Source organism: Elstera cyanobacteriorum (genome assembly GCF_002251735.1).
In the GTDB taxonomy this organism is placed as follows: Bacteria; Pseudomonadota; Alphaproteobacteria; order Elsterales; family Elsteraceae; genus Elstera; species Elstera cyanobacteriorum.
Window position 1 is genome coordinate 334,162 of sequence record NZ_NOXS01000032.1, and the last position, 55,378, is coordinate 389,539.

Here is a 55,378-nt window from a genome sequence, read left to right on the forward strand (position 1 = left end):
TCGTCAACCGCCCACCATTGGGCATCGCGTCGCGCGCGTTGACGGCCAAATTGATGATCACCTGCTCCAACTGCCCGGCATCGACGCGGACCAACCCGAGGTCACGGCCATGATGCAGTTCCAACTCGATGCCCTGGCCGATCAAACGCCGCAACAGGTGCGAGAGTTCGGCCAGCACGTCGGAAATATCGACCTGCGAAACCTCCAGTTTCTGCTGACGGGAAAACGCCAGCAGTTGCCGTACCAGCGCCGCCGCCCGATTGCCGTTCTGCTTGATCTGCATGATATCGGCAAAGGAGGCATCGCCAGCCCGATGCCGTTGCAGTAAGAGGTCGCAATAACCGATCATCGCAGTCAGCAGATTATTGAAATCATGGGCGATCCCGCCCGCAAGTTGCCCGACGGCCTGCATTTTTTGCGACTGAACGATACGGTTTTCCAACTCCTTCTGGTCGGAAATATCAACCGCCTGGATCAACCAGCCCGATGGCCCGGCATCCGCCGCCCAGCGTTCGAAGTAAAGCCGCGCGGCGCAGCGCGTTTCCCGCCCGGGTTCGGCGATCAGATCGACTTCGACCGGCGCCGGAACCGTCTGCGCCCCGGCCAAAGCCTGCGCGACGGCTTCCTGCCCATCGGCAATGAAAGAAAATAGCGGTCGATCAATCGGGTCATTCACACCAAGCAACCGACGAAAGGCCGGGTTGGCGCTGCGAATGACCCCATCGACCGCGAAAACCGTTGGCAATGGCAGTGGCGGCAGAGCGATTGCGTGCGGTTGAACAACGGTCGGACGGGGTTTCCACCAAGATCGGATCATCGCCGCCCTGCCCTAACTACTGGCCAAACGCGGGCGGGGTGGCATCATCCGCCGGCACTGTGCTGCCGACCGAGGTTGCCGCCATAATCCCGGCAGCAAGCGGCTTCGACGGGCCGCCACTGCGTTGGTTGCGCCGCATCACGAAGGAGATAACCTCGGCAACCGCCTTATAGGTATCGGGCGGAATTTCCTTATCAAGCTCGACCAAGGCATAGAGCGTCCGCGCCAGCGGCGGATTTTCGACGACCGGCACATTGCTCTCTTTCGCCAACTCGCGAATGCGCAGCGCCACGGCATCAACCCCCTTCGCCACGACCTTCGGGGCGGGCATCATATCTTCATACTTCAAGGCTACGGCATAATGGGTGGGGTTCGTCACAACCACCGTTGCCTGAGGGACGGCCGCCATCATGCGCTGTTTCGCCTTCTCCATCCGAATCTGGCGCAGTTTGGCTTTAACGTGGGGATCCCCTTCCTGGTTTTTAAACTCTTCCTTCAGGTCATGCTTCGACATGCGCATCTGCTTCATGAAGGCAAAGCGCTGATAGAGATAATCCGCCCCGGCGACCACGGCGACAATGGCAACGACCAGAAACACGACACTCAGGGCTAAGCGGTTGATTTCACCAAGCGTATCGGCAACATCGGTGAAGACGAACCGGTCGATGCTGCTCATTTCCGGCCAAAGCAGAAAGATCGCGGCGGCCCCAACAACGATGATCTTGGCGACCCCTTTTAGGAATTCGACTATATTGCGCATCGAGAAAAGTCGCCCGAAACCCTTAATCGGATCGATTTTATCGAGTTTGGGTTCAATCGACTTTGGCGCAAAGAGCAGGCCGAACTGTAGGTAGAAGGCCGCAAAAGCGGCAATTGCCAAAATCCCCATCGGCACAAGCAGGCTAACGGCAATTCCCAGCAGGAGTTCGCCAATAATGACGGTAAAATTCGTATCATCGACGCGAATATCCCAGGCACGCTCGATAAATGCCCGGGCGATGAGGGTGATCTTATGGCTCATCATTGCGCCGAAGGCCGTTAGAACCAGCGCCGAAGCCCCCAGCATGGCAAAATTAACGACGTCGCGAGACTGGATGACATTCCCTTGGTCGCGCGCTTCTTGCAGTTTTTTCGGTGTCGGTTCTTCTGTTTTAGAGGACTCGTCTTCTTCGCTCATGGTCCTCCCCCCGGCGCAAGCATGCCCTGGATTGCAACACCAATCGTCTCAACGAAAACATACATCATCGCCGTTAGGGTGACGATCAGCAGAATGAAGCCGAGGATAATCTGAACCGGCTGCGCTAAGAAAAACACCTGTAACTGCGGCATCAAACGAGACAAGAGCCCAAGCGCCACGTTGATCATCATCATGGCGATAAAAAACGGCCCGGTCATCTGAATACCAACCCGGAAAGCCTGACTGACGACCCGCGTGATCGACTCGGACGCATCGCCCATAATTAGCCCCTGCCCCGGCGCAAACAGGCCATAGCTGTCCAGAATACCGCGCAAGAGCATATGATGCATATCGGTCTGCATCATGATCACCAGAGCAATCAGACCAAAGAAGGTGGCCACTGCCGAGGTTTGTTCGGAAATCATTGGGTTAAAAATCGTCGCGCTCGATAAACCAATTTGCGTGACGATGGAAGTTCCGGCGACCTCAAGCGATATGAAGAGAATTCGGACCAAGAGGGCCAAAAATATGCCGATCATAATCTCCCCGACCAACAGTATGGTCAGGGCAATGGCCGACTGAGGCATGCTGGGTAAGGAGGGAATTAAGAAGGGGGTGACGGTGATGGTCACAGCCAAGGCGAACATCAAACGCGCCCGCGCCGGGATGCTTTGCTCGCCGAACAGCGGCAGAACCATCAAGGCTGCCCCGATCCGCGCAAAGACCAGAACGAGCGCAAACAGCTCGCTCAGCAGCATATTTTCGAAAAGCCGCATCCCCGCGCTCAGCCGAGCGAGATAATGCGGTCAACCAGCCGTTCCATAAACCCCTTCATCGTTGCCAACATGAAGGGGAACAGCAGCAGCAACGAAATGAAAACGACGATGATCTTCGGCACGAAGGTCAGCGTCATTTCCTGAATCTGGGTGAGTGCCTGGAACAGCGAGATAATGAGACCAACCAACAGTGAAATCACCATGATCGGTCCCGATACTTGCAGCAGCACGAGCACGGCTTCGCGCGCGACTTCGAGCGTAGTGGCCTCATTCATCGTGCTGCGACCTTAAAGCAAAACCAAACGGGAGAAAACACCCCGTTAGATGGGCATACGCATGATTTCGTTATAGGCCTGCACCACGCGGTCACGGATCGCGACGACGGTCTGCAAGGTCACTTCGGCATTCGCAACGGCCGTCACCACTTCGGTAATGTCCGGCGCCTGACCGGCTGCCGCCTTGGCGGTCTGGCCTTCGGCCTTATACATGGTATCGAGTGCCGAGCGCCCCGCCTTCTCGACCAGTTCCGAGAAGTTCGGCCCCATCGGACGGGCGGCGCTTTCGAGGCTGGGCAGCGCACGAACCGTAGTGCCGTAGGCGGCGGCGGCGGAGGCGGGATTGGTGCTCATAATAAGCCCTCTTCAAAAAAGCGAGATTAAGCGCTGCGCAGCAGACCAATGGTCCGCGAGAGCATGGCTTTAGAGGTTTCGATGACCGACAGATTGGCTTCGTAGGACCGCTGGGCCTGGCGCATATCCGATAGTTCGAGCAGCGAATTTACGTTCGGCCGCAGCACATAGCCCTCGGCGTTCGCCGCCGGATGGCTGGGATCATACTTCAGCTCAAAATCCTTGCTGTCCGGCATGATCTTATTGACTTGCACCATATCGGCACCGATCGACCGGTTCAGGACGTTCTTGAACGTTAGAATCTTACGGCGGTACGGCTCCCCCCCGGGGGTCTGCGCCGTCGAATCGGCGTTCGCAAGGTTTTCCGAAATCACCCGGAGACGCTGGCCCTGAGCCTTCATCCCGGCGGCGGAAATCTGCATTGCGTCTTTCAGATTCATTGCCTTACCCCTTTATCCTCATCCAGATCGAAAGCCCGTGGGGCGGTTATTGCCCGCCGCGCGACAGGGCCATTTTGGCCATCGAGGTGTAGCGGTTATACAGTTCGGCGTTCAGCGTATAGTCGCTTTGATTCTGCGACATTTTCATCATCTGCTCTTCCAGCACCACGCTGTTTTTATCCAACGAGGTTTCGTAAGGCTTCTTGTCCTTATCCACCGCAAACTTGGTTTGCGGGCTGACCGGCGCCAGATGGTTAGGCTGGGTCATCGCAAGCGGCTGCCGATTGTTCGCATCCTTCAGCGCCTGCGTAAAATTCTGCTGGCGCAGATCGCGCGCCCGATAGTTCGGCGTATCGGCATTGGCGACATTCTGCGAAATCACCTTATGCCGTTCGGCCAGATAGTCCATGCGCTTGGACATCAGCTGCATCAGGTTGATTTTATCGTCACTCATCGGCCACCATCCCTATCGAAGCCTAAGCGGACTCTGCCCCAGGCACCGGCCCGAAGCAAGCAAAGCCCACGCCAGCTTTCGAGATTAGCTTTATGCTTGGTCAAAGCGTTTGTCTACAGTATTTTAGAGTCGAAAGCTGACTCAACGTGTGAAGGATAGGCAGCCATGAGCGGACAGGATAAGGCCGGGCAGGAAGTTTCTGCCGAGGGCAAAAAGCGCCCGGTCGCCGTTGCGCTCAACTATCAGCGCGGCGATCTGCCGAAGGTGGTTGCCGCAGGGCGCGGCGCGATTGCAGAAAAAATTCTGGAAATCGCCTTCGCCAACGGCGTGAAAGTGCGTGAAGACCGCGACCTTGCGGAGTTGCTGTCCGCCGTCGAGCTAAATTGTCCAATCCCCGTCAATTGTTTCGAGGCAGTTGCGGAGATTCTAAGATATCTTTATCAAGCCAATGCGCGGTTGGGTGGCGCGCCCGTTGCCGAAACCGGGGTTTCCCCGGATCAACGGTAAGCCGCCAGTGCCGGGTAACTGGATTAGAGAAGCAAAGTGACCAATCCCCCGCCCCGTCCCCCCGCCCCGAAGCCCACAAAACCCCGCAACGCGGCCCCCGATCCGAAAGCGTTGATCGAGGGGTTTAACCGCGTGATCTTGGCGCTCGAAGCCTCGCTGGCCACCTTGCATTCTGAGGGAGCGGTCGATCTTGCCGGGCTTGACGATGAAATCGAACGCCTGTGCCGCGCGACGATGAAACTAACCGGCCCCAGCGCCGAACCGGTCTTGGCCCGCATGGGGGCCATGACCGATATTCTCGAAAAACTAAGCCTGGAATTGCGCGACCGCATGGCGGAGACCAGCGCGCAAGATCAGGTTGAGGCGAAAGCCAAGCATCGGGCGGCCTCCTCCGCCTATCGTAAACCCGAACAGGGCGAGGGCTGAGTATGGGGGCCGATGTTTTGAACGAAGGCTATTTGCGGTTCATCTTCGGGCTGGTTGCGGTGATTGCGATGATTATCGTCGCGGTCTGGGGGGCCAAGCGGCTCGGCCTTGGCACCGCCACCGGCTTCCGCGCCAAGGGCCGTCGCCTGTCGCTGCTGGAAGTGATGCCACTCGACCAGAAGCGTAAGCTGGTGCTGATCCGCCACGACGAGACCGATCATTTGCTGCTGCTGGGGGCCACGCATGAAATGCTGCTCGCTTCCACCGCCGCCCCGGCCACGCCCGCAACGGCCACGCCCTCCGCGCCGCCGCCCAGCGAGCCTGCGCGCAAGGCCCCGTTCTTATCTGCCGACCGGGAGGCCTGAGCCATGCGCGTCCCGCCCGCGTCCCTGCTAAAGATCGCCGCCAAATGGAGCGCGATTTACGGTCTGGTCAGCCTTGTCACCCTCATTGTCATGCTGTGGACCGACCCGGCGATGGCGCAAGCCCTAACGCTCGACCTCGGCGACGGCGGCGGCAGCACCACGGGCCGCATCATTCAGACCCTGGCGGTGATGACGGTCATCAGCCTCGCCCCGTCGATTCTGATGATGGTCACCTCCTTCACCCGCATTGTGATTGTTTTGTCGCTGCTGCGAAACGCCCTCGGCGTGCCGCAGTCGCCGCCGAATTCCGTCATGGTGGCGCTGGCCGTGTTTCTGACCGGCTTCATCATGCAACCGACGCTGGAGCAGGCGTACAATCAGGGGCTACGCCCGCTGATCGCCGAGGAAATTACCGAAACCCAGGCACTCGACCGGACCATCGAACCGCTTCATGGGTTCATGATCCGCCATGTGCGCGAAAAAGACCTGCGGTTGTTTTTCGACCTCGCCCGCGTCGAACCGCCCGCCGCCGCCGCGCAAACGCCACTGCGCGTGCTAATTCCGGCCTTTATGATCAGCGAGTTGCGCCGCGCCTTTGAAATCGGCTTCCTGCTGTTCATCCCCTTCCTGGTCATCGACATGGTCGTTGCCTCCATCCTGATGGCGATGGGGATGATGATGCTGCCGCCGGTGATCATCTCGCTGCCATTCAAGCTGATCTTCTTCGTGCTGGTCGACGGCTGGTATCTGGTCGCAGGCAGCCTCGTGCGAAGTTTCAACGAGTGAGGCTGCGGGGCGCTGCCCCTATATTGCCTCGGGGACAATTCCCCGCTGGACAGGTGGAACTTAGGGCGCTTGGGTTAAGGGCGTTATCTATCGTGTCGCCATCCGAGGCCGATCATGCCCTTCGCCCATTCCGCCCTCGCCCTATTCGTTGCTGCCGTCTGGGGGTTTAACTTCGTCGCCATCAAGGTTGGCCTGAATGGCATGCCGCCGCTGTTTTTCTGCGGCGTGCGTTTTGCCATTGCCGCCCTGCCGCTGCTGTTTCTGCGTGGCGGGCCGCCGGTGGCGTGGCGCTATGTGATCGGTATCGGCGTTGCCCTCGGCGTCGTGAAATTCGGTCTGCTGTTCACCGCCATTAAGATTGGGATGGGCGCCGGTCTCGCGTCGCTGCTGATGCAAAGCCAAGTGTTCTTTACCATCCTGGCGGCAGCCTTCCTGCTGGGCGAGAAGGTGAAGCCGGTGGCGCTGCTGGGCATGCTGATCTCGGCGGGTGGTCTTGCCGTCCTGGCGATGGATTTGCCGCTCGGCACCAGCCTGATCGGCTTCGGCATGGTCATTCTGGCCGCAATGTGCTGGGCCGTGTCGAATATCCTGACCAAACAATCGGGCAGCCAAGATGCTTTCCGACTGATTTCCTGGGTCAGCCTCGTGCCGCCGCTGCCGCTGCTCGTCTTATCCTATTTCATCGAAGGGCCGCAGGCGATCAGCGCCGCCGTGACGGAGGCAACGCCGCTGACCGTCGGCGCGTTGCTCTATGTCGCCGGGCCGTCCACGATCCTGGCCTTTGCGGTATGGAGCTGGCTGCTGCAGAAATATTCCGCCGCCAAGGTCACGCCCTTTGCCCTAGCCGTGCCGATCTTCGGCCTACTGTCGGGCGCCGCCTTCTTGGGCGAGCATCTCGACGCGATGACCCTCGCCGCCTGCGCGCTGGTCTTCGCCGGGTTGGCGCTGACGATCCTGTCGCCGAACCTCAAGCTGGGACGACAGCCCCATCCCGCAGCGTAACCACCCGGTCCATCCGCCGCGCCAGATCGAGATTGTGGGTCGCGATCAGCGCGGCAAGGCCGGTGGTACGCACGAGGCGCAAGAGTTCGGCGAAAACCCCTTCCGCCGTACCGGGGTCGAGATTGCCAGTCGGCTCGTCGGCCAGCAGCAGCTTTGGCTGATTGGCGATGGCGCGGACGATGGCGACGCGCTGCTGCTCCCCGCCCGACAGCTTGCCGGGGCGATGGTGCAGCCGCTCCTTCAGACCAACGATCGACAGAAGCTCCGTCGCCCGCGCCGCCGCCGCCTTCCGCCCGACGCCGCCAATCATCTGCGGCAGCACGACATTTTCCAGCGCCGAAAACTCTGGCAGCAGTTGGTGGAACTGATAGACGAAGCCGATGGTGCGGCGGCGCAGCTCCGTCCGCCCAGCGTCGTTCAGCTTGGCGCTCGCCTGCCCGTCGATTTCAATTTCCCCGGCGGTCGGGCTATCCAGCAGCCCCGCCATATGCAGCAGGGTCGATTTCCCGGCGCCGGAGGGGGCGATCAGCCCAACCATTTCCCCGGCATTCAGGGTGAAATCGACGCCCTTCAGGACGGTCAGCGCGCCATAGGAACGCTCGACCCCGCGTAGGACGAGAACCGGCTTACTCATAGCGCAACGCCTCCACCGGGTTCAGCCGGGCCGCGCGCAGCGCCGGATAGATCGTCGCCAGCAAACTCAGACTGAAGGCCATAACCACGACTTGCAGCACCTCCGCTGGGTCCATCTTGGCGGGCAGGCGCGAGAGGAAATAGATTTCCGCCTGGAAAAGCTGTGTGCCGGTCAGGTTTTGCAGGAACTGGCGGATGCTTTCGATATTCTCGCAGAACAGCACGCCAATCAGCAGCCCTGCCGCCGTGCCAATAATGCCGATGCTGGCGCCCGACAGTAGGAAGATGCGCAGGATCATCCCGCGCGTCGCCCCCATCGTCCGCAGCACGGCGATGTCGCGGCCCTTATCCTTCACCATCATGATCATCGAGGAAATGATGTTGAAGGCCGCCACCAGGATGATCAACGTCAGGATCAGAAACATCACATTGCGTTCGACCTGGATCGCATTGAAAAAGCTGGAATTTGCCTGCTGCCAATCCACCGCCCGCACCCCCGGCGGCACGAGGCCGGAGAGCAAATAGGTCATGGTCGCCGCCCGGTTCGGATCGGTCAGCATAATCTCGATGCCCGATACCGCCTGCGGCAGCCGGAAGAACACCTGCGCGGCGCTCAGCGGCGCATAAACATAGGTGTTATCATACTCGTACATGCCGACTTCAAACACACCCGCCACCCGGTAGGTCTTGATACGCGGCACGGAACCAAAAGCGGTGCTTTCCCCACGCGGGCTGAGAACCGTAATCGGATCGCCGAGGCGCAGCCCCAGGCGATAGGCCATGCGGCTGCCGATCAGCACCCCATCCTCGCCCATCTCATCGATACTGCCCTGGCGCACCGCATCGGCGATCAGGCGGCGGGCGCGCAGATCGTCGGTGCTCATGCCGCGCACCAGGGCCCCGCCCGCTACACCATTGGCGCTGACCATCACCTGGCCCTCGACCATCGGCGCGGCAAAGACTACCCCGTCCATTCCGCGCAACCGCGCGACCAGCTTATCGGCGTCGGGAATAGCCTGCCCCGCCGGGGCGCTGATGGTGATGTGGCCATTCAGCCCCAAAATCCGCCCCAGAAGTTCCGCCCGGAAACCGTTCATCACCGCCATAACGATAATCAGCGTCGCCACGCCCAGCGCGATGCCGAGCAGCGAGAACCACGCGATGACGGAAATAAACCCTTCCTGCCGCCGGGCCCGGAGGTAGCGAAAGGCGACAAGCCGTTCAAACGCCGAGAACATTTATTCCGCCCCGCTGTCTACAAATCGATCAAGGGATCGCCCCCTATGCCCCTTACGCATCCCGTTCGACGGCCCTGTCTTTGCAAGCAAATTCAGGCATTTCTATGAAGGTGGGAGCGCCAAGGGGGAGACCCCTTGGCTTGGGTTCAGCGGCAAGCCCCTGATAAATCGCTTATGCCCCCACCCGCGCTAAAGCGTCGGTGACGGAGAGTTCGTCGCGCTGGCCGGTGCGGCGGTTCTTCACTTCGACGACGCCTTTTTCCAGCCCGCGCGGGCCGATGATGATCTGCCAGGGCAGACCGATCAGATCGAGGTCGGCGAATTTCACGCCCGCCCGTTCGTCGCGGTCGTCGTACAGTACGTCGATCCCCTTGGCGGTCAGCGCCGCATAGATTTCCTGCGCCTTCGCGTCCGACGCGGCATCGCCCGCTTTCATAGTGATGATGCCGACGTGATAGGGGGCAACCGCTTCCGGCCAAATAATCCCGGCCTCATCATGGCTGGCTTCGATAATCGCCCCCAGCAGGCGCGAGACGCCCACCCCGTAAGACCCCATATGCATCGGGGTCGTGGAGCCATCGGCCAGGGTGATGGTGGCATTCATCGGTTTTGAATATTTTTCGCCGAAGTAGAAGATATGTCCCACTTCGATACCGCGTGCCGAATGCAGCCGGTCCGCCGGGATCGGCACGGCGTTGGGATCGTGCTTTTCTTCGGTCGCGGCATAGAAACCGGTCGCCCAATCGACGAAGGATTGCAGTTCTTCCGCGCTCTTGGGTGCCTTATCCAGCACGTCGAGGTCGAGCCAATCCTTATCGCAGAACACCTGGCTTTCGCCGGTCTCGGCCAGAATGATAAACTCGTGCGACAGGTCGCCGCCGATCGGGCCGGTATCGGCCTTCATCGGAATGGCCTTCAGCCCCAAGCGGGCATAGGTGCGCAGATAGGCCAAGAACTGTTTATTATAGCTGACGCGGGCGGAGGCTTCGTCGAGATCGAAGGAATAAGCATCCTTCATCAAAAACTCGCGGCCCCGCATCACGCCAAAGCGCGGGCGCACCTCGTCGCGGAACTTCCACTGAATATGATAGAGATTAAGCGGTAACTGCTTGTAGGACTTAACAAAGGTGCGGACGATATCCGTCAGCATTTCTTCGTTCGTGGGTCCGTACAGCAACTCGCGCTCGTGCCGGTCGGTAATGCGCAGCATTTCCTTACCGTAATCATCATACCGGCCGCTTTCGCGCCACAGGTCCGCCGATTGAATGGTCGGCATCAGCAGTTCGACCACGCCCGCGCGGTTTTGCTCCTCCCGCACAATGGCTTCCACCTTGCGCAGCACGCGCAGGCCCAGCGGCAGCCAGGTGTAAATCCCGGCGCTCTGCTGGCGGATCATCCCGGCGCGCAGCATCAACCGATGCGAGGCGATCTGCGCTTCGGCGGGGTTTTCTTTCAGGGTGGGCAGGAAAAACTGGGACAGGCGCATGAAACGTCTCAATGCTTATAGGAATGGCCGGGCGCGACTTTAGGCGGCGCAGACAGGCTTGTCCACGCCGAAGCCGCCGTGAAAAATCAGGATTAGCGGTAGCCCGCCGCGCGGCAGCGTTCGATTAACTCGTCATTGCCGCCGCTCAGCGGGCGACCGTTGAGCAGGCTGGAGCCATCGGGCGCTATCTGGACCGTGCCGAGCGTCGTCTCCCCCTGCAGCGGCCCCCGCAGACGCCCGCCATAGGCATTGGGATCGACATAGAGCCGGGTGGACGGACTCAGTCCCCCGGCCAGCCCGCCGCCAAACAGCGATCCGCCCGGCAGATCAGCCCCGGCGACGCTGCCGCCAGAGGCGGTAACCCCCGGCTGGTAATCCGGCGACTCCGACGGCGACAATGTCGCCAAAGCCTGACGGCAGATTTCCGGGTCCGGGGCAGCGAGCAGGCTTGGACTGGTGCCACCAATATTCATTTGAAACCGGGGTGCCTGGGCCGAAACACCGCCTGCCCCAGCGCCGACCGCCAAAGCCAGAAGGGTTGTCGCCAAAAACGCCGGTAAGCGCCTATTTTCTGAGCGTTTTTTCATCGTCATAGTGTAGCAGATTCCAGAAAAGAACCCCAGACGGTAAAATCTACCCGGCATAGGCTTTGTAACCGACTGGTTCATCATCTCTTTTTGCCCCGGACTCCGAATTAGGATTCCTATATTGCCAGAGCTTACACAAGCATCACATTTTGACGAAAAAATGGGTGACAGAGCGAATGTTGCGTGCGTATACTCCCTTCAACAAATAAAAAGACTGCGCGACAAAGGCCGCGCAGCCCGAGTTTAGGGAGGAATCGCCACCAGGCGGAGACAAACAGCATAAGCTGTTGTCATAAGAAAAAAATACATTCTGCAGTGCAGCAAGGCAAGAGCTTTTTATAGTTCTTGCCAATTTTTTCGTCTTTTTTCAGGGGCTTGGCTCCAAATTAGGCGATTCGATTATTTTTTGATCACCCAGCGCCCATCGGGCGGGCAACCCCGGTTTGACGCGCCCCTATGCCCCGCCGACTGCTTGCCGTTCCCCTGGGTTTCCGGCAGGCTGCGGCCATGCCAGTATCGAGACTATCCCCCGCCGATCAGGCGGCTGTCATTGCGATAACCGGCCCGTGGGACGAGCTACGGGCGAATACGGATGGCACCGCCGCCGATGTCCTGCACATCAATGGGACTTGGGTCTTGCGCCAAGCGCGCCAGGATGCCGCCGCCTTCGACCGGGAAACCGCCTTGCTGACGCGGTTAGCCGCGCGTCTGCCGCCCGCCCTCGCCGCCTTGTTACCGGTTCCCAAAGTCAGCGGCCCCGGTTGGCACCTCTGCCGTCACCTGCCGGGCGTGCCGAGCAGTCGGCAGAGCCTCGCCGCCCTCTCTCCCCAAGCGCGAGGACGGTTTTTCAATGGTTTCAGCACCCTTTTGGCTGGCGTTCATACGTCGCCAGAGGGGGATTATGCCGCCGCCACCCCCCATTCCCCCGACCAATGGGCCGCCGTTCGGGCGGAAGCGGAAGCGCGGCTCTTCCCGCTCCTATCCCCCGCGCTCGCCGCCGATCTGCGCGCGGCGCTGGCGGAGATTGGCGCCAGTCCCTTAGCGATGAATGGCCCGGCCCTGATTCATGATGATTTGCACCCGGCCCATATTCTGCACGATCCGGCCACGGGGGCGCTCACCGGGCTTCTCGACTTCGGGCGCAGCGGGCGCGGCGATGCCGCCGTTGATCTGGCAGGGCTACTCTATAACTGGGGGCAGGCAACCCTGCGTGCGCTCGACTATCCCGGTCTTGCCGACCTTTTGCCGCGCGCCCGCCGCCTCGCCCGGACCTATGAACTGCAATGGGCCCTCGAAGGGCTGCGGCACAACGATCCGCGCTGGTTTCTCTATGCCTTAGGCGCGGCGAAAGACTTCTGACGCGCAAGGCTGGTATTTGCCGCAAGGGCGCGATAAACTCCTAACAAATGGTTAGAAAAACGCCCCGCCCGCCCGAAGAAGCCCGCGCCATCGCCCGGGCCCTCCGCAAGCGTTTCATCACCCCGGAAGTCGAAGCCAAGGCGCAGGAAACCCTGAAACGCCTGAACATCGATCCGGCCCTGCTGCTCGGCGGCAAACCTAAACCGGTAGAAACCGCACCGGTCAAGGAACCGTCGAAAATGGCGATGTTCTGGGGACGCGGCAAAAAAGAAACCACGACGGCCGCAGTGCGCGAGCGCGAGGGGATTGTTCTGCCCGAAAGCGATAAGCCGTTCACCGAGGAAGAAAAGCGCAAGGCCCAGGCGGTTCTGGCGATTTTCAAGGAACGCTATGGTACGCCGGACAAGACAAATTAAATAAGTCTCATGGAATAGATAATTCAGCGCCATTTTGACTAATTCAATTAGACACTCTTGAGCGGGTCTTCTTTACCAAGGGAGACTCGTTCCAGCAAATCTCCCAAACAAAGAACTACTAAAATGACTAACAAGAATGATTTTATTCCAGATACGAGATCGGGATCAATGCTGAGTCGTGAGTTTTCAGTTGGTCGCCTCAGACGGCTTAAAAAGTCTGATCTCGAGCAATTCCAACTTTACAGAAACGATCCGGTTGTTGGTAGGTTTCAAGGCTGGGAACCTATGCCATCAGATAAAGCACTGGATTTTCTGAATGAAATGGAGTTATGCCCTCTATTTCAAAATGGCACTTGGACACAGATTGGGATTTCAAACCTTGAGACTGATTCTTTGATTGGTGATATAGGTATCTACATTTCAGATGACTCTTTGAGCGCTGAGATTGGATTTACGTTATCTTCCGAAAATCAAGGAAAAGGAATTGCTTACGCAGCCGTCCAAGAAGCGATAAAATTTTTGCTTGAGACTACGTCGATCGAGAAAATTACCGCAATTACGGATAGCAGAAACATAAAAAGCACTTCCCTCCTAAATCGCCTAGGTTTCAAATTCAAATTTTCGAAGGAAGTAGAGTTTCGAGGCGAATTTTGTCTGGAATATAATTTCGAACTTTTAAAAATTTAAATAAAGACCTACTATTTTTACGAAAACGACATGGAATTCATCAGAAAACCTTAATTCTGAACCTTCAAATGTAACCCCCCATTTCTATACTTCGATCTCAAGATAAGCCTAGCCATACAGCGCCCGCGCCCAGCCCTCGAAGGCTGCCACCATGTGTCTCAAGGCTTTGTTAAACAAAGTTTCGATGATCTGATGTTCTGGGAACTCGGCAAAAAAGAAACGACAACGCCTGCCGTGCGCGAACGCGAAGGGATCATTCTGCCCGAAAGTGATGAGCCGTTCACCGAAGAAGAAAAGGGCAAGGCCCAGGCCGTGCTAGCGATTTTCAGGGAACGCTATGGCACGCCGGAGAAGCCGAATTGAGGCATCTGCCTCAATGTGCTCAATTTTAAGTCCGTATTTTTAAAAAGCTTATGAATTTTAGATAGCATTCGCCTGATTAGGATACCTATGGCATGATCGGAAGCGCACTCATGCCGTGGGAGGAAGCTTTATGCGCCTAAAATATACCCTAGCGATTGCTGCTGTCTTTTTTTCTACGCCCCTTGTAGCGCCCAGCGTAGCCCTCGCACAAAATACAATTGCTTGCCCGTTTAGTCTTGCAAGCCCGTCGCTCCCCTCGCAGTTCGTTGTGAGCGGTGCCGTCGATGTCCAAATCACCGCTGATTGCGCCGCTTGGCAGCAGTTCGTCTACCTGAATTGGCAGGCCGCAAGCGGCCAAACCGTCCCGGACCCGGCGGTCCCGGCGAGCCAATTCGGGATTCTTCCAGCGGGGGCAGCAACGGTTTGGCAGAGCTATGTTCCGTCGAACAGCTTATTTCAACCGGTTAGCCCGGCAGAGCGGCAAACGCCGCCGCCGCTGATGCTGAAGGCGATTTCCAAGTACGGTAATATCACGATCAGCGGGATTGATCAGGCCAGCGGCCCGGTCTGGCTAACGGGCCAGAATCAGAATCTGACCTATTATGATGTTCGGTCCAACCCGAACGAAGTCGCCTATATCTCAACGGTTTCGGCAGGCCCGCTGAATACCGCTTCGGCCCAGTTGGCCTGCGTGAACGCGGTTCCTGCCGGGCAAACCACGGGCGGCTTCCGGCTGCCAATGGGGTATAAGAATGATACCGACTGCAACGGCACACCAGCGACCTATGGTGATGATACCGGCACGATCGAGTTAAAGGCCGCTTGGCTGGTTCTGACCGCAGGCGACCCGAACAATAGCCGCTATTTGACGGCCCAAGCACAAGTGACCGATCCCTTCGGCGTTACCACACAGCAAACGGTTGGCCTCGTCGGTCTGCATATCATCCGCCGCCTTCCCGGGGCCAGCCAGATGCTCTGGTCCACCTTCGAGCAGGTGGATAATTCGCCGGACTATAATCTGACGACGAAAACCGCGTCCGATCCCCGCACGGCCACCGGCGCCCCGCGCAACGCCCGCAGCAGCTATACTTATTTCAATGCCGCCTGCGATCCCAGCAAGGACACGGTCTATCAGTGCGTTGTGAATGCCCAACCGGGCGCCCCCTGCCCGACGAGCGCGGGGCGGACCAGCACCGATCCAACCTGCTATCCCTATTCAGCGCCCCAACAAGTCGGTCGGACCACGCCATTGGAGTTCCGCGCAGATGGCATCAACGCCTGGATTTGGTCGCAAATCCCGCAAAATTCGGTCTTCCAATATTATCGGCTGATCGACGTGCAATGGCCGAATAATCCGCAGCCGCCCTTGCTCTCCGGGGCGCTAACCGCAGGGGTTCAGGTCGGATCGACCACGGTTCCCTATCCCACGAATATGGTACCGAACCTCTACGTCAATGATCCCAATACCCGGGTGATTGCGAATACGACGATGGAAACCTATGTCCAGGCCGGGGCAGGCTCTGCCACGGGCACCTGCATGGATTGCCATGCCAGCGCTGGGATTTCCGCGCTTACCCCCGGCAGCAATAGCCTTCAGGCCACCCTGGTTCGGAAGAAGATCGGTAACCGCTTTTTCTCTGTCACGCCCTTTGCGTCAGTCCCGACCCCGCCGCCGGGTACCAGCCCGCAAGCTACGATCCCGCAGGGGGATTATCTATCAAGCTTCTCGTTTATATTCTCGAACGCCACAATCAAGGCGACGCCGTAACGGTTATAGGGGGGGAGGTTTCCGCCTTCTCCCCTCTTTCAGCCATACAGCGCCCGCGCCCGACCCTCGAAGGCCGCCACCATGCGTTTCACGGCTTCGTTAAACAAAGTCTCGATAATCTTTTGCAGCATTCTATTGTGGAACTCGAAGTCCACGAAAAAATCCAACTCCGTCGCGCCCGGCGTTTCGGGAACGGGGTGGAACATCCAATGATTGTTGAGATATTTAAACGGCCCTTCCGCATAGGCCACATCGATGCGGAAGGCGCCCGGGTTTAGCGCCACATTACTGGTAAAGCGTTCGCGCACCAGCTTATAGCCGATGATCAAATCGGCGCGGATATGGGCGTCGGTCTTTTCGCGGATGCGGGCAGCGAGGCACCAGGGTAGAAACTCCGGGTACTTCGCCACATCCGCAACCAAATCGTAAAGCTGCTGCTGCGTATACGGCAGCACGCGCCGTTCGGCGTGGGTGGGCATCGGGGATTACGCCGATGCCTTCGCCAATTGCACGTCCCGCGCGGCCCGCATCTGCTCGAAATCCTCACCCGCATGGTAGGAGGACCGGGTGAGCGGCGAGGATGCGACCATCAGGAAGCCCTTGCCGTAGGCGAGGGTTTTGTAGCTCGCGAACTCGTCGGGCGTCACGAACCGGTCCACCGCCGCGTGCTTCGGCGTTGGCTGGAGGTATTGGCCGATGGTGAGAAAATCAACTTCCGCCGCGCGCAGATCGTCCATCACCTGCAAAATCTCTTCTCGGCTCTCCCCAAGGCCGACCATAATGCCGGACTTGGTGAAGATCGACGGGTCGAGCCGCTTCACTTCCGACAGCAGACGCAGCGAATGGAAGTAGCGCGCGCCGGGGCGGATGCTGGGATAAAGGCGCGGCACGGTTTCGAGATTATGGTTGAACACATCGGGTCGGGCTTCGACCACGGTTTCAATCGCGCCGTCTTTGCGCATGAAATCCGGGGTTAGCACTTCGATGGTCGTCGTCGGTGATCCTAAGCGAACAGCGCGGATAACGCGGGCGAAATGATCGGCGCCGCCATCGTCGAGATCGTCGCGGTCGACCGACGTGATGACCACGTGCGATAGGCCCATACGCGACACGGCTTCGGCCACATGCTCCGGCTCGTGCGGGTCAAGCTTATCGGGGCGGCCCGTCGCAACATTGCAGAAAGCGCAGGCGCGGGTGCAGACATTGCCCAAAATCATCACGGTCGCGTGCTTCTTGGCCCAGCACTCGCCGATATTCGGGCAGGCCGCTTCCTCGCAAACCGTGTTCAGCTTCAGATCCCGCATCATCGTGCGGGTCTGGTTATATTCTTGAGAGACCGGGGCTTTCACACGGATCCAGTCCGGCTTGCGCTGGATCGGATTATCCGGCTTATGCGCCTTTTCGGGATGGCGAAGCGCGGCGGCGGCAGCCTTATCGGTCATATCATATCCCCTCGCGGTGCGATGCCCGCGTCTTAACGGCTGGATGACGGTAGGGCAAGCGCCCCACCGTCATGCCTGCCGTGTTCCTCACACGCTTTAGAAATGGATCACCCGACCGTAGGCGTCCAGTACCGACTCGTGCATCATTTCCGATAAAGTCGGATGCGGGAAGACGGTGTGCATCAGTTCCGCTTCCGTCGACTCGAGCGTCCGGGCAATCGTATAGCCCTGGATCATTTCCGTCACTTCCGCCCCGACCATATGCGCGCCCAAAAGCTCGCCGGTCTTGGCGTCGAAGACGGTCTTCACCATGCCCTCCGGCTCGCCCAAGGCAATCGCCTTGCCGTTGCCGATGAAGGGGAAGCGCCCAACCTTCACCTGATAGCCCGCCGCCTTGGCTTTGGCTTCGGTCAGACCGACCGAAGCCACCTGCGGCGTGCAATAGGTGCAGCCTGGGATATTGCTGGTATCGAGCGGATGCACATGCTTACCAGCAATCGCTTCGACGCAGATCACGCCTTCATGGCTCGCCTTATGGGCCAGCCACGGCGGCCCCGCGAGATCGCCGATGGCATAGACGCCCGGCTCCCCGGTGCGGCAATGATCGTCGATGACCACATGGGTCTTCTCGACCTTCACCGCCGTGCCTTCAAGGCCGATATTCTCGACATTGCCGACGATCCCGGCGGCGACGATGACGCGATCGACGGTGATCTGCTGGGTTTTGCCGCCCTGCTCCACCGTCACGGTGACGTTCGTCGCGCCTTTGGTCACGCCCTTGGTCACCGCGCCGGTGAGGATCTTCATCCCCTGCTTCTCGAAGCTCTTCTTAGCGAAGGCCGAAATCTCTTCGTCTTCCGCCGGAAGAATCCGGTCCACCATCTCCACCACGGTCACTTCGGCGCCCAAGGTGCGGAAGAAACTGGCGAATTCGATGCCGATGGCGCCGGACCCAACGACCAGCAAGGACTTCGGCATCACATCGGGAACCAGGGCTTCCTTATAGGTCCAGATGAACTTGCCATCCGGCTCTAACCCCGGCAGCACGCGCGCCCGTGCCCCGGTGGCGAGGATGACGTGCGGCGCGGTGATCTCGCCCGTCGCTGCCCCATCCTTGCCGACCAGCGCCACCTTGCGGTCGGCCCCGGCCTTGCCCGCCAGCTTGCCGAAGGCATCGAAGACGGTAACCTTGTTCTTCTTCAACAGGCCCTTCACGCCGCCGGAAAGCTGGCCTGCAACCTTGCGGCTGCGTTCCACAATCTTCGGCAGAACGGCGGAAACTTCGCCCTTCACTTCAAGCCCAAAGTCCTTGGCGTGCTTGATGAAGTTGAAGATTTCCGACGACCGCAGCAGCGCCTTGGTCGGAATACAGCCCCAATTGAGGCAGATGCCGCCCAGATGCTCGCGCTCGACCAGCGCAACCTTCATACCAAGCTGCGAGGCGCGGATCGCGGCGACATAGCCGCCCGGTCCGCCGCCGACGACGATCAGATCGAATTTGGTGTCAGCCATGATCGTCCCCTTACAACATCATCGACAGCGGATCTTCGACCAGACCCTTGAAGGCTTGCAGCCATTCCGCCCCCAGCGCACCATCGACCACGCGGTGATCGACCGACAGGGTACAGCTCATCTGGGTTTCCACCGCCAGCGCGCCATTGCGCACCACCGGCCGCTGTTCGCCCGCGCCAACGGCGAGGATGCAGGACTGCGGCGGGTTGATGATTGCCGCAAACTCGCGAATCCCGAACATGCCGAGGTTGGAGATGGAGAAGGTGCCGCCGGTGAACTCTTCCGGCTTCAGCTTCCCGGCTTTCGCCCGCGCGGCCAGATCCTTGATCTCCGCAGAGATTTCGGCGAGGCCTTTCTTATCGGCATCGCGGATGATCGGCGTGATCAGCCCACCCGGGATCGACACCGCAACCGCGATATCGACGCCCTTGAACTGCATCAACCCTTCGTCCGACCAGGCGGCATTCGCGCCCGGAACCTTCTTCAAGGCGAGGGCGGAGGCGCGGATGATCATGTCGTTGACCGACAGTTTCACCCCAGACTTTTCGCCGCGCACATTCAGGTCGGTACGCAGCTTCAGCAGCGCATCGAGGCCCACGTCCACCGTCAGGTAGAAATGCGGCACATTCTGCTTCGCTTCGGTCAGGCGGCGCGCGATGGTTTTGCGCATCGAGGAATGCGGCACCAGATCGAAGGCCGGCAGCCCGAAGGTCTGCACCGGGGCGGGCGCGGCTTTCGGGGCCGCTGCGGGGGCTGCCGCCGGGGCCGGGGCGGCCGCCGCGACTGGGGCCGCCGCCGCAACCGGACCGCGCGCCTTAGCGGCTTCCACATCGGCCTTGACGATCCGCCCGTTGGGGCCGGTGCCCTTAACGGTCGCCAGGTCGATCCCGGCCTGTTCGGCCAAACGCTTGGCCAGCGGGCTGGCGATCGTGCGCGCGCCGTGCGACACCGCGGCGGCGGCAGGAGCCGCCGCCGCAGGAGCCGAAGCAGGCGCTGCCGCAGCCGGGGCAGCCGCAGGGGCCGGAGCCGCTGCAACCGGCGCCGATAGGGCAGAGGCCGACTCGCCCTCTTCCAGCAGCAGGGCGATGGGTTCATTCACCTTCACGCCCTGGCTGCCTTCGGCGACCAGAATCTTGCCCAAAGTGCCTTCATCGACGGCTTCGACTTCCATCGTCGCCTTATCGGTTTCGATCTCGGCGAGCACGTCGCCCGCTTTCACCGCGTCGCCTTCCTTCTTGAGCCAGCGGGCGAGATTACCCTCGGTCATCGTCGGCGACAGGGCGGGCATCAGGATTTGAATTGGCATGGCGCGCCCCCGTTAACGGTAGCAGACCGCCCGCGCCGCCTGGACGATATCGTCCACGCTCGGCAGGGCGAGTTTTTCGAGATTGGCGGCATAGGGCAGCGGAATATCCTTGCCGGCTACGCGCGCCACCGGGGCATCCAGCAGGTCGAAGCCCTGCTCCATGATCTGCATGCCGATTTCAGAGCCGACCCCGGCGAAGGGCCAACCTTCTTCCACCGTCACGCAGCGGTTGGTCTTGGCGACCGAGGCGAGGATCGTGTCCATATCGAGCGGGCGGATGGAGCGCAGATCGATGACTTCCGCTTCGATCCCCTGGGCCGACAGGGCTTCCGCCGCCGCCAGCGCATGGCGCACGGTGATCGAGAAGGCGGTGATCGTCACATCCTTACCCGGACGCACGACCTTGGCCTTGCCGATGGGAACGATCCAATCGTCGGTATCCGGCACTTCGAAGGAGGCGCCGTACATGATTTCATTTTCAAGGAAAATGACCGGGTTCGGATCGCGGATCGCCGACTTCAGCAGGCCCTTAGCATCGGCAGCGCTATAGGGCGCGACAACTTTCAGGCCGGGGCAATGGGCGTACCAAGAGGCATAGCACTGGCTATGCTGGGCCCCGACGCGCGACGCCGCCCCGTTCGGGCCGCGGAAGACGATAGAACAGCCCATCTGCCCGCCCGACATGTAGAGGGTCTTCGCCGCCGAATTGATGATCTGGTCAATCGCCTGCATGGCGAAATTGAACGTCATGAATTCGACAATCGGCTTCAGGCCCATAAAGCCCGCGCCGACGGCAAGCCCAGCGAACCCATGCTCGGTGATCGGCGTATCGATCACCCGGCGGGCGCCAAATTCCTGCAGCAGGTTTTGGGAAACCTTATAGGCCCCCTGATATTCTGCCACTTCTTCGCCCATCAGGTAGACGGCGTCGTTAGCACGCATTTCTTCGGCCATCGCGTCGCGCAGGGCTTCGCGAACGGTCTGGGTCTTGGTCGGACCGGACCATTCCGGTTCGGCGGCCACCGGGGCCACCGGCGCGGCGGAGATCACTGCCGGGGCGGCAACGGGCGCGGACGCCGGGGCGGCTGCCGGGGCCGGGGCGGCCTTCGGCGCATCCGACAGGCTTTCGCCCTCTTCGATCAGCACGGCGATGATGGTATTCACCGCCACATTTTCCGTGCCCTCGGCCACCGTGATCTTGGCCAGAATGCCTTCATCGACGGCTTCGACTTCCATCGTCGCCTTATCGGTTTCGATCTCGGCCAGCACATCGCCCGGCTTAACGCTGTCGCCTTCCTTTTTCAGCCAGCGCGACAGTTTGCCTTCGGTCATGGTCGGCGACAGGGCCGGCATTAGAATATCAATTGCCATGATTTAGGCCTCGATCAGAACATCGGTGTAGAGTTCGGACGGATCCGGCTCGGGGCTGGACTGCGAGAATTCGGCGGCATCGGTAACGATGTCCTTGATCTCCCGGTCGATTTCCTTCAGCGCCGCTTCGTCGGCATGGCCGCCGTCCAGAATGAGTGCACGGAGCTGATCGATCGGATCATGCTGCTCGCGCATCTTGCTCACCTCTTCCTTCGTCCGATACTTGGCCGGGTCGGACATGGAATGACCGCGATAGCGGTAGGTGTTCATTTCGAGGATATAGGGGCCGTTGCCCGCCTTGCAGTGTTCGACCGCGCGCTGCGAGGCTTCCTGCACGGCGATGACGCTCATGCCGTCCACGGCTTCGCCGGGGATCCCATAGGCCGCGCCGCGCCGGAACAATTCCTGCCCTGCCGCCGACCGCTGCACCGACGTGCCCATCGCGTACTTATTGTTTTCGATGACGTAGATCACCGGCAGCTTCCACAGCGCTGCCATGTTGAAGCTTTCGTACACCTGGCCCTGGTTCAGCGCCCCATCGCCCATATAGGCGGCGCAGACATTGTTCTGGCCCTTGTACTTGAACGCGAAGGCGATGCCGGTGCCCAGCGGCACCTGGGCGCCGACGATACCATGACCGCCGTAGAAATTCTTTTCCTTGGAGAACATGTGCATTGAGCCACCCTTCCCCTTGGAATAGCCGCCGATGCGCCCAGTCAGTTCCGCCATCACGCCGCGCGGGTCCATCCCGCAGGCGAGCATATGGCCATGATCGCGGTAGGAGGTGATCACCGCATCTTCCGGCGTCAGCGCCGCCTGCATGCCAATCACGACCGCTTCCTGGCCGATGTAGAGATGGCAGAAACCGCCGATCAGGCCCATGCCATAAAGCTGCCCGGCCTTTTCTTCAAAGCGGCGGATCAGCAGCATGTCCTTATAATATTTCAACAAAACTTCAGCCGAAGGCTCGGGTGCGGCGGCGTTCGCCCCTCCCGCTGTTTTGGATGCGCGCTTGGCGGTCGTCATACTATGGACCTCCTGGTGTCGGGAGACGCAATCAAGGGGCAAAAAAACGCCCTATCGCTCCCTGTCTAACCCGGTCCCACCGCGCTTGCAAGCGTCGCAAGGTCTTGTAATTTCACGAGAAATCGATTGTCATCTTGAAGGTGGTTAACAGTCTATTTCGCAGTTGCAAAAGCCAAAGGCTTAATTCGTTGTGATTTCAGGGGGCAGGCTCTGCGGGCGCTGCAACATGATCTGCACTTCATCCTTCCGGCCAAAATTCAATAGGACTCGCGCGCGTTCTTCTAAAAGGTCAGGATCGAGCTGATCCGGCCGCATCAGCGCGACCCGCTTTTCCAAAGTTTCACGTTCGGCATGAATGAGGTCGCGGGTAATCTCCGCCTTGCGGATTTCCTGTTGTACTTGCAGATAGGCCAACAACCCCCGATCACCATGCACCGCATGATAGGCGAAATAAGCGACGAAGGAGGCCCCGAGCAACGGGGCGACCACGGTATGCGCTTTGCGCTTCAGGATGGTCAGGACAGCCATGACTCGAAAGAATCATAAGAGAGTCAGTGGGTCAACAGGATTATCTCAGAAACGAGTCCAGACTCAAAAATTCATATATCGAGTCGATATAAAATATTCGAAAAGAAGGGGCTGACCTGACGTCAGCCCCCTCCTCACTCTTTAGCGCTGCTTAAACGCGGCGCGGCCCGGATAACGGGCGCTGCTATCGAGCTGCTCTTCGATTCGGATCAGTTGATTGTACTTCGCCATGCGATCCGAGCGCGACAGCGAGCCGGTCTTGATCTGGCCGCAGTTGGTGGCAACCGCGAGGTCGGCGATGGTCGCATCCTCGGTTTCGCCCGAACGGTGCGAGAGGATCGAGGTATAGCCCGCGCGATGGGCCATTTCCACGGCTTCCAGGGTCTCGGTCAGCGTACCGATCTGATTAACCTTCACCAGGATCGAATTGCCGACGCCCTTGTCGATGCCTTCGGCCAAGCGCTTCGGGTTGGTGACGAAGAGATCGTCGCCGACCAACTGCACTTTACCGCCCAAACGGTCGGTCAGCAGCTTCCAGCCCGCCCAATCGTCTTCGGCCATACCATCTTCGATGGAGATAATCGGGTAGCGGGCGCAGAGGTCGGCGTAGAAATCGACCATCCCGGCGGCGTCGAGGGTCTTGCCTTCGCCTTCCAGCTTATAGGCGCCATCCTTGAAGAATTCCGACGAGGCGGAGTCGAGCGCCAGGGCAATATCGTCGCCCGGCTTATAGCCCGCCGCTTCGATGGCCTTCATGATGAACCCAAGGCTATCATCGGCATTGGCGAGGTTCGGCGCAAAACCGCCTTCATCGCCAACGTTGGTGGCATAGCCCTTGTCCTTCAACTGCTTCTTCAGCGCGTGGAAGACTTCGGCGCCCATGCGCACGGCGTCCGACAGGCTGGGGGCGCCGACCGGGACGATCATAAATTCCTGGAAATCGAGCGGATTATCGGCATGGGCGCCGCCGTTCAGCACGTTCATCAGCGGCACCGGCAGGGTGCGCGCGAAAACACCGCCGACGTAGCGATAGAGCGGCAGGCCGTTATCATCGGCCGCGGCATGGGCAACCGCGAGGCTGACGCCGAGGATAGCGTTCCCGCCCAGGCGGCTCTTGTTCGGCGTGCCGTCGAGATCGATCAGCAGATTGTCGATGGCGATCTGTTCTTCGGCTTCTTCGCCGACCAGCGCGTCGTAAATTTCGGTATTAACGGCGTCCACGGCCTTCAGCACGCCCTTGCCGCCGTAGACGGACTTATCGCCGTCGCGCAGTTCCACCGCTTCGTGGGTACCGGTCGAGGCGCCCGAGGGCACGGCGGCGCGGCCAAAGGCGCCGGTTTCCAGATAGACTTCCACTTCGACCGTCGGATTGCCGCGGCTATCGACGATTTGGCGGGCGTGGATGTCGGTAATGGCAGACATTGCGGACGCTTCCTTTCGTTGGGAACGGGTCGTTAAGCCGACACGAAAACGGGGCCGTTGTGGCCCCGTTTGCGCGCTGTAGTCAATTGATTCCGTACTCCATGACCCCTCGGGCCTTGGCCAACCGGTCGAAGGCCTGAAGATCGGCCAGCAGCGCTTCCAGCTTATCGATCGGCACCATGTTCGGCCCGTCGGAGGGGGCGCGGTCCGGGTCTTGATGGGTTTCGATGAAAACCGCCGCAACCCCAACGGCAATCGCCGCGCGCGCCAGGGTCGGCACGAACTGCCGCTGCCCGCCGGAGGTTGCACCCTGCCCGCCGGGCTGTTGCACCGAATGGGTCGCGTCGAACACCACCGGCTGCCCGGTTTCCGCCAGCACCGGCAGACCGCGCATATCGGAAATCAGGGTATTGTAGCCGAAGGACGCCCCGCGCTCGCAGACCATCGCGTGCGGATTGCCGGTGGCGGCGATCTTCGCCACGACGTTCTTCATATCCCAGGGGGCGAGGAACTGGCCCTTCTTCACGTTGACCGGCTTGCCGGTTTCCCCCGCCGCGACCAAAAGATTGGTTTGGCGGCACAGGAAGGCCGGAATTTGCAGGACATCGACGGCCTGGGCGGCAATCGCGCATTGCTCCCGCTCGTGCACATCGGTCAACACCGGGCAACCGAAGGTCTGGCGGATATCCGCCAGAATATCGAGACCGTCCACGATCCCCGCCCCGCGCTGGGCCGCGACCGAAGTGCGATTGGCCTTATCGAAGGAGGATTTATAGATCAGCCCCATCCCAAGCCGTCCAGTGATCTCCACCAGTGCCGCCGCTATTTCGTGCGCGTGCTGGCGGCTTTCGATCTGGCAGGGTCCGGCGATCAGCGCCAATGGCGCATCATTGGCAACCACGAAGGGCGCTGAACCGCTAAAGGCAATCCGATGGGTCATGGGGTGTCTCCGTTACACGATCCGGCTTTGCTGCACCGCAGCCTTCACGAAAGCGGTAAATAGCGGGTGCGGATCGAAAGGCCGCGACTTGAGTTCCGGGTGGAACTGCACACCAACGAACCAAGGATGATCGAGATATTCAACGATTTCCGGCAACTCGTTATCCGGTGACATGCCGGTAAAGCGATAGCCGACTTTTTCCAACTGGTCGCGGTAGGTGATATTCACCTCGTAGCGATGACGGTGGCGTTCCTGGATCAGCGGCACGCCGTAGGCTTCGCGGGCCTTACTGTCGTTCGCCAGCACACACGGATAAGCGCCAAGGCGCATGGTGCCGCCCAAATCGCCCTTATCGTCGCGGGTTTCGACACTATTGCCCTTGACCCATTCGGTCATCAGACCGACGACCGGCTGAGCGGTTTCGCCAAATTCCGTCGAGGACGCATCGGCAAGCCCCGCAACATTGCGCGCGCCTTCGATCACCGCCATTTGCAGGCCGAAACAGATGCCGAAATAGGGGATCTTATGCTCGCGCGCAAAGCGCACGGCTTCGACCTTGCCTTGGCTGCCGCGCTCGCCGAACCCGCCGGGGACGAGAATCCCATCGACGCCTTCCAACTTCGGGGTCGGGTTTTCATGCTCGAAAATTTCGGCATCGACCCACTGCAGCTTAACCTTGACGTTATTGGCGATGCCGCCGTGGGTCAGCGCTTCCGCCAAAGACTTATAACTATCCATCAGCGCGGTATATTTACCGACAACGGCAATCGTCACCTGGCCTTCCGGGTTGCGGATGCGGCTGACGATATGCTGCCACTTCGACAGGTCCGGCTGCTGCGAGCGATGTTCGAGGCCGAAATAACTCAGAACCTCGCGGTCAAAGCCTTCCTGATGGTAGGCGATGGGAACCTGATAGATGGTATCCACGTCAATCGCCGGAATGACGCGGCCCGGTTTGACGTTACAGAACTGCGCCATTTTGCGCAGAGCATCGGGCGGAATCACCCGGTCGCAGCGCACCAGCAGAATATCCGGCTGGATCCCGACCGACAGCAGCTCCTTCACCGAATGCTGGGTTGGCTTGGTCTTATGCTCGCCCGCCGACGCGATATAGGGCACCAGCGTCAGATGAACGAACAGCGAGCGTTCGCGCCCGATTTCATTGGCAAACTGGCGAATGGCTTCGATAAACGGCAGGCTTTCGATATCCCCCACCGTGCCGCCGATTTCGACGAGGCAGAAGTCTTCGTCAGTCAGGTCGGAGCGGATGAAATTCTTAATCCCGTCCGTCACGTGGGGAATGACCTGAATGGTCGCGCCCAGATAGTCGCCCCGGCGTTCCTTGGCCAAAACGTCCGAATAGATGCGGCCCGTGGTCACATTATCCGACCGGCGCGCCGAAACGCCCGTGAAGCGTTCGTAATGACCGAGGTCGAGGTCGGTTTCCGCCCCATCGTCAGTCACAAAGACTTCGCCGTGCTGATAGGGCGACATGGTGCCCGGATCGACGTTCAAATAGGGATCGAGCTTGCGCAGGCGAACCTTAAAGCCGCGCGCTTGCAGCAGCGCCCCTAAGGCCGCCGAGGCCATGCCCTTACCCAGCGAAGAAACCACCCCGCCCGTGATGAAGATAAAGCGCGTCATTCCCCGCTCCTGCCTTCTCGCAAAATCAAAGGCCCCCCGCCGCTATGGGCCGCGAGGGGGCCATGAAAACCATCGATGAACCCGAAACTTTACTTGGCGAGCGGCACGCTCGGCTGGGCCGGGGCTTCGACCGGCGCGGCGGCCGGAACATCCAGGATCGACTTGCGCTCCGGGGCGCCGCTGCTGGCGAGGATCGCCAACACCAGACTGGTCACCATGAAAGCACCCGCCAAAATACCGGTCGTCCGGGTCAGGAAATTCGCCGTGCCGCGCGCCGTCATGAAACCGCCGCCGCCCCCGCCGCCAATACCCAAGCCGCCGCCCTCGCTCTGTTGGATCAAAATGATCCCCACCAGAAACACGGCAAGCACGAGATGAATGACCAGCAGAATGGTTTGTAGCATGAACAGTCTCAACCAAAAGCGCGCGGCACGCGTCCGTGCCGCTAGGATGGGGAGGTATTTAGCGCCGGATGGCGCCGCTTACCAGAGGCAAATGTCGAAGTTCTGATGCGCGGTTTCGACGCTTACGCCGGACAGGCCGACGCGATAGCCTGAAAATCCGCCGCAACAAGGCTGGCCCCGCCGACCAGCACGCCGTTCACATCCGGCGTCGCCAGAATTTCCGCCGCATTGCCGGGCTTCACCGACCCGCCGTAGAGCAGCTTCACCGCTGCCCCCGTCCCGTCGATGGACAGCAGCACCTTGCGCAGATGGGCATGTACTTCGGCAATCTGGTCGGCATTCGCCGTTAGTCCGGTGCCAATCGCCCAAACGGGTTCATAAGCCACGACGACGCGGGCAAGATCGCCACTGGGCAAGGAGCCGCGCAGGCTGGCTTCAACGACGGCCAGGGTTTCCCCGGCCTGCCGCTGCGCCAACGACTCGCCGATGCAGATAATCGGCGTCAGCCCGGCCGCAAGCGCGGCTTCCGCCTTAGCTTTCACCTGCGCATCGGTTTCGCCATGATCGGCGCGGCGTTCCGAATGGCCGACGATCACGAATGTCCCGCCCGCCGCCGCGATCATCGGCGCAGCAATATCGCCGGTATGGGCACCGGAGGCTTTGGCATGGCAATCCTGCCCACCGACCGCAATCGGTAGCCCATCGAAGGCTTGAACCGCCGCCGCCAGCAGGGTTGCGGGCGGGCAGATCAGCAGACCGCCCCGGCTGCCGCCGCTCCAGGCACGCATCGCGTCGGCAAAAGACTTAAGATCGGCGGGCAGACCGACCATCTTCCAGTTTCCGGCGATCAAGGGCTTTAAGGCAGACATCGGCGTTCCCCTTTCAATTTTTCTTAGGTTTCAAGCGGTTCAAGCAGCATCTGCAAAGCGCGGTTGACCGTTGCGCGGCGAATTTCGGCCCGGTCACCGGGGAAAATCTGGCGCTCCACCTGGACGGCGTTCCCTCGGCGTTGGCAGGCCAAATAGACCAGCCCTACCGGCTTCTCTGCCGACCCGCCGCTCGGCCCGGCGATCCCCGTGACGGCAACAGCAAGATCGACCGTCGGCACGCGCGCCAGCAGCCCGCCGACCATCGCCCCCGCCGTCTGAGCCGAAACCGCGCCGTGTGCCGCCAGGGTTTCCGCCGGAACGCCGACCAACAACGTCTTGAGATCATTGGAATAAGTAACGATGCCGCCTTCGACCACATCGCTTGATCCAGCAATCTCCGTCAGCGCACCGGCGATCAAGCCACCCGTGCAGCTTTCGACCGTCCCCAGCCGTAGCCCCTTGGCCCGCGCCGCGGCCAGCACCCGCGTTGCCAGACCGGTCAAATCACCCATTTGTCGATCATCCATAGGGCAACCGCCGTGTAGGCCCCGGCGATCAAATCATCGAGCATGATACCAAGCCCGCCCTCCAGCTTCTGATCGGCCCAATTGGCGGGAAACGGCTTCACAATATCGGCGAGACGAAACAGCAAAAACCCAACCAGGTACAGAACCGGATCAAGCGGAACGATGGAGAGGGTGAGGAACTGGCCCGCCACCTCGTCGATCACCACTGGCGACGGATCATCTTTCCCCAACGCCTCGGCATAGCGCTTGCTGGACCAAATCCCGATAAAAAACACTAGAAGCGACGCCGGAATAAGGGCCAAGGGGCTGATAAACCAAGCAATCGCGGCGGCGAACGGCAAAGCCGCCAGCGAGCCCCAAGTGCCGGAGACAAAGGGGATAAGGCCCGATCCAAACCAAGTGGAGAGCAGAGCAACAGGATGATACCAGGGCATACCCGGCGGCAGGCGGGAGGACACGGGCAGGAATCTCCTATTCTGGCAGGCGGAGGGTGGCGACGGCTTGCGCCGCAATCCCCTCTTCCCGCCCGGTAAAACCGAGTTTTTCAGTCGTTGTCGCCTTGATGCTCACGCGATCCAAGGCAATGCCCAGAATCTCAGCCACCCGCGCCTGCATCGCAGCCCGATGCGGGCCGACTTTTGGGCGTTCGCAAATCAAAGTCACATCGGTATGGGCAATCACCCCGCTGCGCGCGGCAACAAGATTGGCGGCATGCCGAAGAAACTGGGCCGAGTCGGCGCCTTTCCAGCGCGGATCGCTGGGCGGGAAATGCTGGCCGATATCCCCCGCCGCTAGCGCCCCCAGGATCGCATCAGTCAGGGCGTGCAGGCCCACATCGGCATCCGAATGCCCGGCAAGCCCGCACGTATGGGGAATTGTCAGCCCACAAAGGGTGACGGAATCGCCATCAGCAAAGGCATGGACGTCGAAACCAGTGCCAACCCGAATATCGGTCAGGTTTTGGCGCAGCCGCGTTTCGGCCTCGGTCAAATCCGCCTCCGTCGTGATTTTTGCCGATACTGGGCTGCCCTCGACCAGATGAACCTTAAGCCCTGCTGCCGTGGCGACGGCGGCATCGTCGGTCAGCCCCTGGCCTCGGGCGGCGCGGTGGGCGCCCAGAATATCGGCGAGCATAAAGCCCTGCGGCGTCTGGGCGCGCCATAGGTTTTGCCGATCGACCAGGGTGTCGCAGACCGCATCGGGGCCGCGCCACAAGGTATCGGCTACTGGGAGTGCGGCAATCGCCCCCGCCCCCGGCTGCACCGCTGCCAGCACCCGATCAATCACCGGCGCGGGAACGCAGGGGCGCGCGGCGTCTTGGATCAAGACCACGTCCACCCCAGCCAAGACCTCCAGCCCCCGCCGCACCGACTCCTGCCGGTCTGCCCCACCGATGACCGGTGGCGGCAGGTCAAGGCCCGCCACGGCGTCGGCATAAAGCGCCGCATCCTCGGCCCGGATGACCACCTGCACCCGGCCAACCGCCGGATGGGTCAGGAAGGTTTCCACCGTCCGCCGCAGGACGGGAACCCCAGCGAGCCGCCGATATTGTTTCGGAACCGGCCCCCCAAAGCGGCTGCCGCTCCCCCCGGCGACGATAAGCGCGACCGCCCGCATCGCGGTTAGAACAGCTTATCGAGCGCGGCGCGGTCCTGGCTAACCTTATAGCGGTTTTGTAGCGCCTGGCGGACGGCGGCGATGGCATCGTTGCGCGCCTGCTCGGTCAACTCGCCCTTCAGCGCGGTGCGGGCCGCCTCGGCTTCCTCGGCGCTCGGCGGGGTAATCGCCGCCAGTCGAGCAACGATATAGCCGCTCCCAGCTTTGCCCGTCACGACCGCCCCAACGGCAGGCGCGTCGAACAGCCCCGTCTGCACGGTCGGTGCCGGGGGCAGATCGGGCGCCAGCAACCCGCGCCGGTCAAAGGGGGCGCTGGTGCGGGCCGCCGGAACCAAATCGGCTAGCGCCTTCCCGCCGCGCACGGCGTTCGCCAGCGTTTCAGCCTGATCGGCCAGGGCCTTATCCTTCTGGGCGTCGGTCCAGGCTGTTAGCACCGCATCGCGCACGGTGTCGAAGGGTTGCACGGCGGCAGCAACGATCTCGCCCACGCGAACGGCAAGGAAGCTATTATTGCCCTTCACCTCAATGAGGCGGCTCGACTTGCCGGTTTCCGTCGCAAACAGCGTGGTCAGCACCTGCGGACGCCCCGGAAATTCCTCGGCAAGGCCCGGGGTTCCGGCAGCGGTCAGCCCGCGACGATCCACCGGCGGTAGATCGGTCAGGCGCGCGCCCGTGGCCGCAGCCGCATCGTCCAGCGATCCACCCGCCGACAGCAGGTCTTCAATTTTATTCGACCGCTCGAAGATCAGGTCGAGCGCGCGGTCCTGTCGGATCGACGCTTCCAAGATCGGCTTGGCCGTCTCGAAATTGGCATCGACGCCCGGCGTGATCGAGACGATCCGCAGCAGGTGCCAGCCAAAAGCGGTTTTCACCGGCGCAGTGACACCCGGTTGCGGCACGGCGAAGGCGGCATCGGCCAAGGCGGCATCGGGCAGATCGGCCTTCGTGATTTCGCCCAGGGCAATGCTATCGGCAGACTGGCCCGCTTCGACGGCGACCGTGGCAAACTCTGCACCGCCGTTGATCTTCTCGGCAGCGGCCTTCGCGGCGGCTTCGTCATTCACCAGCATTTGTTCGATCAGGCGGCGTTCCGGCTGCTGAAACTCTTCGATCCGGGTTTCGAACGCATCGCGCAGATCCTTGTCGGAGATCTTTACCTGATCGACAACCGCCGCCGTATCGAGCACCAGCAGCTTGCCGCCCCGGCGTTCCGGCGCGGTGAACAGTGCGGGATTATCCTTATGGAAGGTGGCTAATGCCTCTTCGCTCGGCGCCGCAGGTACCGGGGCAGCCGCCGGGTCGAGGTAAACATACTCCGCCGCACGCTTTTCCAACCGATAGGTCAGCAGGCGGGAAATCACCTCGTCCGGCACGTCAGCCCCAGAGGCGACGGCAATCGTCAACGCCGCGCGCGACAGATCACCCCGCAACTGCGCCAGGAAGCCCGCTTCCGTGTAGCCCGCCTGCGCCAACACTGCCGCGAACCGCGCCCGGTCGAACTGGCCATTGGCGGCGGCAAAGGCCGGGTTGGTCTGGATCGTCTGGCGCAGCACATCGTCTGAAGTCAGCAGCCCCAGTTTGGCGGCTTCCTGATCGATAGTCAGGCGGGCGACAAGCTGATCCATCGCCTGATCGACCAGGCCGAAGCGCTTGGCCTGCTCGCGGTCAATGCCGCCGAACATGGCGCGTAACTGGTCGAGCTGCGGACCAAGGAGGCGCTGGACCTCCATCCCGTTCAGCTTGCGGTCGCCGACCGTCAGCACCGTTTGCGTGCCAGGGGTGGCCGGACGCAGATAATCGGTGATCCCCCATCCCAAAAAGCTGAGCGCCAGCAGGGAAAAGAGAATTCGGGCAACCCAAGTGGCGCCACGGCCACGCATCGCTTGCAGCATATCTTACGCGCTTTCCAAGACCGAAAACCTAAAGTGGCCGCGACTATAGAGGTGGCAGCGCCCAGCGGCAACCGCCCAAGGGTTAGCGGGCCGGAATCGGGCGGGATTTGCGGCTTTCATCAATCGCAACATAGGTATAGACGCCTTCGGTCACCCGCTCTTCGGTGCCGGTGCGGCCGCGTTTGGCCCAGGCATCAATCCGCACGCGGATCGAGGTGCGACCGACTTTCTCAATCGCCGCGTAAAAGCTGACGAGATCGCCGACGTGGACGGGCTTCAGGAAGCTCATACCTTCAACGGCGATGGTCACGACGCGCCCACCCGACCGCTCGACGGCGACGGTCGCCCCGGCAATATCCATCTGGGAGAGCAGCCACCCGCCAAAAATATCCCCCGCCGGGTTGGTATCGGCAGGCATGGCGAGCACGCGGATCGCCGGTGCCCCCGTTGGGCAATCGGCAATCGGGGTGCCGGGCGGGCAGTGCATAGCCCCGGAGAGCGCAGGATCGGACATAAAAAACTCTTCAATCGCCAAAAAAGACCGCCCTAACCTGCCTTGCTTAACAGGGGTGTGGCAATCTCAATCAGCGTCCCATCCGGGTCGCGGCAATAAACCGATAGGATCGGCCCTTGTGCCCCCGTGCGCTCCACCGGCCCCTGTTCGATGGCAACGCCCTGGGCGGTTAGATGATCGATCCAGACCGGGAGGGGGGTTTCGGTCAAAAAACAAAGATCGCCCGCCCCCACGGTAGGCACCCGCGCCTCGCACGGGGTTGTCGCGAGATCCGGCGTCCAGACCTTGAGATTGATTTTCTGCGTTCCGAAGGCGACCGCCTTGCGTCCAGCGCCGAAGGTCACCTCGGCGCACCCCAGAACACGGCAATAAAAATCGAGGCTCGCCGCCATATCGCGCACCGCCAAAACCAGATGGTCGAGACCGGTCAAGGTCGGGGTCATTGTGGGCGCACCCGATTGGCTGGAAAGGCGACAGTGACGATGGTGCCGACGCCGGGGGAGCTATCGATGGTCAGCTTGGCCTGATGCATTTCGCAAAACGCCTGCACCAGCGGCAGCCCCAAGCCCGTGCCCTGGTGGGAGCGGCTGAGGACATTTTCGATCTGCCCGAAGGCCGAAAGGGCTTTCGGAATATCCTGTGGCCGCATGCCGATCCCCGTATCGCCAACAATCAAGTCGAGACCGCTATCCTCCCGCAGCTTCGCCGCCACCCAGACTTGCCCGCCGGGCAGCGTAAACTTAATGGCGTTGCCCAACAGGTTGATAATGATCTGTTTTATCCGCAGCTCATCCCCATAGAGTTGCGGTAGGTGCGACGGAATATCGGTATGCAGCGAGAGTTTTGCGGTCGTTGCTCGGTCGCGCATCAATTGCGCGCACGAATCGACGGCATGATCTATATCGAACGCCTGCTCCATCAACTCAAACTTACCGGCGGCGACCTTCGACAAATCCAGAATATCATTAATAATTTCAAGCAGATGGGTGCCCGACGTAAACACGTCCCCCGCATAGGCGCGGTAGCGGTCGGACCCCAGCGGGCCGAACATTTCCGACTTCAGCACTTCGGAAAAGCCAAGAATGGCATTCAACGGCGTGCGCAACTCATGGCTAACATTGGCGAGAAACTCGTCCTTCGCCCGGGCTGCCGCTTCGGCCGCGTGCATGGCTTCGCGCAACTCGCGCTCGTTCGACCGCAGGGTCTTGACCATGCGGTTGAAGGCCGAGACGACGACGCCGAGCTGATCGTTGCTTTCCCATCGTACGGTCGGCCATTCGCGGTTCTCGATCCGCTCGATGGCGCGCAGCATCAGCCGCAGCGGACGGAATACCAATTGCTGTAACGACAGAAAAACGGCACCGATCATCAGCACCGCCCCGACCGCAATCGCCGCCCCGGCGGACAGAAGCTGCGTACGCAGAGTTTCGTTCAGCGAGACCTGCGAGACGGCAACGGTCAACTGCCCTAAGGGTACGGCGTCGCGCGCCACCGGATGCGGCACGACGCGGGTAACGGTAATAACATCGGTACCGTCCAGCCGTCCGAAGCCGTGGACGAATTTCCCCGTCTCATCCAGCAGCCGCGCCCCAACGATATCGGGATCCTGCGACAGCGTATCGACAATCCGGGTAATCTGCGGCGAATTCAGTTCCCACAGCGGTTGGCTTAGCGCCTGCACCTGCACATCGGTCGTCACGGTGGCGCGGGTACCGAGGGCCTTCAGCCCATCTTCCGCCGCCGACGTCATCAAGACGATCAGCAGCATGCAGAGCGCTAGCACCATCACCGGCACAACGATCAGCGCGAGTTTGACCTGAAGCGAGGCGCTGCCCAGCCAGGACATGCGCTGTCCCGGCAGCAAATGGCCGACACTGGTGACCGGGATATCGTCCCCCGTCGGCTCGCGCCCCCCGGGAAGCGCCTGTTCCACTGTGTTTGTGTCCGGCCCCAGCACGTTCACTCCTCGCCCGTCCCCCCCGGGGTTCCGCCCTGAGCGCGTGGTGGCGGCGGAACATGTCCACAACCATATCCCAAAGCAACCCCTCTGTCCCCTATTCTTAACATTTCCCGATGCCAAGGCCGGGATGTCAGAACGCAGCAGACCGATAGACTAGGGACGTTGCGGCTGAATGGCGGATTGTTCGGGTTTTACTTTGGCGGAATAGACGATGCAGTTGCTCGTCCGGTCGCGGTAGAACCAATAGTCGTGATCGCGCTGCCGCACGCCGGTCGGGTCAAAAAGGTTCAGCCCGTCCCCCTTCGCACCGCCAACCAGGGCCGCGCCATTCGGCCCCTGAAAATGGCCGGAATATTTATACGGCACACGCTGATTGAAGCGCCCGAAGGAACATAAACGGCTGAGCTTCTTGTCAACGTCGCCGACCTGCCACGACGGCAGCAGCGTGCGCACGACCTTATTCACGCCCTTCGGTGGGATCTGATTACTGGGGATCTGGGCCTGGGCGGTTCCGGCAGCCATCAGCAGCACCGCCAGCGCCGCGGCCTGTTTGAAAATGCCGGTTTTCAGGTAAAAACTGACCACCGCCCGCTAACCCCCTGATAAGCCTTCGCGCTTACCTTAGCAAAGGTGCAAGCCCCCCGCTAGCAGGACGATTTTGCCTAGGGCGCAAAAGGTCACATAAAAAAAGCGGCCAAAAGGCTGGCCGCTTTCCGGTCTTCAGACTTAACCCGCAACGGTCCGCTTATGCGGTCGTATCGACCAACTGCCCGTTAGACGCATTCGCCTGTTTCACCGCCTGCATCGAAGCATCGATCAGCCCAACGATGGAACGTTCGGCGTCGGCCTGCATCTTGAAAGTTTCAATCGCGATGTCGAGATTGAGCGACGCTTTGGTCAAACTCACAGCGGCGCCGGCGATGCTCGATACACTCATCGGGATTCTCCCTAAGGGTTATTTCTCCTGAGTCATACCCCAGGCAAGCGGCAATATCCAGCGCCATCTCTGGCGCGGGCTTGACAACGCCAAAAAACGAACGAATATTCGTTTTATGCCTAAACTCCCCCCTAAGCGCTTGGAAAGCCGCCGCCAAGCTATTTTGGAAGCCGCCGAACGGGCCTTTGCCCGCGACGGGTTTCACGGCACGAGCATGCAGAATATCTGCCGGGAAGCTGGTATCAGCCCCGGCACGCTCTATCTCTATTTTCCCTCGAAGGTTGCTTTGATCGCCGGTCTCTGCGAACGAGACCGTAATGAGATCAAAGCCGCCTTGATCGAGGTCGAGAATGCGCCGAATATTCTGGAGGCGCTGGAGGATATGCTGGTGCATTACGCCTGCGTCGAACCGCACGAACGCCGCGCCCTGATGTTCGAAATCGGGGCGGAAGCCCTGCGCAACCCCGATATCGCCAAACTGATGACCGAGACGGACGATGCTTTCACAGCGATGATCCGCGCCACGGTGGTCGGCGCGGTGGACGCAGGGCGTATCAAGCCGCACGGCGATATCGACACGATCTTCGACCTTCTCTCCGCCCTCGGCGACGGCATTCTTTGGCGGGCGACCCTCCGCCCCGATCTTGACCACCGGAACAGCATCCGCCGGATTTTCGCGCTGGTCCGCCAGCAGCTTCTGACCTCGACCACGGATACCCCCCTCGCATGTCCCGCATGATTTTTTCCGCCCGCCCCCTGCGCACCGCTTTGGCGGGTGCGCTCGCCCTCTCGCTCAGTGCTGGTGCTCTGGCGCAGGACGCTGGGCCAAAGCCGCCGACGGTCAGCACCGTCACAGCGGCTAAGCGCGACATCATCTCCCGCGTCACCGTGACGGGCAGCATCGTTGCCCGTGAAGAAGTGCTGGTCTCGCCCGAAATCGAAAACCTGCGCATTGTCGAAATCCTGGTCGAAGAGGGCGACCGGGTGGAGAAAGGCCAAGTGCTCGCCCGCCTGTCGCGCGATACGCTACAAGCCGAACTCGCCCGGCTGGAGGCCGCGCAAAGCCGCCTGAACGCCGGGATCAATCAGGCCGACGCCAGCCGGGCCGAGGCCGAAGCCGCGCTGAAGCGCAGCCAAGCCCTGCGCCAAACCGGCAATGCTTCCCAAGAACAGCTCGATCAGCGCACGGCAACGGCGCGCACGACCCAGGCGGGCCTCAGAATCGCCGAGGCACAGCGGATCGAGAATGAAGCGCAGATCCGCGAAGTGCGCATTCGCCTGGGCCGAACCGACGTAAAAGCCCCCGCCGCCGGGGTCGTCAGCAAGCGTACCGCCAAACTGGGCGCCCAAACCTCAAACGGCGCCGATCCGCTGTTCCGCATTATCGCCGATGGGGCGCTGGATGTGGCGGGGGATGTGCCGGAAGCGCGTTTCTTGCAACTGCGCGTCGGCCAACGCGCCGACATCGAACTGCCGGATGGGCAGCGGGTCGCAGGCCAGGTGCGCTTACTGTCCCCCACCGTCAATGCCACGACGCGCCTGGGCGCCGTTCGTATCGCCCTGCCCTCCGGTGCCCCGGCACTGCTGGGGAATTTCGCGCGCGGCACAGTCATCACCGCTGAAAAATCCGCCCTCGTCGCCCCCGCTGCCGCCCTGCAATTCGGGCCGAAAGTCACGGTACAGATTGCCAAGGACGGTAAGATCGAAACCCGCACGGTTCAGACTGGCATTCGCGGCGGCGGATTGATCGAGATTTTGAGCGGCCTTGCCGAAGGCGATGAAATCATTGCCAAAGCCGGAACCTTCTTACGCCAGGGCGACCGGGTACGCCCGCAGCCGGTGGCGCTTGAAGCCGTGCTGAACGCCGGATCGATCGGGGAATAACTGCATGTCCATGAATATTTCCGGCTGGGCAATCCGCCGCCCTATCCCGTCGCTGATGCTGTTTCTGGTGCTGATGGTGCTCGGCATCGTCTCCTTCCAGAAGCTGCCGATCACCCGCTTTCCCAATATCGATTTTCCGGTCATCAGCGTCACCATTACCCAGACCGGCGCCGCCCCGTCGGAACTGGAGACCCAGGTGACGAAGAAGGTCGAGGATTCGATTTCCGGCATCACCGGCGTCAAGCATATCGTCTCGACCCTCACCGATGGCCGCTCGGTCACCACCATCGAATTCCGCCTGGAAGTGAACAGCGACCGCGCCTTGAACGATACGAAGGACGCTATTGCCCGCATCCGCGCCGATCTGCCGCGCACCATTGACGAGCCGATTGTCGAACGGATCGACGTGGTGGGCCTGCCGATTGTCACCTATGCCGCCGCCTCCCCCGCTATGACGCCCGAAGAACTGTCGTGGTTCGTCGATGACGTGGTGGCGCGCGAACTGCAAAGTGTTAAGGGCGTTGGGCAGGTCGAGCGGATCGGCGGTGTCACCCGCGAAATCCAGGTCACCCTGAACCCGGACCGCATGCTCGCCCTGGGCGTCACCGCCGCCGATATTACCCGCGCCCTGCGCGCCGTGAATATCGATCTTGCCGGCGGGCGAAGCGAGGTTGGGGCGCGTGAGCAATCCATCCGCGCCCTCGGCGGGGCGAAAACCCTGGCCGATCTGGCCGCAACGCCGCTGATGCTGAACAGCGGTATGCTGCTGCGCCTATCGGATGTCGCGACGATCACCGATAGTTTTGCCGAACCGCGCAAGTTTGCCCGATTGGACGGTAAACCGGTGGTGGCCTTCAGCACCTACCGCAGCAAAGGCGCCAGTGACGCCGAAGTGGCGAAGGCCGTCGAAGCCAAGATTGCGTCCCTGGGGGCGAAATATCCGAACGTCAGCCTCGACCTGATCGACAGCTATGTGACCTATACGGTCGGCAATTATAACTCGGCGATGAGCACGCTGATCGAAGGCGCGGTGCTGGCGGTGCTGGTCGTCTTCGTCTTCCTGCGCGACCTGCGGGCGACGATCATCACCTGTCTCGCGCTGCCGCTCTCGGTGTTGCCGACCTTCTGGATCATGGACGCCCTCGGCTTCTCACTCAACCTCGTCAGCCTGCTGGCTCTAACGCTGGTGACGGGGATTCTGGTCGATGATGCCATCGTGGAAATCGAAAACATCGTTCGGCACCGCCATATGGGTAAATCGCCCTATCGGTCGGCGATGGAAGCGGCGGATGAAATCGGACTGGCGGTGATCGCCATTACCATGACCATTGTCGCCGTTTTCGCCCCGGTTAGTTTCATGGGCGGGATCGCTGGGCAATACTTCAAGCAGTTCGGCATTACGGTCGCGATTGCCGTGCTCTTTTCACTCTTGGTTGCCCGCCTGATAACCCCAATGTTGGCGGCCTATCTGATGAAAGGCGCCCCCCATCTTGAAAAGCCCGAAGGCTGGCTGATGCGGCGCTATACCCGCCTCGTCGACTGGTCGGTGCGCTGGCGCGGGGTAACGGTGCTGGCGGGCCTAGGGATTTTCGGCCTGTCGATCTTCTCCTCAACCCTGCTGCCCAGCGGCTTTCTGCCCGCCGAAGATACCGCTCGCTCGGTCCTGGCGCTGGAGATGACGCCGGGCACCACCCTGGCGGAGGCGGAGGCAACCGCCGATCTTATCGCCCATAAGCTGAAGGAACTGCCGGAAGTCCGCTCCGTCCTCGTCGATGGTGGTCGCATCTTCGGCCAGGGCGACGAGGTCCGCAAAGCCTCGCTGATCGTTAATTTCGTTCCGAAAGGGCAGCGGAACCGCAGCCAGAGCCAATTGCAAACGGCCATCGGCGGTATCGTTGCCGATATTCCCGATCTGCGCTTCTGGTTCATCAATGAAAACGGGCAGCGCACCTTCGCCCTCCTGGTAACCGGCGGCGAAACCAATGTGATCGAAGATTTGGCCGATGACCTCGCTGCCGAAATGCGCAGCCTGCCGCAGCTTGAGAATGTTATCTCGACAGCCGCCCTCGACCGGCCAGAAATGCGGATCGTCCCTGACCGCGAACGCACCGCCCGCTTAGGGATTTCGACGGAAACCCTGTCGGAAGTGGTGCGCGTCGCCACCATCGGCGATAGTTCGACCAACCTGCCAAAGTTCACCGTCGGCGACCGTCAAGTCCCGATCCGCGTGCAGCTCGACCCGGCCCAGCGCGGCAATATCGACCTGCTGGAAACGCTGACCGTGCCGACCAATTCGGGTACTCCCGTGCCGCTGGGGGCGGTGGCCAGCCTTGCCTTCGGTCAAGGCCCGGCAACGATCAACCGCTATGACCGCGCCCGCCGGGTTTCGGTGGAAGCCGATCTGGTGGGCAATACTGCCCTGGGTGAAGCGACGGAGGCGGTACGCGCCCTTCCGGTGGTCAAGACGTTCCCGCCGGGAGTGGAGCTTAAGGAAACCGGCGATGCGGAAGTGATGGTTGAAGTCTTCCAAGGCTTCGCGATGGCGATGGGCGCCGGGATTATGATGGTCTATGCCGTGCTGGTGCTGCTGTTCGGCAGCTTCCTGCAACCGGTAACCATTCTCTTCTCGCTGCCGCTCTCCATCGGTGGGGCGATCTTCGCCCTTTTCATCACCCAGCAGCCGATTTCCCTGCCGGTCGTCATCGGGTTCCTTATGCTGATGGGCATCGTCACGAAAAACGCCATCATGCTGGTCGATTTCGCCGTCGAAGAAATCGCGCGCGGGGTGCCGCGTCGGGAAGCGATTGTCGATGCCGGGCGGAAACGCGCCCGCCCGATCATCATGACGACGATTGCCATGGCGGCAGGGATGGTGCCGTCCGCGCTGGCCTTCGGCGACGGCGGCGAGTTCCGCGCGCCGATGGCGATTGCCGTGATTGGCGGGCTGATCGTCTCGACGCTGCTCTCGCTGGTCTTCGTCCCCGCCGTCTTCTGCCTGATGGATGATGTGGCGAAGGGCCTCTGGCGCTTCTTCAGCCGCTTTATCGGCCCCAGCGACGACCCGGAGGAGGATAAAACCACCGCCGACCTGCCGCAGGGGCACCCCCAACCGCGCGTTCAACCGGCGGAATAGGGTGCCCCCAGCCTCACCCCGCTCTGGGATGACCCTGGAGCGGGGTTTTTCATGCCTTGAGTTACACGTAACTCACGATGACCCATCGCATCTCGGCGTGACGCAGTGCGTTGAATTGAGTTATCCTGCGTCATGACCGCGATGACCGACCTGCTTGCCCTGCTGCAACAGCGCCAAGAGGCCCTGGGCTTGTCCGAGCGCGCCCTGTGCCGGGCAGCGGGGGTGAGTGAACAGGCGATCAAGCGCCTACGGGCGGGCCATACGCCGAATGGTGAGACCAGGGCCAAACTGCTCGCGTTTCTCGGGATAGCACCAGGGATAGCGCTAGCCCCCGGGGTGCCCCCTTCCCTCGCCGCCCTACAGCCGACGCGGCGGGCGGTGCCGGTGATCGGGGAATCTGATGCCCGGCGCTGGTATCCCTCCGGTCTGCCGTGGCTGCCGGGCGGAGAGCGTTTGATGCTGCCGGCATTGCATTCCACCCTGCCCCGCTTTGCCGTTACCCAAACGGGGGCGGGCCTCGACCGTCTCTATCCGCGCGGCACGCTGCTGATTGCCGCCCCCTACCCCGCCCTCGGGCGCTCCCCGGAACCAGGCGACCGGGTTCTGGTTCTTCAGCACGACAGCGCGACGGGTTGGGCGTTGGGGGCGTGGGAATATGGCGCCAGTCCCGATGGGCAAGGCCTGCTCTGGTCACGCGCGCTGGTCGATGAGCTTGCACAGCCGCTGGTTCTGACGGAACCCCCTGCCCTTGCACCGCTTGGCCTCGACGGGCTACCGGAGATACGCAGCCCCGCCGCCATCACCCTGATCGGCGTGATCGTGCAAACCCTGCAGCCGGAACCTTGGCTGGCCGACAGCGACCGTTTTCATGAAGGAAATGTGGGGGAAAATTAAATGGTCGGAGCGACAGGATTCGAACCTGCGACCCCCAGACCCCCAGTCTGATGCGCTACCAGGCTGCGCTACGCTCCGACCGTTTGCTCCGGCGTGCGCCGCAGCAGGAGCGGACTATAGACGCGGTGGCGCGGGCATGCAAGCGATGGCAGCGCATCGGCTTATATGGGCATGCCAAGGGTTTATCAGGGTTAAACGACAACGGGCGGCCCGTAAGACCGCCCGTTGCACAATTTGTTTGCCGGAAGGGTTAGCGTGCTAGACCCCGCACCAACGCACGGTGGGCTGCTTCCAGTTCCGCAATCGCTTCTTCAATCACGGCCCGCGCTTCGATCGGCAGGGCTGGGATCGGCCCGCGCGACAGCGCTAGGGTCGGCAGGCGCGGTGCTGCGGGGGTTTCTACGACGTCCAAGCCAAGATCGGTATCCTCGCCCGGCATTTCCGGCGCTTGGCCGGGGGCCAGACGGTCTTCATCCGTCAGCTTGGCGTTAGGGGTCTTCAGAAGCTTCTGAACGCCCTTAATCGTGTAGCCGTCGCGATACAGAAGCTCGCGAATCCGGCGCAGCAAATCAACATCTTCCGGGCGATAATAGCGGCGCCCGCCGCCGCGCTTCAGCGGCTTAATCTGCGGAAACTTGCTTTCCCAAAAACGCAGCACATGCGGCGGAACGTCCAGATCGGACGCCACTTCGCTGATGGTGCGGAACGCGCTCGCCGATTTCGTTACGCGGCGCGCGCCCTGATCCGTCACTTCGGCGGTGCTCATTCACCCGTCTCCCGCTTCTCAAGCGCCTGCATGCCTTCGTTAATCCGGTTCTTCAGAACGTGGGATGGCCGAAAGACTAGAACTTGTCGGGGCATAATCGGCACCTCTTCCCCTGTTTTGGGGTTGCGGCCAATGCGTTCGCCCTTCTTCCGCACCGAGAAACTGCCGAAGGAAGAAATCTTAACCATTTCACCGTCCGCCAAAGCGTCGGCAATCTCTTGCAGGACCGTTTCCACCAGTTGGGCGGATTCGTTCCGGGACAAACCAACTTCCTGATAGACCGCCTCGCTGAGCTGAGCGCGAGTTACTGTCTCTTCGGTCATCGAGTCCCCCCTGCTATAAGCCCGTACCGTACCGCCCATACGGCGATCCGTCAATTGCGTTTCGATAACAACGCATTGGATAGGCTTTCTGAACCTTCGCCTGAGTCCAAGAGGGCTTGGAACCCGCCATAGCTCGCCATCGTATGGCGATGCGATATTCCCGCCCCCGTGTCACAGGTTTATCACACTTTAGATGAAGCGTTGGATTCAGAAAACTGTTTATGCACTTGATCGCTTAAGAATCTTTTAAGGGATTTTGCTTGCATTTTAGGCAAACACCTTATGCTGCCGTCTGAAGCAACGGATAGAGCGCCGAGGCAGCGAGCAGGACCGCCATCGCCCAATTGATCTGGCGCACCCGGCGGGGGTTCTTCATCAGCCGCCGCATCGCCGAGCCGAACCCGGCCCAAAGGGCGATGCACGGGCTCCCAACACACAGGAAGGCCAGCGCGATCACCAGCACGCTGATCGTAAACGCCCCCGGCACGGTATAGGTAGAGACCGCGCCGATCGACATGATCCAGGCCTTGGGGTTTACCCATTGAAACGCCGCCGCTTGCAGGAAGCTGAACGGTTTCCGGTCGGTCGCCGTATCCGACAGCCCCACCGGGGTCGCCGTTGCGATCTTCCACGCGAGATAGAGCAGGTAAACCGTTGCGACGACGCGCAAAATTTCGTGCAAATGCGGGATCACTTTAAAGAGTTCCCCCGCCCCCAACCCGACCGCCGCAACCATCAGGGCAAAGCCGATGGCGATGCCCAGAATATGCGGCCCCGTGCGCCAGAAGCCGAAGGTTAGGCCGGACGCGAGCAACATGGCGTTGTTCGGCCCGGGGGTGATGGTGGTCACAAAGGCATAGGCGGCAATCGCCAATAGAAGATCAATACTCATGGAACACGCCTTTCAACGGAAGACGGTTCAGCATAGAAACGTGACACTTTGGCGGAAACCATTATAGTGTTCCGTGACACTTTTTAGGAAAAGCGATGCGCCTCGCCTCCCCTTGGTCCCCCCGCCTCGCCGACCGCGACGGCCGCCCCGCCGACCGGCTGGCCTTTGCGCTGGAAGAAGATATTCACGCCGGTCTGTTGCCCGGCGGCGCCCGCCTGCCCGCGCACCGTGACCTTGCCTATCGGCTGAACATCGGCCTCGGCAGCGTTACGAAGGCCTATCAGACGCTGGAGGCGCGGGGGTTGGTCGCCAGCGAGCAGGGGCGCGGCATGTTCGTGCGGATCGCCGACGCCAGCCTGTCGCCGCCGCTCGACCTTAGCCTCAACGCGCCGCCGCAACTGATTTCTGACCAGTTCCTCGCCAGTTCCTTGCGCAAACTGGCGCGGCGGCTCGATGCCGCCAGTTTCGGCGCCTATGTTCCCCCAGCGGGGCGGCCCGATCATCGGGCGGCGAAAGCCGGGTGGCTGCGCCAGTTCGGCGTGCCCGCGACGGGGGCGACGACCTTGCTGACCAACGGCGCCCAGCAGGCGCTGGCGCTGTGTATCGGTCTTGCCCAACAGCAGGGGCGTGCCCTTTTGGTTGAGGAGGTGACCTATCCCGGCATCATTGACCTGTGCCACCGTCATGGGGTGCCGCTCGTACCGGTGGCAACCGACGCCGATGGCCCGGACCCCGCGGCGCTGGACGGGCATCTACACCGCTTAGCGGCAGCGGGCCAGCAGGCCGCGCTTTATCTCATGCCGACGCTGCATAATCCGACCGCCCGCAGCCTACCGGAGGAACGCCGGGAAGCGCTGATCACCCTCTGCCGCCGCTATGACGCCTGGATCATCGAGGACGAGGTTTATGCGCCCTTGGCCGATGATGCCCTGCCACCGATGGTGCAGCGGGCGCCGGAGCGGGTGTTCTATGTCGGTGGCCTCTCGAAAATCGTAAGCCCAGGTCTGCGCATGGGCTGGCTGGTGGCCCCACCGGCCCTGGTTGCGGCGGCGGAAGCCATTCTGGCGACCAGCACGACCACCGCCGCCCCGCTGTCGAGCTTTCTCTTGGTCACCTGGCTGGAAGATGGCGCCGCCGATACGCTAATGGCGACGCTGAAGCAGGAAGCGACCGAACGGCGCGCGCTCGCCCGGGCGATTCTTGCCGATAGGCTGCCGCAGATCGGTATCGGCGGCTTTCATCTCTGGCTGCCCTGCCCGCTGGCGGAGGCCGACCGCATCGCCCTTGCCGCGCAAGCGCGCGGCCTGCTGCTGCTGCCGCCACGCTCCTTCCTGCCGACCGAGGCTAGCCCCTTGGCCGGGGTGCGCGTCTGTCTCGGCCCGCCGCCCTTGGCGGAGCTCGAGCGCGGTCTTAAATTGTTCAAACAGATCGTTACCCAGAGCGGGCCGGGACGGCGCGCAGCAGTCTAGGCGCTACATACGGATCAGCGCCGATCCCCAGGTCAACCCGCCGCCCATCGCTTCGACCAGAATAAGATGGCCCGGCTTGATGCGCCCGTCGCGCACCGCTTCATCAAGCGCCAACGGCACCGACGCGGCGGAGGTATTGGCGTGACGGTCGAGAGTAACGACAACGCGGTCGACCGGCAGCGCCAGCTTTTTGGCCGTCGCATCGAGAATCCGGCGGTTGGCCTGATGGGGAACCAGCCAGTCAATCGCGGCAGGGGTCAGACCGTTGGCCTCCAGCGCTTCGGTCACAACCGCCGCTAGATTGGTTACGGCGTGACGGAAGACTTCCTTACCCAGCATGCGGACATGGCCGACCGTGCGGGTGCTCGATGGCCCGCCATCAACATAGAGAATATCGCGTTCCCGCCCATCGGAATGCAGATGGGTGGAGAGAATGCCGTGATCGTCAACGCTGCCCGTGCCCGCCTCGGCGCGCAGTACCACGGCCCCGGCGCCATCCCCGAAGAGCACGCAGGTGGTGCGATCTTCCCAATCAAGGATACGGGTAAAGGTCTCGGCGCCGATCACCAGAATGGTCTTGGCCTGACCGGCCTTTATGAAATTATCGGCCACGGCCAGCGCATAGACGAAGCCAGAGCACACCGCCTGCACGTCAAACGCCGCGCCGCGCACCATGCCCAACCGCGCCTGCACCTTGGTGGCGGTCGAGGGGAAAGTATCGTCCGGCGTCGTCGTCGCCAGAATGATCAGATCAAGCTCGGACGCGGCAACCCCCGCCGCTTCCAGCGCTTGGCGCGCTGCGGCTTCGGCCAGATCCGCCGTGGTTTCCCCCTCGGCGGCCACGTGACGCTGTCGGATCCCGCTGCGCTGCTGGATCCATTCGTCGGACGTATCGACCCGCTGGGCCAATTCATCATTGGTGACGATGCGCGCCGGCAGGTAGGAACCGGTGCCGATAATCCGGGAACGCCAAAAACTCATGGTGCCACGCTAACAGCGGAAGCCGGTTCAGCCGCCGTCGCCTGTAGCGCGGCGATCTGGCCCCGGATTTTATCGAGAAACCCGTGCATTGCCATATCGACCGCGACGCCGATAGCATTGGCGAAGCCAAGACCGTCGGTCCCGCCGTGGCTTTTGACCGCGATCCCATTCAGGCCGACGAAGACCGCGCCATTGTACCGGCGTGGATCGACGCGATTGCGGAACTGCGACAGCGCCGGGCGCATCAGCAGATAAGCAACCCGCGCCCAGATGGAGCTTTTGAAACTTTCGCGCAGCAGATGGACGATCAATTGCGCCGTGCCTTCCGCCGTTTTCAGGGCGACATTGCCGGTGAACCCATCGGTCACCACAACATCGACCGTGCCGGACGAAAGGTTATTTCCTTCAACGAAACCCTTGAACTGGGCCGCCAGCGGCGACTCGCGCAGCAACGCGGCAGCCTGCCGCAACTCTTCCCGCCCCTTCATCTCTTCGGAGCCGATATTGAGCAGCCCGATAGAAGGATTGACGAGGCCGAGCACGGCGCGCGCAAAGGCGTCGCCCATGATGGCAAATTGCACGAGGTTCTCGGCATCACAGACAACATTCGCCCCCAAATCCAGCATCACGGTTTCACCGCGCTGCGAAGGGAGAATGGAGGCAATCGCGGGCCGGTCAATCCCCGGCACTGTACGCAACGATAGTTTCGCCATCGCCATCAGCGCGCCCGTATTGCCCGCCGAAACCGCGGCAACCGCCCGGCCATCAGCAACCGCATCGAGCGCCAAGCGCATCGAGCTTTGCCGGCCGGTGCGCAGCGCCACCGAGGGTTTTTCGTCTGCCGATACCGATTTATCGGTATGGAGAATCTGGGACACTTTCTGAAGCAACGGCAGGCGGGCGAGCAGCGGGGCAATCCGCTGCTCGTCACCCACCATCAGAAAATCCACGTTCGGAAAACGCTCGCGGGCGATGTTCGCGCCGTCGATCACGACCGCCGGGGCCCGGTCGCCGCCCATCACATCGAGGGCAATGGTCAACCGAGCGGTCACGGCGTGCCTATCGTATCAGTCTGATCGTACAAGCCGAGCGGCTTAAGCAGCCGCCGTGGCAACCACTTCACGACCATCGTAATGGCCGCACGCCGGGCAGACGTGATGCGGGCGATGCAGTTCGCCGCAGTTCGAGCATTCATTGTAGGCCGGAGCCGCGATGAAGTCGTGCGACCGACGCATGTTGCGGCGGGACTTGGAGGTCTTTTTCTTAGGAACTGCCATAATCTTGAACTCGTCGTGTTAGCGGACATCGCCGAAAAGCGACGGCCTATGTAGCCAATATCGGGAACGCCCGCAAGCGATTCTGTCAGACAATGACGCGGAATCTTAGCTTTTCTTGGTCAATCCAGCCAGGGCAGCAAAGGGATTGGGCTTGGTTTCGGCGTTAGCGGTATCATCATACCCTTCCGCTTCCGACTCGCTTGGCTGGTATGCGTCCGGCACTTCCGCACCTGCTGCGCGTGGGTAGGGATCAAGGGCTAGGGAGAAATATTGTGCGGCGATCTCCCCCAGGTCGATCCCCTCTTCCGGCCAGGGTTCCAGATCATCGTCTTCTTCGGTGATATCGATCTCGCCGCGCTCCGGCGCGCCGTCAATGGGGCCGAGGATGATCGCAAACTCGCTCTCCACCGTCGCGGGCACGGGCGCGAGGCTGACGACGCAGGTCTGCACCGCCGCACCGCTGATATGGCCCGACACGCTGACGTATTGGCCGCCGCGCACCCGCCGCACGGTGATCTTGGCGGTCAGATGATCGAGCGCTTGCAGATCGAAACGTTTGGCCAGGGCCGCCCGCTCCTCCGGCGTCGCCTCGACGCTCTGGGTAGTGGCAATCGCGCCGATGCGGTCAACGGAGAGAGGGCGGGAGAATTCGGGCTGCATGGCTTTACTCGTGAATAGGGGCGAACGCGCAGCGCCCACCCAATAGGGCGGCGGCGTCCTGGGCGGCCAGCGCCGCCACCTGGGTTTGACAATAGCCGATCAGGGCCGTTACCGCAGCATCGGTCGGGGCTTCGGCACGCGGACCATAGGCATTGCGGCGCAGGGCGACGGCAAAGGCCGCCGGATCGGCAAGACCGGTATCATAGGCCTGAAGGCGCCCGTAAAAATTCTTCGCGACCGCCTTCACCCGCTTGCCGATCACCACATCGCTGATGCCGAGTTCGCGCAACGACACGTCCATATCCAGCATCATCACATCGTGCAGGGCTTGGCTAAGGTCCGCCGCCTCCGGCACTGTCTTTAACCGGTGCAGCAGCAGCCAGACGTGCAGCGCTACCATCTCGAAACGGCCTTCCGGCGTATCGAGAATCCCAAGGTCGCGGTAAAACTTTGGCTGGCGGGCCTGATCCACCGCGCTTCGGTACAGGCTTTCCGCCCGGTCCCGAACCTGGCGGCGGGCCTGGGCGGCGGCCCCGAACGGCCAGGAAAGCGAAAAGACCATCGGCGCCTCTTTCACGCAAACTCGCAAGGCTGCAATTGACAGGCTTCGGGGGCAATGCGAGTGTCTGTCCCGCCCCTGGGCCTCGCGCCGCCGATCACGGCGCAGCGGGAAAGTGGCGCCCCGCCCCGCCGGGGTCAAGCCCGCCCTGCGGCTGTGATGATGAGAGTTGAAGACCGACCGTTCCCATGATGACGAAGTTCCGCCCCCTCGCCCGCCCCGCCGTCCTCGGCCTCGCTCTGCTTTTGGGCGGCGCTCTTCCTGCCTGCACGCCGATTGTCGATAATCGCGGCAATCTCCCGACGCAGGATGCGGTTGACCAAATCGTCATCGGCGGCTCCAGCCGCGCCGATGTTCAGCGCATCCTCGGCTCGCCAACCACGGCGGGGACGTTCAACGATAAGGTCTGGTATTATATCAGCCGTAAGCAGGAAACCGTTGCCTTCATGAAGCCCGCCGTGCGGGAACAGACGATTGTGGCCGTGCATTTCGACGATGCCGGATTGGTCAGTAAAATGACCGCGAGTGGCGGCGAAACGGTTGAGTTCATCGATCATACCGCCGAAATCACCCCGACCACCGGCCATTCGATGGGCTTCCTTGAGCAACTCTTCGGGAATATCGGCCGTTTCGGCAGCAAGGGCGGGGTGTATAAGGCGCCAAGCCCGACGACGGGGCGGTAGAGAAGCCTCATCTCCTGGTTAAGCCGGGATATGTTAGGGATTATATCCTACGCGCTTTTTCATGTTACGGAGCGTCGGAGGACAATCATATGTATTTCGATTACACTGACTATATTTCTATGAGTGATGATTTTTTTGTTAGAGAATTAGCAAAATCACCTCCATGGGATTTTACGCAAAAAATCGGATTTCTTTTTAAAAGAATATTAGAATATCTCAATGAAAAGGGGCGCATTGAAGATTTTTATATAGAAAATGAGTCGATTATACACAAGACAGCAGTCATAGAAAGAAACGTTACAATAAAAGATTTTACATTTATTGATGAAGCCTGCTTAATAGCCGCAGGCTCTTATCTGAGAAGTGGTGTTCTTCTGTCAAAGAAATGTATTATTGGGCCAGGATCAGAAATAAAATCGAGCCTATTGCTTCCAGAGGCCCGGATAGCACATTTGAATTTTGTTGGTGATTCTATTCTGGGAGCAGATGTAAATCTTGAGGCCGGAAGCATAATAGCAAATTATAGAAACGAATCGCCAAAAGATAGCACAATACAGATCGAAATAGACGGCAAAATCATAGACACACAAGTTAATAAATTTGGCGCATTGATTGGTGAAAATTCTAGAGTTGGTGCAAACTCCGTTATAGCCCCTGGAGCATTAATAAGGCGAGGTACTATTATTGAGCGTCTAACACTTGTTGATCCCTCGCGAGACGCAAACCGGCTAAGGACGGAAAACTGAGAGAGAGGGAGCCTCTCTCTCAATCCGTTTGCCTGCTTACTCCGCCGCCGAGATGAGGTCGGGCGTATCCGAGTTCCCCGGCACCTGCGCCTTGCGGCGCTGGTCGAACATCGTCCAGGTGCTTTCCCAATCGCCTTGGGTCGCGGCCTTAGAATATTCCGTCGCGCGGGCTTCGAAGAAGTTCGCATGCTCCACGCCGTTCAACAGCGCGGGCAGCCAAGGCAGCGGGTGTTCGTCGATCAGATAGATCGGCTTCAGGCCAAGCTGTTGCAGGCGCCAGTCGGCGATATAGCGGATATAGCGCTTCACATCCCGCGGCGTCATACCTTCGACCGGCCCCATTTCGAAGGCAAGGTCGATGAAAGCATCTTCCAACCGCACCACAGTCTGGCAGCAGTCGGCGATATCGTCCTTCACCGACGCGGTCAGGCAGCCGGTTTCTGCCGCAAACGTATGGAACAGCTTGATAATGCCTTCGCAGTGCAGCGACTCGTCGCGCACCGACCAAGAAACGATCTGCCCCATGCCCTTCATCTTATTGAAGCGCGGGAAGTTCATCAGCATGGCGAAGGAGGCGAAAAGCTGAAGCCCTTCGGTAAAGCCGCCGAAGACCGCCAGCGTGCGGGCGATATCTGCATCGGTATCGACGCCAAACCGTTGCAGGTAATCGTGCTTATCCGCCATTTCCTTATAGCGCAGGAAGGCGGTGTACTCGGCTTCCGGCATGCCGATGGTATCCAGGAGATGCGAATAGGCGGCGATATGGATGGTTTCCATATTCGAGAAAGCCGTCAGCATCATCTTGATTTCGGTGGGTTTAAACACCCGGCCGTATTTCTCGTGGTAGCAATCCTGCACTTCCACGTCGGCTTGCGTGAAGAAGCGGAAAATCTGGGTCAGCAGATTGCGCTCGTGGTCGGTCAGCTTGCGCGCCCAATCGCGGCAATCTTCACCCAGCGGCACTTCTTCGGGCATCCAGTGCACCTGCTGCTGGCGCTTCCAGAACTCGAAGGCCCAGGGATATTCGAAGGGCTTATAGGCTTTATTGGCGGACAGAAGCGGCATGGTGGCCTCTCTTCATAGAAAAAGGGGGATTAAGGGTGCGTCTCGCCGCCTATTGGCAGGCGAGGCACTCGTCGTAATCCTTGACCTCGGCGATCACCTGACGGCGCTCGTAGGTATTGTCGGCCTCGACACCCCCGGCCCAGGCCGCGCGCTGCACGCTCTTGGAACGGCAATAATAGAGCGACTTGATACCCAGTTCCCAGGCGCGATAGTGCAGCATCAGCAAGTCCCACTTATCAATATCCCCCGGCAGGAAGATATTGAGCGAGGTGGCCTGACAGATATAGGGCGTGCGGTCGGCAGCGAATTCCAGCAGCCAGCGCTGATCGATTTCGAAAGCCGTGCGGAAGATCATCTTCTCGTCAGCCGATAGGAAATCGAGATGCTGGACCGAGCCTTCGTGTTCGATGATCGACGACCAAACGCTTTCGCTATTGCGGCCCTTCTGGATCAGCAAGGCTTCCAGATAGGGATTGCGCACGGCAAACGAGCCGGACAGCGTTTTGTGATTGTAGATATTCGCCGGGATCGGCTCGATCCCTGCCGAGGTGCCGCCGCAGATGATGGAGATCGACGCGGTGGGGGCAATCGCCATCTTGTGGCTGAAGCGTTCCATCGCACCGACTTCCGCCGCATCCGGGCAGGCGCCGCGTTCTTGGGCGAGGTACATGGAGGCCGCGTCGGCCCGTTCCTTCAAGTGCCGGAAGACCTTGAGGTTCCACGATTTTGCCAGGGCGCTTTCCAGCGGAATGCCCTTCAACTGCAAGAAGCTGTGGAAGCCCATCACCCCAAGACCGACCGAGCGTTCGCGCGCGGCGCTATACTTGGCGCGGGCCATCTCGTCCGGCGCCCGGTCGATGAAGTCTTGCAGCACATTATCGAGGAAGCGCATCAGGTCTTCAACGAAGCGCGGCTCCTGGCTCCATTCGTCCCACTTCTCGACATTGACCGAGGAGAGGCAGCAAACGGCAGTGCGGATCTTGCCGAGATGATCCGGCCCGGTGTGCAGGGTGATTTCGGAACAGAGGTTGGAGGTGGTGACCTTCAGCCCCAGGGTGCGCTGATGTTCGGCCAGCGTCCGGTTCACCGTATCGATGAACACAAGATACGGCTCGCCCGTCGCAATGCGGGTTTCGACCAGCTTCTGGAAGATGGCACGGGCATCGGCCATGCGCACCACTTCCTTGGTCTTCGGGCTGCGCAGGGCATATTCCTTGCCGTCCCGCACCGCTTCCATAAACTCATCGGTCAGCAGCACGCCGTGGTGCAGGTTCAACGCCTTGCGGTTGAAGTCGCCCGATGCCTTGCGAATCTCGATGAATTCTTCGATTTCCGGGTGGTTGACGTCGAGATAGACCGCCGCCGAGCCGCGCCGCAGCGACCCTTGGCTGATCGCCAGGGTCAAACTGTCCATCACGCGGATGAAGGGGATAATGCCGCTGGTTTTGCCATTCAGGCCGACCGGCTCGCCGATGGAGCGGACATTGCCCCAATAGGTGCCAATGCCGCCGCCGCGCGCCGACAGCCAAACGTTTTCGTTCCACGTGCCGACGATGCCTTCAAGACTATCGTCCACCGCATTCAGATAGCAGGAGATCGGCAGGCCGCGCCCGGTGCCGCCGTTCGATAGAACTGGCGTAGCGGGCATGAACCACAGGCGGCTCATGTAATCATACAAGCGCTGGGCATGGGCGTCATCGTCGGCATAGGCCGTCGAGACGCGGGCGAAGAGATCCTGAAAACTTTCGCCCGGCAGCAGATAGCGATCGCGCAGCGTCTCTTTCCCGAAATCGGTCAGCAACGCATCCCGCGAACGGTCGATTTGGACAGCCGCCGTCATATGCGTCCGCACATCACCATCCATCATTCCGGCCTCTTCAACTCTGTCGTTTGGTATCGCTGGCATTAAGCCGTTGAGCCTGGTCCAGCACCCTTCTGCGCTCGGCCAGAGGGACGGATGCAATGTGCCATCGCCCCGTCACACACAAGATATTGGGTAAGCCTGCGCCCAAGTCAACAAGCTATATTGTCTTGACAGGAAACGAGTCACCCGACTCAAACCCTTAAACAAAGATTAAGGAGACCGAAATTTCGCCCTATAGAGTCGCGAGATTCTTAGCAGAATCGCCCCCCACTTCAGCCAGAGTCTGAGCAAGCGCGACCAGATCGCGCGAATGTGACAAACGATGGTCACCGCCCGCCAAAAGCAGGAGTCGTAGGTCGGGACTCGTGAGTTTCTGCGCTAACGCCAGACTGCAATCGTATGGAACATCGGCATCCTGCGTTCCATGCAGCAGGCGGATGGGCACATGGATCGAATGCGCGCGATCGAGGACCAGATTCTCACGGCCCGAGGCTAAAAGTCGCGCCGAAATCGGGTCCGGCGCCCCATAGGCCGACGGGCGAAAGAACACCCCGTCCCGCGCCAAAGCCGCCCGCCGCTCTGCCGTCAGGGCTGCTTCGATCCGCTGGGTGAAATCAGGGGCGGACGCGATGCCGATCAGCCCCGCCAGCCGCTCCGGTCGCCGCAGGGCCAGCAGGGTCATCAACCAGCCCCCCATTGAGGAGCCGATGAGGATCGCCTGCCCCTGGGCAACCCGGTCGAGCATGGTCAGCGCATCGTCGCGCCAGACAGAAATATCCCCAGCCAGAAAGTCGCCGCCGGTTTCGCCATGCCCCAGCGGATCGAAGCGGGTGAAGCCGAAGCCCCACTGCGCCGCCAAAAAATCCAGCCAGCGTGCCTTAATCCCGCTCATGGCCGAACGAAACCCGCCAATGAACAGCACTTGCGGCCCGGCCCCCGCCCGGTGGCGGAAAGCGATGGGATGTCCATGCACCGAATTCATTTCATACTGGGGCGCCGGATCGGGTAAGGACTGATGCCGTTCCAGGAACTCGGTCAAAAGGCGGTCCAGGGACGCGGGATCCCCGCGCCAGCCGCCCCCCGCGTAAGGATGTTGTTTGGTGAGCACGCCGCCGTTTCCCTCCGCCGATCTACCCGCTAGCCGACCTGCGGTTATTCTACAGGTTCTTCCGGCGCTGAAAACCGGCGGGGTGGAACGCACCGCCGTCGATATCGCCGTCGCGACCCAGCAGGCCGGCTGCCGGGCGCTCGTCGCCTCCGCCGGGGGACCGATGGTGCATGAGATGGAGCGCAGCGGCGCCAAGCATATTACCCTGCCGCTCGATACCAAGAACCCTTGGCGCCTATGGCGCAATGCCGCCCGGCTGGCGGAGATCATCGAACGGGAGGGCGTCGATATCGTCCACGCCCGCAGCCGCGCCCCGGCCTGGAGCGCCTATTGGGCCGCCCGCCGCACCGGTCGCCCGTTCCTGACCACCTTCGCCGGGATCTATAACTTCAAGACGCGGCTCAAGCGGGCCTATAACGCGATTATGCAGAAGGGCGAGTTGGTGATCGCCAACTCGCAATATACAGCCGATCACGTTCACCATACCTATCACACCCCGCTCAACCGCATCCGTACTATTCCGCGCGGCGTTGATCTGGCGCTCTTCGATCCCGCCCGAATGCGCCCCGACCGGCTGGTCGCGCTCGCCCAAAGCCTGCGCATCGAAGACGGGCTGCCCGTCGTGATGATGCCGGGGCGCGTGACGCGCTGGAAAGGTCATCGCGTGCTGGTCGAAGCCATCGCCCGGATGGAGCGCCGCGACTTCCAGTGCCTTTTCATCGGCAGCGACGAAGGGCGGGAGGAGTATCGCAGCGAAATCGAAGCCCTGATCCGCGAGCGCGACCTCGGCGGCATCATTCGCTTCGCGGGCCAAGTCAAGGATATGTCTGCGGCCTATATGTTGGCCGACCTCGTGATTTCCGCCTCGACCGACCCGGAAGCCTTCGGCCGCGTCGTCGCCGAAGCCCAGGCCATGGGCCGCCCGGTCATCGCCACCGATCACGGCGGCGCGCGCGAAACCGTACTGGCCGGGGAAAGCGGCTGGCTGGTCGCCCCGGGCGACGCCGAGGCGCTGGCCGCCGCGCTGACGGAGGCGCTGGCCCTGCCGACCGCCGTGCGCACGGCGATGGGCGCGCGCGGGCAGGAGCATATCCGCGCCAACTTCTCAAAAGACCGCATGTGCGCCGATACCTTGCAGGTCTACAATGAACTGCTGGAGCGGTTCCCGGTCGCGCAGAGTTAAGGCGATGGGCTCGGCGGCGATTCTCGTCCTCAAACTCGGGGCTTTGGGCGATATCGTGCTGGCC

General features: G+C 61.1%; 62 protein-coding genes and 1 tRNA gene (2 of these 63 running past the window's edge). 19 read left to right on the forward strand and 44 right to left on the reverse strand.

The window, feature by feature from the left end:
- The 7 genes in view from CHR90_RS10745 to flgB are tightly spaced (at most 46 nt apart) and all read right to left on the reverse strand, a layout consistent with a single transcriptional unit that may run on beyond the window.
- Positions 1-817, reverse strand: partial view of an ATP-binding protein gene (locus CHR90_RS10745; protein WP_094408990.1) — the 5' portion only. It extends 743 nt beyond the left edge of the window; the window shows 817 of its 1,560 coding nt (coding positions 1-817); its start codon is at positions 815-817; its stop codon lies off the left edge, out of view.
- A gap of 16 nt (positions 818-833) precedes the next feature.
- Positions 834-1,994, reverse strand: coding sequence for a flagellar biosynthesis protein FlhB (flhB, locus tag CHR90_RS10750; RefSeq protein WP_094408991.1), 1,161 nt, complete (start codon positions 1,992-1,994; stop codon positions 834-836).
- Positions 1,991-2,770, reverse strand: coding sequence for a flagellar biosynthetic protein FliR (gene fliR / locus CHR90_RS10755; RefSeq protein WP_094408992.1), 780 nt, complete (start codon positions 2,768-2,770; stop codon positions 1,991-1,993). Before fliR ends, flhB begins: the two co-directional genes overlap by 4 nt.
- An 8-nt stretch (positions 2,771-2,778) precedes the next feature.
- Positions 2,779-3,045, reverse strand: coding sequence for a flagellar biosynthesis protein FliQ (fliQ, locus tag CHR90_RS10760; protein ID WP_094408993.1), 267 nt, complete (start codon positions 3,043-3,045; stop codon positions 2,779-2,781).
- A gap of 45 nt (positions 3,046-3,090) precedes the next feature.
- Positions 3,091-3,399: a flagellar hook-basal body complex protein FliE gene (fliE, locus tag CHR90_RS10765; protein ID WP_094408994.1), complete on the reverse strand. Its 309-nt coding sequence runs from the start codon at positions 3,397-3,399 to the stop codon at positions 3,091-3,093.
- 26 nt (positions 3,400-3,425) lie between these two features.
- Entirely contained in the window at positions 3,426-3,839 is a 414-nt protein-coding gene (gene flgC / locus CHR90_RS10770) for a flagellar basal body rod protein FlgC (RefSeq protein ID WP_094408995.1), read from the reverse strand.
- Positions 3,840-3,885: 46 nt separating this feature from the next.
- A complete protein-coding gene (flgB, locus tag CHR90_RS10775) occupies positions 3,886-4,293 on the reverse strand; it encodes a flagellar basal body rod protein FlgB (RefSeq protein ID WP_094408996.1) in 408 nt (135 codons plus the stop codon).
- Positions 4,294-4,458: 165 nt separating this feature from the next.
- On the opposite strand from flgB, the gene CHR90_RS10780 reads away from it, so the two are divergent.
- The 5 genes from CHR90_RS10780 (at position 4,459) to CHR90_RS10800 (ending at position 7,379) form a co-directional block, all read left to right on the forward strand.
- Entirely contained in the window at positions 4,459-4,800 is a 342-nt protein-coding gene (locus CHR90_RS10780; protein ID WP_094408997.1) for an EscU/YscU/HrcU family type III secretion system export apparatus switch protein, read from the forward strand.
- A 36-nt stretch (positions 4,801-4,836) separates the two neighbouring features.
- Positions 4,837-5,226, forward strand: a complete 390-nt coding sequence (locus tag CHR90_RS10785; protein ID WP_094408998.1) for a hypothetical protein — start codon at positions 4,837-4,839, stop codon at positions 5,224-5,226.
- A gap of 2 nt (positions 5,227-5,228) precedes the next feature.
- On the forward strand, positions 5,229-5,591 hold the full coding sequence (locus tag CHR90_RS10790; RefSeq protein WP_094408999.1) for a flagellar biosynthetic protein FliO: 363 nt from the start codon (positions 5,229-5,231) through the stop codon (positions 5,589-5,591).
- A gap of 3 nt (positions 5,592-5,594) precedes the next feature.
- Complete coding sequence (fliP, locus tag CHR90_RS10795) at positions 5,595-6,377, forward strand: flagellar type III secretion system pore protein FliP (protein WP_094409000.1); 783 nt, start codon at positions 5,595-5,597, stop codon at positions 6,375-6,377.
- 114 nt (positions 6,378-6,491) lie between these two features.
- Positions 6,492-7,379, forward strand: coding sequence for an EamA family transporter (locus CHR90_RS10800; RefSeq protein ID WP_094409001.1), 888 nt, complete (start codon positions 6,492-6,494; stop codon positions 7,377-7,379).
- Here the strand turns inward: CHR90_RS10800 and CHR90_RS10805 are convergent.
- From CHR90_RS10805 to CHR90_RS10820, 4 genes are all read right to left on the reverse strand, one after another.
- Positions 7,345-8,013: an ABC transporter ATP-binding protein gene (locus CHR90_RS10805; RefSeq protein WP_094409002.1), complete on the reverse strand. Its 669-nt coding sequence runs from the start codon at positions 8,011-8,013 to the stop codon at positions 7,345-7,347. The two genes, CHR90_RS10800 and CHR90_RS10805, sit on opposite strands and share 35 nt — an antisense overlap.
- On the reverse strand, positions 8,006-9,250 hold the full coding sequence (locus CHR90_RS10810; protein WP_094409003.1) for a lipoprotein-releasing ABC transporter permease subunit: 1,245 nt from the start codon (positions 9,248-9,250) through the stop codon (positions 8,006-8,008). Before CHR90_RS10810 ends, CHR90_RS10805 begins: the two co-directional genes overlap by 8 nt.
- A gap of 172 nt (positions 9,251-9,422) precedes the next feature.
- A complete protein-coding gene (proS, locus tag CHR90_RS10815) occupies positions 9,423-10,736 on the reverse strand; it encodes a proline--tRNA ligase (RefSeq protein WP_094409004.1) in 1,314 nt (437 codons plus the stop codon).
- 92 nt (positions 10,737-10,828) lie between these two features.
- Complete coding sequence (locus CHR90_RS10820) at positions 10,829-11,329, reverse strand: hypothetical protein (RefSeq protein ID WP_094409005.1); 501 nt, start codon at positions 11,327-11,329, stop codon at positions 10,829-10,831.
- Positions 11,330-11,830: 501 nt separating this feature from the next.
- Between CHR90_RS10820 and CHR90_RS10825 the strand changes: the two genes are divergently transcribed.
- From CHR90_RS10825 to CHR90_RS10840, 5 genes are all read left to right on the forward strand, one after another.
- Positions 11,831-12,682, forward strand: coding sequence for an aminoglycoside phosphotransferase family protein (locus CHR90_RS10825; protein WP_170941372.1), 852 nt, complete (start codon positions 11,831-11,833; stop codon positions 12,680-12,682).
- A 47-nt stretch (positions 12,683-12,729) separates the two neighbouring features.
- Complete coding sequence (locus CHR90_RS10830) at positions 12,730-13,098, forward strand: hypothetical protein (protein ID WP_094409007.1); 369 nt, start codon at positions 12,730-12,732, stop codon at positions 13,096-13,098.
- A gap of 123 nt (positions 13,099-13,221) precedes the next feature.
- The gene (locus CHR90_RS10835; RefSeq protein WP_094409008.1) at positions 13,222-13,785 is read left to right on the forward strand and encodes a GNAT family N-acetyltransferase; all 564 of its coding nucleotides are present in this window, start codon (positions 13,222-13,224) and stop codon (positions 13,783-13,785) included.
- A 153-nt stretch (positions 13,786-13,938) separates the two neighbouring features.
- Positions 13,939-14,148 (forward strand): hypothetical protein, encoded by a 210-nt coding sequence (locus CHR90_RS19225; RefSeq protein ID WP_141210927.1) that lies wholly within the window; start codon positions 13,939-13,941, stop codon positions 14,146-14,148.
- A 268-nt stretch (positions 14,149-14,416) separates the two neighbouring features.
- Entirely contained in the window at positions 14,417-15,916 is a 1,500-nt protein-coding gene (locus CHR90_RS10840; protein WP_094409009.1) for a hypothetical protein, read from the forward strand.
- A 38-nt stretch (positions 15,917-15,954) separates the two neighbouring features.
- Here the strand turns inward: CHR90_RS10840 and CHR90_RS10845 are convergent, their stop codons facing one another.
- The 21 genes from CHR90_RS10845 to CHR90_RS10945 form a co-directional block, all read right to left on the reverse strand.
- Positions 15,955-16,395, reverse strand: coding sequence for a type II toxin-antitoxin system RatA family toxin (locus CHR90_RS10845; protein ID WP_094409010.1), 441 nt, complete (start codon positions 16,393-16,395; stop codon positions 15,955-15,957).
- Positions 16,396-16,401: 6 nt separating this feature from the next.
- Positions 16,402-17,358: a lipoyl synthase gene (gene lipA / locus CHR90_RS10850; RefSeq protein ID WP_094409011.1), complete on the reverse strand. Its 957-nt coding sequence runs from the start codon at positions 17,356-17,358 to the stop codon at positions 16,402-16,404.
- Between the two features lie 96 nt (positions 17,359-17,454).
- Positions 17,455-18,870, reverse strand: a complete 1,416-nt coding sequence (gene lpdA / locus CHR90_RS10855; RefSeq protein WP_094409012.1) for a dihydrolipoyl dehydrogenase — start codon at positions 18,868-18,870, stop codon at positions 17,455-17,457.
- Between the two features lie 10 nt (positions 18,871-18,880).
- Positions 18,881-20,176, reverse strand: coding sequence for a pyruvate dehydrogenase complex dihydrolipoamide acetyltransferase (locus tag CHR90_RS10860; RefSeq protein ID WP_094409013.1), 1,296 nt, complete (start codon positions 20,174-20,176; stop codon positions 18,881-18,883).
- Positions 20,177-20,188: 12 nt separating this feature from the next.
- Positions 20,189-21,547, reverse strand: coding sequence for a pyruvate dehydrogenase complex E1 component subunit beta (locus CHR90_RS10865; RefSeq protein ID WP_094409014.1), 1,359 nt, complete (start codon positions 21,545-21,547; stop codon positions 20,189-20,191).
- A gap of 3 nt (positions 21,548-21,550) precedes the next feature.
- On the reverse strand, positions 21,551-22,573 hold the full coding sequence (pdhA, locus tag CHR90_RS10870; RefSeq protein ID WP_094409015.1) for a pyruvate dehydrogenase (acetyl-transferring) E1 component subunit alpha: 1,023 nt from the start codon (positions 22,571-22,573) through the stop codon (positions 21,551-21,553).
- A 180-nt stretch (positions 22,574-22,753) separates the two neighbouring features.
- Positions 22,754-23,101 (reverse strand): FtsB family cell division protein, encoded by a 348-nt coding sequence (locus tag CHR90_RS10875; RefSeq protein ID WP_170941373.1) that lies wholly within the window; start codon positions 23,099-23,101, stop codon positions 22,754-22,756.
- A 141-nt stretch (positions 23,102-23,242) separates the two neighbouring features.
- Positions 23,243-24,523 carry a phosphopyruvate hydratase gene (gene eno, locus CHR90_RS10880; protein ID WP_094409016.1) on the reverse strand — a complete coding sequence of 427 codons (1,281 nt, stop codon included), beginning with the start codon at positions 24,521-24,523 and terminating at the stop codon, positions 23,243-23,245.
- 82 nt (positions 24,524-24,605) lie between these two features.
- Positions 24,606-25,463 carry a 3-deoxy-8-phosphooctulonate synthase gene (kdsA, locus tag CHR90_RS10885; protein WP_094409017.1) on the reverse strand — a complete coding sequence of 286 codons (858 nt, stop codon included), beginning with the start codon at positions 25,461-25,463 and terminating at the stop codon, positions 24,606-24,608.
- A gap of 12 nt (positions 25,464-25,475) precedes the next feature.
- Positions 25,476-27,107, reverse strand: a complete 1,632-nt coding sequence (locus CHR90_RS10890; protein ID WP_094409018.1) for a CTP synthase — start codon at positions 27,105-27,107, stop codon at positions 25,476-25,478.
- An 89-nt stretch (positions 27,108-27,196) separates the two neighbouring features.
- Positions 27,197-27,511: a preprotein translocase subunit SecG gene (gene secG, locus CHR90_RS10895; protein WP_094409019.1), complete on the reverse strand. Its 315-nt coding sequence runs from the start codon at positions 27,509-27,511 to the stop codon at positions 27,197-27,199.
- A 122-nt stretch (positions 27,512-27,633) separates the two neighbouring features.
- A complete protein-coding gene (gene tpiA / locus CHR90_RS10900) occupies positions 27,634-28,380 on the reverse strand; it encodes a triose-phosphate isomerase (protein WP_094409020.1) in 747 nt (248 codons plus the stop codon).
- Positions 28,381-28,403: 23 nt separating this feature from the next.
- Entirely contained in the window at positions 28,404-28,892 is a 489-nt protein-coding gene (locus CHR90_RS10905; RefSeq protein ID WP_094409021.1) for a CinA family protein, read from the reverse strand.
- Positions 28,880-29,365, reverse strand: coding sequence for a phosphatidylglycerophosphatase A family protein (locus CHR90_RS10910; RefSeq protein ID WP_229671445.1), 486 nt, complete (start codon positions 29,363-29,365; stop codon positions 28,880-28,882). The genes CHR90_RS10905 and CHR90_RS10910 overlap by 13 nt, the downstream gene beginning before the upstream one ends.
- A gap of 13 nt (positions 29,366-29,378) precedes the next feature.
- Positions 29,379-30,524 carry a bifunctional 2-C-methyl-D-erythritol 4-phosphate cytidylyltransferase/2-C-methyl-D-erythritol 2,4-cyclodiphosphate synthase gene (locus CHR90_RS10915; protein ID WP_094409023.1) on the reverse strand — a complete coding sequence of 382 codons (1,146 nt, stop codon included), beginning with the start codon at positions 30,522-30,524 and terminating at the stop codon, positions 29,379-29,381.
- 5 nt (positions 30,525-30,529) lie between these two features.
- Positions 30,530-32,416, reverse strand: a complete 1,887-nt coding sequence (locus CHR90_RS10920; RefSeq protein ID WP_094409024.1) for a peptidylprolyl isomerase — start codon at positions 32,414-32,416, stop codon at positions 30,530-30,532.
- 82 nt (positions 32,417-32,498) lie between these two features.
- Positions 32,499-32,903, reverse strand: coding sequence for an acyl-CoA thioesterase (locus tag CHR90_RS10925; protein ID WP_094409025.1), 405 nt, complete (start codon positions 32,901-32,903; stop codon positions 32,499-32,501).
- A gap of 59 nt (positions 32,904-32,962) precedes the next feature.
- On the reverse strand, positions 32,963-33,373 hold the full coding sequence (locus CHR90_RS10930; RefSeq protein WP_094409026.1) for a VOC family protein: 411 nt from the start codon (positions 33,371-33,373) through the stop codon (positions 32,963-32,965).
- Positions 33,370-34,887, reverse strand: a complete 1,518-nt coding sequence (locus CHR90_RS10935; RefSeq protein ID WP_141210928.1) for a sensor histidine kinase — start codon at positions 34,885-34,887, stop codon at positions 33,370-33,372. Before CHR90_RS10935 ends, CHR90_RS10930 begins: the two co-directional genes overlap by 4 nt.
- Before the next feature lie 156 nt (positions 34,888-35,043).
- On the reverse strand, positions 35,044-35,475 hold the full coding sequence (locus CHR90_RS10940; protein ID WP_094409028.1) for a hypothetical protein: 432 nt from the start codon (positions 35,473-35,475) through the stop codon (positions 35,044-35,046).
- Positions 35,476-35,635: 160 nt separating this feature from the next.
- A complete protein-coding gene (locus CHR90_RS10945; protein ID WP_094409029.1) occupies positions 35,636-35,827 on the reverse strand; it encodes a hypothetical protein in 192 nt (63 codons plus the stop codon).
- A 115-nt stretch (positions 35,828-35,942) separates the two neighbouring features.
- Here CHR90_RS10945 and CHR90_RS10950 point away from each other — a divergent pair, with 115 nt between their 5' ends.
- The 4 genes from CHR90_RS10950 to CHR90_RS10965 all read left to right on the forward strand — a co-directional run bounded on the left by CHR90_RS10950 (position 35,943) and on the right by CHR90_RS10965 (position 41,738).
- Positions 35,943-36,566 (forward strand): TetR/AcrR family transcriptional regulator, encoded by a 624-nt coding sequence (locus CHR90_RS10950; RefSeq protein ID WP_094409030.1) that lies wholly within the window; start codon positions 35,943-35,945, stop codon positions 36,564-36,566.
- On the forward strand, positions 36,554-37,711 hold the full coding sequence (locus tag CHR90_RS10955) for an efflux RND transporter periplasmic adaptor subunit (RefSeq protein WP_094409031.1): 1,158 nt from the start codon (positions 36,554-36,556) through the stop codon (positions 37,709-37,711). The genes CHR90_RS10950 and CHR90_RS10955 overlap by 13 nt, the downstream gene beginning before the upstream one ends.
- 4 nt (positions 37,712-37,715) lie before the next feature.
- Positions 37,716-40,844, forward strand: a complete 3,129-nt coding sequence (locus tag CHR90_RS10960; RefSeq protein ID WP_094409032.1) for an efflux RND transporter permease subunit — start codon at positions 37,716-37,718, stop codon at positions 40,842-40,844.
- A 132-nt stretch (positions 40,845-40,976) separates the two neighbouring features.
- A complete protein-coding gene (locus tag CHR90_RS10965) occupies positions 40,977-41,738 on the forward strand; it encodes a helix-turn-helix domain-containing protein (protein WP_094409033.1) in 762 nt (253 codons plus the stop codon).
- 1 nt (position 41,739) lies between these two features.
- Here the strand turns inward: CHR90_RS10965 and CHR90_RS10970 are convergent.
- The 4 genes from CHR90_RS10970 to CHR90_RS10985 form a co-directional block, all read right to left on the reverse strand.
- Positions 41,740-41,816: transfer RNA gene (locus tag CHR90_RS10970), tRNA-Pro, on the reverse strand.
- Positions 41,817-41,988: 172 nt separating this feature from the next.
- Positions 41,989-42,504 carry a MerR family transcriptional regulator gene (locus tag CHR90_RS10975; RefSeq protein WP_094409034.1) on the reverse strand — a complete coding sequence of 172 codons (516 nt, stop codon included), beginning with the start codon at positions 42,502-42,504 and terminating at the stop codon, positions 41,989-41,991.
- Positions 42,501-42,827 carry an integration host factor subunit alpha gene (locus CHR90_RS10980; RefSeq protein WP_094409035.1) on the reverse strand — a complete coding sequence of 109 codons (327 nt, stop codon included), beginning with the start codon at positions 42,825-42,827 and terminating at the stop codon, positions 42,501-42,503. Before CHR90_RS10980 ends, CHR90_RS10975 begins: the two co-directional genes overlap by 4 nt.
- 280 nt (positions 42,828-43,107) lie before the next feature.
- On the reverse strand, positions 43,108-43,719 hold the full coding sequence (locus CHR90_RS10985) for a LysE family translocator (RefSeq protein ID WP_094409036.1): 612 nt from the start codon (positions 43,717-43,719) through the stop codon (positions 43,108-43,110).
- Positions 43,720-43,814: 95 nt separating this feature from the next.
- On the opposite strand from CHR90_RS10985, the gene CHR90_RS10990 reads away from it, so the two are divergent.
- Entirely contained in the window at positions 43,815-45,188 is a 1,374-nt protein-coding gene (locus CHR90_RS10990) for an aminotransferase-like domain-containing protein (protein WP_094409037.1), read from the forward strand.
- Between the two features lie 3 nt (positions 45,189-45,191).
- Here the strand turns inward: CHR90_RS10990 and CHR90_RS10995 are convergent, their stop codons facing one another.
- The 5 genes from CHR90_RS10995 to CHR90_RS11015 all read right to left on the reverse strand — a co-directional run bounded on the left by CHR90_RS10995 (position 45,192) and on the right by CHR90_RS11015 (position 48,668).
- On the reverse strand, positions 45,192-46,169 hold the full coding sequence (locus CHR90_RS10995) for a beta-ketoacyl-ACP synthase III (protein WP_094409038.1): 978 nt from the start codon (positions 46,167-46,169) through the stop codon (positions 45,192-45,194).
- A complete protein-coding gene (gene plsX, locus CHR90_RS11000) occupies positions 46,166-47,221 on the reverse strand; it encodes a phosphate acyltransferase PlsX (protein WP_094409039.1) in 1,056 nt (351 codons plus the stop codon). Before plsX ends, CHR90_RS10995 begins: the two co-directional genes overlap by 4 nt.
- Positions 47,222-47,263: 42 nt before the next feature.
- A complete protein-coding gene (rpmF, locus tag CHR90_RS11005; protein WP_094409040.1) occupies positions 47,264-47,446 on the reverse strand; it encodes a 50S ribosomal protein L32 in 183 nt (60 codons plus the stop codon).
- Between the two features lie 105 nt (positions 47,447-47,551).
- On the reverse strand, positions 47,552-48,106 hold the full coding sequence (locus CHR90_RS11010) for a YceD family protein (protein ID WP_094409041.1): 555 nt from the start codon (positions 48,104-48,106) through the stop codon (positions 47,552-47,554).
- A gap of 4 nt (positions 48,107-48,110) precedes the next feature.
- Entirely contained in the window at positions 48,111-48,668 is a 558-nt protein-coding gene (locus CHR90_RS11015; protein ID WP_094409042.1) for a ubiquinol-cytochrome C chaperone family protein, read from the reverse strand.
- Between the two features lie 185 nt (positions 48,669-48,853).
- Here CHR90_RS11015 and CHR90_RS11020 point away from each other — a divergent pair, with 185 nt between their 5' ends.
- Positions 48,854-49,348 carry an outer membrane protein assembly factor BamE gene (locus CHR90_RS11020; protein WP_229671444.1) on the forward strand — a complete coding sequence of 165 codons (495 nt, stop codon included), beginning with the start codon at positions 48,854-48,856 and terminating at the stop codon, positions 49,346-49,348.
- Between the two features lie 89 nt (positions 49,349-49,437).
- A complete protein-coding gene (locus CHR90_RS11025) occupies positions 49,438-50,094 on the forward strand; it encodes an LbetaH domain-containing protein (RefSeq protein WP_094409043.1) in 657 nt (218 codons plus the stop codon).
- 36 nt (positions 50,095-50,130) lie between these two features.
- Here the strand turns inward: CHR90_RS11025 and CHR90_RS11030 are convergent, their stop codons facing one another.
- The 3 genes from CHR90_RS11030 to CHR90_RS11040 form a co-directional block, all read right to left on the reverse strand.
- Entirely contained in the window at positions 50,131-51,159 is a 1,029-nt protein-coding gene (locus CHR90_RS11030) for a ribonucleotide-diphosphate reductase subunit beta (RefSeq protein ID WP_094409044.1), read from the reverse strand.
- A 49-nt stretch (positions 51,160-51,208) separates the two neighbouring features.
- Entirely contained in the window at positions 51,209-53,026 is a 1,818-nt protein-coding gene (locus CHR90_RS11035; RefSeq protein WP_229671443.1) for a ribonucleoside-diphosphate reductase subunit alpha, read from the reverse strand.
- A gap of 229 nt (positions 53,027-53,255) precedes the next feature.
- A complete protein-coding gene (locus CHR90_RS11040) occupies positions 53,256-54,131 on the reverse strand; it encodes an alpha/beta fold hydrolase (RefSeq protein WP_229671442.1) in 876 nt (291 codons plus the stop codon).
- On the opposite strand from CHR90_RS11040, the gene CHR90_RS11045 reads away from it, so the two are divergent.
- Entirely contained in the window at positions 54,124-55,314 is a 1,191-nt protein-coding gene (locus CHR90_RS11045) for a glycosyltransferase family 4 protein (protein ID WP_094409047.1), read from the forward strand. The two genes, CHR90_RS11040 and CHR90_RS11045, sit on opposite strands and share 8 nt — an antisense overlap.
- A 4-nt stretch (positions 55,315-55,318) precedes the next feature.
- On the forward strand, positions 55,319-55,378 hold the start of the coding sequence (locus tag CHR90_RS11050) for a glycosyltransferase family 9 protein (RefSeq protein WP_094409048.1). The gene runs 861 nt beyond the window's last position; only the first 60 of its 921 coding nucleotides appear in the window; the start codon lies at positions 55,319-55,321; its stop codon lies beyond the right edge, outside the window.

Coding starts and splice junctions, on each gene's coding strand:
- flhB (WP_094408991.1), bottom strand. CDS start 1,994: ATGAGCGAAGAAGACGAGTCCTCTAAAACAGAAGAACCGACACCGAAA.
- fliR (WP_094408992.1), bottom strand. CDS start 2,770: ATGCGGCTTTTCGAAAATATGCTGCTGAGCGAGCTGTTTGCGCTCGTT.
- fliQ (WP_094408993.1), bottom strand. CDS start 3,045: ATGAATGAGGCCACTACGCTCGAAGTCGCGCGCGAAGCCGTGCTCGTG.
- fliE (WP_094408994.1), bottom strand. CDS start 3,399: ATGAGCACCAATCCCGCCTCCGCCGCCGCCGCCTACGGCACTACGGTT.
- flgC (WP_094408995.1), bottom strand. CDS start 3,839: ATGAATCTGAAAGACGCAATGCAGATTTCCGCCGCCGGGATGAAGGCT.
- flgB (WP_094408996.1), bottom strand. CDS start 4,293: ATGAGTGACGATAAAATCAACCTGATGCAGCTGATGTCCAAGCGCATG.
- CHR90_RS10780 (WP_094408997.1), top strand. CDS start 4,459: ATGAGCGGACAGGATAAGGCCGGGCAGGAAGTTTCTGCCGAGGGCAAA.
- CHR90_RS10790 (WP_094408999.1), top strand. CDS start 5,229: ATGGGGGCCGATGTTTTGAACGAAGGCTATTTGCGGTTCATCTTCGGG.
- fliP (WP_094409000.1), top strand. CDS start 5,595: ATGCGCGTCCCGCCCGCGTCCCTGCTAAAGATCGCCGCCAAATGGAGC.
- CHR90_RS10800 (WP_094409001.1), top strand. CDS start 6,492: ATGCCCTTCGCCCATTCCGCCCTCGCCCTATTCGTTGCTGCCGTCTGG.
- CHR90_RS10805 (WP_094409002.1), bottom strand. CDS start 8,013: ATGAGTAAGCCGGTTCTCGTCCTACGCGGGGTCGAGCGTTCCTATGGC.
- CHR90_RS10810 (WP_094409003.1), bottom strand. CDS start 9,250: ATGTTCTCGGCGTTTGAACGGCTTGTCGCCTTTCGCTACCTCCGGGCC.
- proS (WP_094409004.1), bottom strand. CDS start 10,736: ATGCGCCTGTCCCAGTTTTTCCTGCCCACCCTGAAAGAAAACCCCGCC.
- CHR90_RS10820 (WP_094409005.1), bottom strand. CDS start 11,329: ATGACGATGAAAAAACGCTCAGAAAATAGGCGCTTACCGGCGTTTTTG.
- CHR90_RS10825 (WP_170941372.1), top strand. CDS start 11,831: ATGCCAGTATCGAGACTATCCCCCGCCGATCAGGCGGCTGTCATTGCG.
- CHR90_RS10830 (WP_094409007.1), top strand. CDS start 12,730: ATGGTTAGAAAAACGCCCCGCCCGCCCGAAGAAGCCCGCGCCATCGCC.
- CHR90_RS10835 (WP_094409008.1), top strand. CDS start 13,222: ATGACTAACAAGAATGATTTTATTCCAGATACGAGATCGGGATCAATG.
- CHR90_RS10845 (WP_094409010.1), bottom strand. CDS start 16,395: ATGCCCACCCACGCCGAACGGCGCGTGCTGCCGTATACGCAGCAGCAG.
- lipA (WP_094409011.1), bottom strand. CDS start 17,358: ATGACCGATAAGGCTGCCGCCGCCGCGCTTCGCCATCCCGAAAAGGCG.
- lpdA (WP_094409012.1), bottom strand. CDS start 18,870: ATGGCTGACACCAAATTCGATCTGATCGTCGTCGGCGGCGGACCGGGC.
- CHR90_RS10860 (WP_094409013.1), bottom strand. CDS start 20,176: ATGCCAATTCAAATCCTGATGCCCGCCCTGTCGCCGACGATGACCGAG.
- CHR90_RS10865 (WP_094409014.1), bottom strand. CDS start 21,547: ATGGCAATTGATATTCTAATGCCGGCCCTGTCGCCGACCATGACCGAA.
- pdhA (WP_094409015.1), bottom strand. CDS start 22,573: ATGACGACCGCCAAGCGCGCATCCAAAACAGCGGGAGGGGCGAACGCC.
- CHR90_RS10875 (WP_170941373.1), bottom strand. CDS start 23,101: ATGGCTGTCCTGACCATCCTGAAGCGCAAAGCGCATACCGTGGTCGCC.
- eno (WP_094409016.1), bottom strand. CDS start 24,523: ATGTCTGCCATTACCGACATCCACGCCCGCCAAATCGTCGATAGCCGC.
- kdsA (WP_094409017.1), bottom strand. CDS start 25,463: ATGACCCATCGGATTGCCTTTAGCGGTTCAGCGCCCTTCGTGGTTGCC.
- CHR90_RS10890 (WP_094409018.1), bottom strand. CDS start 27,107: ATGACGCGCTTTATCTTCATCACGGGCGGGGTGGTTTCTTCGCTGGGT.
- secG (WP_094409019.1), bottom strand. CDS start 27,511: ATGCTACAAACCATTCTGCTGGTCATTCATCTCGTGCTTGCCGTGTTT.
- tpiA (WP_094409020.1), bottom strand. CDS start 28,380: ATGTCTGCCTTAAAGCCCTTGATCGCCGGAAACTGGAAGATGGTCGGT.
- CHR90_RS10905 (WP_094409021.1), bottom strand. CDS start 28,892: ATGGGTGATTTGACCGGTCTGGCAACGCGGGTGCTGGCCGCGGCGCGG.
- CHR90_RS10915 (WP_094409023.1), bottom strand. CDS start 30,524: ATGCGGGCGGTCGCGCTTATCGTCGCCGGGGGGAGCGGCAGCCGCTTT.
- CHR90_RS10920 (WP_094409024.1), bottom strand. CDS start 32,416: ATGCTGCAAGCGATGCGTGGCCGTGGCGCCACTTGGGTTGCCCGAATT.
- CHR90_RS10925 (WP_094409025.1), bottom strand. CDS start 32,903: ATGCACTGCCCGCCCGGCACCCCGATTGCCGATTGCCCAACGGGGGCA.
- CHR90_RS10930 (WP_094409026.1), bottom strand. CDS start 33,373: ATGACCCCGACCTTGACCGGTCTCGACCATCTGGTTTTGGCGGTGCGC.
- CHR90_RS10945 (WP_094409029.1), bottom strand. CDS start 35,827: ATGAGTGTATCGAGCATCGCCGGCGCCGCTGTGAGTTTGACCAAAGCG.
- CHR90_RS10950 (WP_094409030.1), top strand. CDS start 35,943: ATGCCTAAACTCCCCCCTAAGCGCTTGGAAAGCCGCCGCCAAGCTATT.
- CHR90_RS10955 (WP_094409031.1), top strand. CDS start 36,554: ATGTCCCGCATGATTTTTTCCGCCCGCCCCCTGCGCACCGCTTTGGCG.
- CHR90_RS10960 (WP_094409032.1), top strand. CDS start 37,716: ATGTCCATGAATATTTCCGGCTGGGCAATCCGCCGCCCTATCCCGTCG.
- CHR90_RS10965 (WP_094409033.1), top strand. CDS start 40,977: ATGACCGCGATGACCGACCTGCTTGCCCTGCTGCAACAGCGCCAAGAG.
- CHR90_RS10975 (WP_094409034.1), bottom strand. CDS start 42,504: ATGAGCACCGCCGAAGTGACGGATCAGGGCGCGCGCCGCGTAACGAAA.
- CHR90_RS10980 (WP_094409035.1), bottom strand. CDS start 42,827: ATGACCGAAGAGACAGTAACTCGCGCTCAGCTCAGCGAGGCGGTCTAT.
- CHR90_RS10985 (WP_094409036.1), bottom strand. CDS start 43,719: ATGAGTATTGATCTTCTATTGGCGATTGCCGCCTATGCCTTTGTGACC.
- CHR90_RS10990 (WP_094409037.1), top strand. CDS start 43,815: ATGCGCCTCGCCTCCCCTTGGTCCCCCCGCCTCGCCGACCGCGACGGC.
- CHR90_RS10995 (WP_094409038.1), bottom strand. CDS start 46,169: ATGAGTTTTTGGCGTTCCCGGATTATCGGCACCGGTTCCTACCTGCCG.
- rpmF (WP_094409040.1), bottom strand. CDS start 47,446: ATGGCAGTTCCTAAGAAAAAGACCTCCAAGTCCCGCCGCAACATGCGT.
- CHR90_RS11010 (WP_094409041.1), bottom strand. CDS start 48,106: ATGCAGCCCGAATTCTCCCGCCCTCTCTCCGTTGACCGCATCGGCGCG.
- CHR90_RS11015 (WP_094409042.1), bottom strand. CDS start 48,668: ATGGTCTTTTCGCTTTCCTGGCCGTTCGGGGCCGCCGCCCAGGCCCGC.
- CHR90_RS11020 (WP_229671444.1), top strand. CDS start 48,854: ATGATGACGAAGTTCCGCCCCCTCGCCCGCCCCGCCGTCCTCGGCCTC.
- CHR90_RS11025 (WP_094409043.1), top strand. CDS start 49,438: ATGTATTTCGATTACACTGACTATATTTCTATGAGTGATGATTTTTTT.
- CHR90_RS11030 (WP_094409044.1), bottom strand. CDS start 51,159: ATGCCGCTTCTGTCCGCCAATAAAGCCTATAAGCCCTTCGAATATCCC.
- CHR90_RS11035 (WP_229671443.1), bottom strand. CDS start 53,026: ATGATGGATGGTGATGTGCGGACGCATATGACGGCGGCTGTCCAAATC.